This is a genomic window from Alphaproteobacteria bacterium (genome assembly GCA_016722515.1).
GTDB lineage: Bacteria > Pseudomonadota > Alphaproteobacteria > Rickettsiales > JADKJE01 > JADKJE01.
On record JADKJE010000003.1, the window covers coordinates 115,343 to 173,013 of the forward strand.

Here is a 57,671-nt window from a genome sequence, read left to right on the forward strand (position 1 = left end):
TCGTTGCCCTCTAATTTAGTTCTCTCAATTTTAGCTAATGTACATATAGATTCGGCTAAACTATCATGAAGATATCTGTATATGTTGTCAACAATTCTATGATGGAGTGTTTCTTTGTCTTGAATGTTAAAATGATTCAAAAATTGTACGATGCTTTTTGGTATTTTATTTTCAATAAAATACCTATTAAGCTTGTCTGCATTATCAAAATGCCTGTATATAATTCTAATGTGTTTTCTTAGTGAATCATTTTTAACGTCTGGGGCGCATGCTAGTTTTATTTCTTCATTTCTGGCTTTCACTCTGGAAAATTCAAAAAGGGCTGGTATGTGGTTTCTTATACTGTCTTTAAGATCGCTCAGTTGTTCTCGTGAATATAATTGAGTATCGGATGCAAATTTTTGAATGACAACATCGATAATATCGCATTTTTTATATAAAATATGAGCAAATGCCTGGTAGTTAAGATTAGGATATTCATCAAATAGGTTATCTGATGAGGCCTGCATTTTTTCCCACATTTCTTCCATGATTAATGTTCTATTTTTCATAACACCCAGTATTTTTATTTATTAAAACCTATGTTGATCTAAGAAAAACTTTGTTGAGGCAATTTCAAAAGTCTTAAACTAAGGGGAAAAGCAGGATTTTATCTAAAAACATGAAAAAGGAAGCCCCTCCGACAAATACAATTACCCAAATACACAAGAGAAAGAGTATCTACGAGTGCGAGATTATCAGAATACTGGCATACAATTCAAGCTGAATTTTTTCCTATTATTGCGATATAAAAGCATTATTATAGTAAGATATAATATATTTTTCCAAATCGTTTTCCTTTTGTTTCTTCTCGACAAGGTCTTGTAGTACTTCGGATTGTTTTGTAATAAGTTTATTTAAAATTCTAATAGTATTCTCCTTCATGTGATGGACTCAAATTGATTGAAATAGTATAAGTATGATATATCATTAAAGATATATAGTAAATTAGAATTTTTAATTAATTATATTGTGGGTATTCAGCTTTTGATAGTATAGTTCAAGTTTAAAGCGCAAACACATATAGGATGTTTCCTTTGTCATACAGACAAAGGAAACATAAAATGGCAATAAGTAAAAAGGTTCAAGCACTCATTGAGCCTCCCTTAGAAACGGGTCATTTCTAACTTACCACAGTTTTTTAAATAGTCTGGATAGCGGAACGTGATAAATTACGAACAGTTTCTGTGTTATATCCTATAGATTCCAAAGCAATACGCATATGACGAATGCTTCTTGGTCCGTAAGTGGTGTTATTGCCATGAGCGAATATGCCTCCTACTATTTTTCCTTCAGCATTCTTTAATGCTTTGTGCGAACTACCGGTTTTTTCATTTATATAATTGTATTCACTTTCCACTAAATTTCCTTTGGCATTCTTTAATTCTTTGTGCGAACTACCGGTTTTTTCATTTATATAATTGTATTGAGTTACCACTAAATTTCCTTTTGCATTCTTTGATGCTTTGTGCAAACTATCTATTTTTTCATTTATAGAAGTGTATTTACTTACCACTGAATTTCCCTTGGTATTCTTTAATTCTTTGTGCGAACTGCCGGTTTTTTCCTTATCTCTCAACTCCTCGTTAAGGCGTTCCCATACTTGTGCGAATTCCCTATAAGTAACAGTTTGATACTGGGAAGGATCCCATATTCTAGATAATGTATCGATCATTCTATTCGGTATGGGTACACGGTTGATCCAGATTTTTTCTGGTTTATTCAATACGGAAGGATGGTCCTTTTGGTGACTCTCTTTCTGAGTGCGATTCTTGATTATAGCTTTATAACTTCTGGAATCAGTATCGCTTTTCCGTTCTTCGTTTTGATTTAGATATGTATTGTGACCTTCATTAATATTAAAATCGTTAATATTATCATGAGCCGAAGCTGATGGCACTTCCATATTCTGCTCCTCTATGATGATTTCTGAAGCATGAACTTGGGGTGACTCCTCTTTTTTAATAGGTATGATTTCTGAGCTAACATTTTTTACGGATATAGCGATATTAGCAGGAGAGATAAGGGGAGAAGACGGATCGTCGTTTACCTTTATTTGCTCTTCGGCCTGATTGGAAAGATTTTTTTTAATTTTTTGTCTTTGCCTATATTTTTGCCTCTTTAGTCTTTTTTTCTCCTGCTTTTGTTGTTGAAGTACCCGTGTTTCATTTGTTTCAACGTTATGATGGTTTTGGAGTTCGGCGTCTTTAATCATTGTCTCCATCATAGGGAAGGAAGGCAAGGGCTCGGGATTCTTTATTGTTGATAATTCGTTCTGTGTCGTAAAGGTATTTGGCTGCAATTTGATATAATAATCAAAAAAGAACCAATCTGATGTTCTTCTTGCCGCAATATAAGCATAATCTATTGAGTCTTTTTCACCTGTGAAGTTCTCATGAAGTGAAACAAGTGCTTTGAATATATCATGTAATGGTGCATCACTATAGAAATCTCTAATTTCATCTTTATATGGCTGCTGCTCATGTGTATTAAGGTTAATATTAGTCTCTGCTTGGCCCTCAGGTGTTATCCAGTATTGATAGAGCTCTATCAATGCTTTGCTATAAGATTCATACCTGTCATTCATTTGACGAATTTTCTGCTGAGCTTTAAGTGTGTGGGATTCAAAATGGCTAGGATTTGTATCTGTATAGTCAGCATATAATTTTTTTTTAAGATATTCAGCTTTTGAATGGTTTTTCTTATTTTGTTTCATGATACTGAATTGGTCGCCATTCCATCGAACGTCATCAAGAAGCTCAAATCGTTTTAAGGCAAAATATTTAATAATATCTGCCAATGAACAGCGATTGTTTTCCCAATCTTCTATGATACGTAACTCTTTGCCGTATAAATTCTTTAGACACCTATTTGTCACATAGTGTTCATAATCACCTTCATTTTTATTATGTAGAGAATTTTTAATAGATTCCCGTGTACTTTCTATTAAATCTGCTGCTTGAATATAATTCATATCTTCTTGTTGCAGCATAAAAGCATAATCATAGAGACCTATAATAGATTGGTCCAAATTGTTTTCCTTTTGGTTCTTCTCGATAAGGTCTTGTAGAAATTCGGATTGTTTTGTAATAAGTTCGCTTAAAATTCTAATAGTATTCTCTTTCATGTGATGGACTCAAATTGATTGAAATAGTATGAGTACGATATATCATTAAATAGATATAGTAAATTAAAATTTTTAATTAATTATATTGTGGGTATTCATCTTTTGATAGTATAGTTCAAGTTTGAGGCGCAAACCTCTGACATTTTTCTAGGAAGGCCTCATTTGGAGTTATCCAATTGAGTTTTTTGCGTGGTGTTAGGTTATCGTTATCCATGGTTTCATTGAAATCCTCCTTGTTGTATGTGTGAATGTTCGTTTTTCTGGGTAAGTCTCTTCGCAGTCTTCCATTGGTATTCTCGACGCCGCCCTTTTGCCATGATGCATATGGGGCGCAGAAGAAGGTTTTGATGTCCAGTGCTTTACCCCATAACTGGTGACGGGTAAATTCACCACCATTATCCAAAGTCAACGGCTTGCGTGCTTTTTGAGGTATTTTGGTTAGCAGGTTAAGGATTGCGTTTGCAACGTCATCGGCCTTTTTACTGGGCAATTGCTTGCTGAGGGTAAACATGGTCTGTCTTTCCCTGAGAACCAGAATAGGTTGAGAGCCCTTACAGAAGCTCATCAAATCGCCTTCCCAGTGACCAAATGTTGTCCGCTTATCAATGTGCTTGGGCCGTTGATGGATAGAGACTCTGTTTGGTATACGTGAAGCACCAGCCCCTTTAGATTTCCTTAGTCCCGCTTTGCTTTATGCCGTGGCAGGAACTTCCAGATTTTTTCTTTTCGTCTGGAACCCCGATAAATCCAGTGGTAGATGGTTTCATGACAAATGGATTTTAGCTCGGTTTGACCATGCTTCAGCTGAGATATCTTTACTCTTTCATCATAACTTAAATGGTTATATCTTTTCATACGCAACATCTTTTTGATTATCTGTTTTGACAACAAACATCATAAGGTGTTGCACTTCATTTTAGAACAGGCCAGGTCCTGTTGGTTTATGGTTGCCCGCAGAATAACGTCTTTCCTGTACTGAGTTTACATTGTCATTGGATGCATTAACTGGTCCATTGTTGTTTGGGTTTATATTCTCAACTACATTAGAGGTTTCTTGCTGATAGTTTTGAAGCCATTTTTTTAGGTTTGGACATTCATACTTCCCAGCCATATTGATTATTCCCTCTGTAATTGGTACGCCCTTTTTTACGAATGCTTTTGCTACGCTAGTATTTCTGTGCTTAATTGCGATATCAATCAAATTATAGCCATCCTGATCTTTTTGATTGATATCTGCTCCTTTTTTAATGAGTTGTTTTATAAGGTTTACATTCTGTTTGTTGTTTTGCTTAAATTGGCATGCATTCAGGACTACATCATATAAAGTCTTATTTAGTAAAGATGGTTTGTTTTCGATTTTACTTATAAGTTTTTTAGTTGATTTGAAATTGAAAGTTTTAATCGCGTTCTCCAACAATGAAGGCAAATCCTCTTCTTTCTCTTCAATAATCTCTTCTATAATGTCGACATGACCATTCATATCAGAACTTGAAATATTACAAGAAACCCTTTCTGTGGTTGGTCGTGGCATGACGGATGTGGGTTCTGATGTTTCTCTATCCCCAGTTTTTTTAGCGCTTTTTACAGCCGGCGTTTGAGGCATAATTTGTTCTAGTAATTCTTTATTTTCCTCTAAACATTCCACTCCCCAATTATGCAAAATCTTTATATTGTCTTCGACATTTTCTGCATAGTGAACTATTTCTCCGTTGGAACTGAATATTTTATTATCTTTATAAAAGGATTTCTCTCTTAAACCATTATAAGTAGACGTTTCACGGGGTAGATCATGTAATATTCGATACATATCCATTCCGTAAGCCATCATCACTTTTAAGTCAACATTTAATTTATCCTTCTCAATTATAGATAAAATGTTCTCAAACTGGCTGCTTTTTAGAAAAATATAAGGATAAGGACTATTAGTATTATATTTAGTGATGGTACTATCTTTATTGATAAGATCTAATGAAATTTGATTTAAAAATGATAGACCGCATTTATCTATTATCGATTCCAGCAATAAATAATTGTCCGTAGATACACAATTACGTGCATATTTAATGTATTCTTTGTCTGAAATTGCTTCATTAAATTCACTTTTATAATATTTTAAAATAAATATAATTATACCAGAACCAACTGTTCTTTTCTCAAATTCACTAAAACTGGTATAGTTCTCATCAAGAAAATTCAACATGACTTCCATCGTTACCTTTTTTAGATCAATATCTAATGTATTGATTTTCTTAAGCTGATGCTTATCATTCATATATGTTTGAGCTGCATTCTCTAAAACTTGAACAGCTAAATCATAATTATCGTTCTTCATACATTCGCAGATTCTGTTGGCTGCAAGTTCTATGGTTGTAGAAGATATATCATTGATTATGTGAGGCAATATATCAAATCTTTTGCATTCAAGTGCAATGGAAAAGATAATATCCATGGGAAATGGCCATTCATTAATGATTTTTATAACGTCAACGGTCTCTTTAATGTTATTAAAAATAGCATTAAATAACCTTTCAGTTTCAGTTTTATTGAAAGAAAATTTATTTAGTTGGTCCGTTTGAATTTTGAGTGGGTTCTCAGAGGGGAGTACATTGGCATCCAATTTATCTATTTCAGACAAGAATGACATAAATGGATCTTCTGAATCAGGAAATCTCGACTTGATATGTTTTATCAAATCAATCTTATAATGGGCTAATTTATTGGACTTTGGTCTATTCAATTTCTCATGTTCATTCAACTGCAAAACAATATTTAATGCATTACAGGCATCGTCTTTCTGCTTTAGGAGCACTGGGTGATCAAAAACATCATCAACCAAATTACCCACACTTTCTTCCAAAGAGCCTATTTCATAGCATCTAGCAATATATTCGTGACTAAAAATAGAGCAAATAATATCTGTATTACCATGGCTAATTGAAGCATTAAGCAAAGCATATAATTGCTTATTATCCATCTTTTTCATCAAGTCAGGTTTTTTGCTTATTAGTGTAAAATTCCCTTGAGTTGCGTCTGCTAATATTTTATCTATTTTTATATTTGTTCTTTTTTTTAGGATTTTTGAAAACATAATTCATTCCAGTTCTATTTAGATTCATTCATTTTATCCAGTCTAATTTTAATAATATGATGTTAGGATAAAAAAGTAAATATCATTATATAAATAAAATCATTGTTTTTTATTTTCTGAGTCACTTGCAAAAGTCCACGACTTTCTGTCGTGTCGAGCCTGTGACATTGAAAATTTCTTCAGATTGCCCAATCGTAGAGTCTTTATGGTTAATTTGATTGATGATGCAGAAGTGATTTTGTAAAGAGGAAAATTTATCACCCCACTGTAAGTGGCAATGGCATTAAGTTGATACCATTACCCCCATACTTGGTTTGTTATCTCCTAAAAACCTAAAATGTGAGCCATAGGCGAGCTTCTCAAGGTTTTCTAGGGGAGCATTTTCAACTCCATTATTAGCCAGTCTCGACTCTTCTTTGGTAAGATCCTTTGTTTTCTTACTAAAATTCTTACCGCCTGTGACCCCACGTAATGCGCCGATATCACAATTACTTCCAAGGGCCGTCATAACCACAGCCAAGCGCAGCATGGGCTAATAATTGGGTGGCTTTTGATATATCATCCGCCTTATAAGTATCGCTTATTTCGTTGGCAGCGACAGCACCGATAGACATAACTATCGCACCAATAGCAGCTTTATCATAACCAGCAAATAGACTATCGCCATTAATGGTATTCGTATCCCTAAAACCGAACTACGATATCAAAGAACGCTCAACCAATAAGGTTCATTTAGCCAAGGAATGGTAAGAGCCTCCCTCTAAGCTTCTGCCAAAATGATAAGAGCTCCTTCGACATTATTGCGCATGAATTAAGGGCGTTTGCCATCTCCACCGAATGGTCCGGATAATCGTGGGCTACAGAATTCCTAGTCTCCCTAATATTTTTCCACCACTCCACACTCTCAATCACATATAGTTTTTCTAATTTATTCAGCCTATCAATCATGGATAAGCCTTTGATATCTTCTTGCATCAGCTCTAATAATGCGGGAAATATTTTTTCGCCAATCGTAGTTGATAATTTCTCGAATCGGTTCGTCATAATTTCTATATAATTGACTTCATTTAGAGTCGCAGATTCGATCGTGTTTTCGTTAAAAGGAATAAGATGCTGAATTTGCTCAAGTGCAAAAGATAAGCGTTTAGCATGCTTATCACATATATCAACATGTGATTTTATAATGTCTGATTTATTCATATAACACTATTCCCGTTTTTAATGCTTCATCATAAATAGGTAAGTTGCGCCCTGGTGACTGGATGACAACATCAATTTTCTGATCGCCGATGCGTATTTTTAAGTCAACCGTGAATCGAATTTTGTTTTGAAATGTAATGTCATAATCAGTTTCGTGTGTTTGAATAAATAAATCAATATCACCACCGCGCTTGCTATCATCCACACGTGAACCAAATAAATATAATTTATCCCCAGGAGCAAAATGCTCACGGAAGGCCTCACAAATTGCCTTGATTTCTTTTTCTGTTAAACGCATAGCTTGTTATTATAGACTATTAGGATTCAGATTCAAGGCCACCACAATAAAATCTAGAATTCTTAAAATGGTGGTGTCATCATCTTGAGAGCTTTCTACTTAGTCACCTCTAAAAAACCACCTAACCCGTTGAATTATAATTTAGATAATTGAAAACCTGTGGTATGGAATCGCCAGAAAGTTGTGTTTTGGCATGGAAAGGTGGTTAAAATGTTGCAGTCAAATCCGGTATTGAGTGGTCAAGAAGATTTATTTCGCAGCCGCTTAGACACTATGATATTTCTGAGTCACCGTTTAGTACGTTTGTGTGGTTTGGTTGATTGGTCTGGGCTTGAGTCGTTTTACCGTCAGTATTATTGTGCTGATAATGGTCGCCCTGGTTATTCGATACGCCTAATGTGCGGTTTATTTTTATTGCGTGAGATTGAGGGTGTTTCTGACGAGACGGTTTGTGAGCGTTGGGAAGAAAATCCGTATTGGCAAGGGCAATGCCCACAAGAAATATGAGTGGGTCATCGCAACTTCCTGAAGGGAATAATGGGTGATAAAATGAATGCGATGGCCATGGCAGTTGGCTTTAACCTCAGAAAGATACTCAAGGTTATTTTATGGCTCATTTTTACCCTGCAATGGTGGATGAAAATAAAACCTCAGGAGCGGGCATATTGCTAAATTAAAACAAAAAATGGGTTTTTTAGGCGAGACTAGTTAGAATGTTTTTAAGTAAATTTCTTATCTATTAAGTATTTAACAAAAATTTCATATAATTAAAATGTACAATATGGCTGTTTTACTATAAAATGCTGTTGTGTAGATAATGGTAATTAGCATGAAAAATGAAACAACAATAGTTGAACGAACCACAAATGAATCCAGTGAAATAAATTCTGTTTATATTAAATGGTTAAAAGCGCAGCAAATAAATCACTTAGGGCGCAGGGATGCTGACTTAGCCTTAGAACATGACCAATTGGCTGTTCTTTATAAGAGCATAAAGGACGATTATCAATTACAGCATTGTTATTTCTTAGGTGGTACGGAAGATTTAAGATGTTTATTAGCCGGAATTAAAGCGGATTTAGAGAACGAAGATGGCGAATGCTTTATTACGATTAGACCGTACATCCATTCTATTCCTCTCTACCTTCGTATGGTTGAAGGAAAGATGCACGCTTTTATCATCGATCCCCAGGCCTGGGGAAAGGATTATGCTCCTAATATTAATATCGCACTTGCGATACACGAAGCATTTCCCGATAGCGTGATTCATAGCTCTTCATCTGTATTGCAACAAAAAGGGGATAATCGAAATTGTTCAATGGTGGGATATCACGTTATTTCATTCTTAGCACAGAACAATAATGGCAAAATGCTGGCTGAAACCTTAGCAAAAATCAATCAAACAGTGGAGAGCTGGAATGGTGTATCTATTTTAGTCAAGGATATGAAATCCCAATTGAGTTCTAGCGATCAACCATGCTTCTTGACCAATACCGAAGCAACAACTAAAGCACGCCAAGAATTGCGTGATAAGACATTACCCGAGATTATTCATGAATATCAGTTGGTTGATAGCGGTAACCAAGAAATCAATGCCGATAAAGTACGGATTATTGTCGATGAAATGTCCGGCAAATATGCCGCTAGGCGCCGTAACAATCCATCATTCAACGTTACAGTTCATACTTTAGAAAGTGAAACGGTTATATCTTATATTCCAGCACGTTATACGGTATGGGAACATACGAATTTTCCTCGTTACTTGCAAACCGGGATATTTCCTCAAGATGTTAAACAGGAAACCACCGCTCTATTGCTTAATGGATTTTCGTTTACATCCAATCATAAAGCATTTTCTTTTAAAGCACATTTAGAAGAAACAGGTGAAGTTCGCTATGCTGTAAACGGAGCAACGATTGAAGATATCAAGGTTGGTATTACGTTATATAAGAAATCACCCGAATTTAGCGTGCTCAATACGGCTCGTCATAATCTTCGCCAAAATGTGGCATTAGATAGTTTTCTTGGTGATTTAGAGTTTGCGCTTGAATTGGAAAAAATAAAAACAAACGAGATTGGTGGGTTTTTTATTACGGATATCATGCAGGCCCTTCAGGTTTCCTGCGAAGGAAATAAAGATGTGCATGTCCTCGTAGGTCATGAAATAGATCAAGAAAATAAATTGGAAACAAATCTTATTTCAGCGATTGAAAGTTATAAGGATAAATCCTTATTTGTTTTCCCTTATGCCATTAATGAAAATCATAATATTGGTGTGGTGGTAGACGTAAAGAACTCCGAAATCCGAATTTATGACCATCAGGAATCAACTACAAAGGAAAGTTTAGAAGACAGCACGTTGCAAAAAATCGCATCGGATAGAAACTATACGATAGTGAATAGTTTTAACCAAAGTCCCTTTCCAGCTCAAAAAGATGCTTGGGAATGCGGCGTATTAGCTGTCATGAGCATCGAAGCGGATATTGCGCAACAGCCATGGCAGGAAAAAAGGCAGCCTCATTTCGACATAGAGACGGCTCGGATTCTGCGTCATGCACGTTCCCTAACTCTTGAGCAGGAGCAGCAACAGGCATTGGAACACCTCGAGTTTATACAAGAAGAATTATTTCCCGACTGGCATTCTGAGCCATGGGTACAAGAGAAATTGAAAGCGCTTACGCCTGAAGCCTTGTATGATATACGAATTGAGCGCTATATAACGTCTCTCCATCTTCTTTCAAGTATAAAATATGATAATCGCAATAAAATAATGGGTGTCATCCAGTATTGTGGTGAAGAAAATATAGTGGATGCAAAAAGAAATATTCAATATAATTTAAGTAAATTTCATTTATTACCAGGAAATGATTGGGAAGAGAAAAAAGCGCAACTTAATGATTTAATTGTTGGTCATTATTTTGAAATGAAATATAGTATGCCGTATGAGGTTACACAGAAGAAAGAGAAGGAAAGAGAAGACTTTATTGCTTTAAAGAGGCAATTAATAATTAAAAAAATCGGTGAGTTTAGTGCATTGGTTCCATGGTTGTTTAAAGACCTTTCTTTTGAAGCACAAGAAATGATTGTTAACAATCATTTAGTGTTTTTGAATAATTATAAAGAAGATAAAGGCTCTTTGGAAAAAAGAGTGGGTAATTTGGTTGATAATGTTTTTGATCACCAAGTGCTCCTAAAGCAGAAAGAGGCCGCCTGTAAGGCATTAAATATTGTTTTTAAGTTAAATGAACATAACAAATTGAATATACCAGAGCCTAATGAAATTGACTCTTATAAGGTTAATTTGATAAAACTTATCGAGTTGACATTTAAAGATCCAAAAGATCCAAAAGATCCAAAAGATCCATTTGAGTCATTCTTATCTGGAATAGATAAATTGAATGCCAATGAACTATCCTCTGATAACCCACTCAAAATTCAAATGAGCCAAAATAAAAATATAAAATGGGGTAAATATTTTTTATCTGGATTATTGCCTACAGGTGATATGGTAACCATTAACCAGATGGTCAATCATGGGAGTCATATTTTAGATTCTAACGACTATAACCAAATACTAGATTTCGCTATAAAACGCAGTAATGAAACGTTGGTTTCCGATTGTATGATTAAAGGTCGTGATATAATAATGAGTAGTGACTTCAGCAAAGCGTTGAGCTTTGCTGTAAGTAACAATAATGAAACTTTGGTTTCTGTTATTCTAAGCGTGGGGCGTAGAGAATTTATATACAGTGACTATAGCCAAGAGCTTAAAGTGGCTATCGAAAACGACAATGAAAGTATCGTTCGTTTGTTAATTAACGATTGCAGTACACAATTTAATGGCCAAGAAGTTAAAAGTAGAGCGCTGGAGATTGCCGTAAATAACAGCAATGAAAAGATAATTCGTATTATTCTCGATAAGGACAACAACATTAGAAATGAGTCTTATGGCTCGGCTTTGATAGTTGCCGCAAACCAAAATAACGAAGCGATCACAGAATTGCTTATAAATGATAGTCGTAATGCATTAATTGCCCCCGATATCCATGCTCAGATGCTTAAAATTGCAGTGGATAACAACAATGAAACGATTGCACGAATGATTATGAGTAATCCTTGTGCAAAATTGATGAACGCCCATAGTTATACTTTAGCACTGGATTCTGCCTCACGTGCAAGCTCTAGCGCTTTCCTACAGATAATCATCGATCATGTAGTTGATACGAGGATCTTTGGTGAAGCGTTAATAAGCACTGTAAAGAATTCCGATGAATCGATGATTCGACTCATTCTTAAGGAGAAGGAAAAGGAAATCCCAGAAGAATACTACCGGGAAGCATTCAAAGGTGCTGTCATGCGAAACAGCGTTCCTATCGTACAGTTGATCATAGAAAATGAAAACACTAAACTCAATGCCGATAGTTATATTGAAGCACTGGGAATAACCGCTTGGCGTAATAATATCGAAACAGCTCAATTTATATTAGAAAAAAGCGACAAACAACTAGTAGGTAATGATTATTACCGGGCGCTTGAAAGAGTTGTAAGTTATTATAATAAACCGATTGCTAAGCTCATTTTCGAAAAAGTAAAAGAGCAACTAACGGGTGAACAGTGTTTTGATCTTATAAAATCAATGGTTACTTGTGGGTGGGAAGATATGGCCTATTCTATTCTCGTAGATCAGAGTAAAAAACTGACCAACCATTTCTCTGAAATATTGGTAGACAGCGCATTGAGGGGCCAGAAAGAATTCGTTCAATACATCATGAATAATGGAAGTGTATTAAATGATCAATGTGTGGGGCAAGCATTACTAGGAGCTGTCAAAGGAAGCTATTGTGATATTGCTCAAATACTTCTAACACAGGACAATGGCAAATTAAAAAGTGAAGATTATAGTAAGGTGCTTACACCTGCGATCAACCGAAATCAAAAGGATATCGTTGAACAGATCCTAGCACAGGGCAATGGCAAATTAAAAAGTGAAGATTATAGTAAGGCGCTTAAGTCAGCGATGAAACGAAATCATAAGGATATCTTCGAACTGATCCTAACACAGGGCAATGGCAAGTTAGAACAGGACGATTACGGTCAGGCGCTGCTTATGGCTATCAACAATAATCGGGACGATATCACTCAATTACTCATTACGGATTATAACGAAAAAATACCCGGCAGTGACTTCGCTAAAGCACTAGAAGGCGCGATTAATAAAAATACACCAGATATTGTTAAGTCGATCCTAATTAAAGGTAAAGATAACATGCAAAGCATGCATTATAGCAATGCACTAGAAACGGCCTTGCGAGATAATCAGAATGATATTGCAATTCTCATTGTAAAAGAAGCTGGTGTAAACATATCTGGCGAGGACTACTTTAACACACTCTTGAATATGATAAATGAAACACATGTACCGGCGGTTCAATTCATGTTAGCGCATGATAATGGCAAATTAACGAATGATCACCACATTCAAGTACAGGAAGAGGCAGAAGGTGCTGGGGATAACACTATCAGTTATTTGATTAATGAGCATATTACAGAACAGGCAACACAATCGAGTCATCATGAAAATAATAAACAATTTAGCGCAACCATACCTCAACAGAACGCGAATTTTCAATCAAGGGAAGTGGAAAGATTTTATGATGGGTATAGCAGGTTAGGCTTTTAAAATTTCTATGTCTGTGGCTCTGTAGAGCCTAACTCAGGTGAAACATTCATTTTGATTTTATCCACTTCGTGTACCCTAAATCCGCGATGGTCAATAAAGACCGCAAGGCTCCGACCCCCTCCATGCAACATCAGAACAACAGGAAACATATAGTCAGAAGGCATATACCCTTTGGCACTGCCAGGAGAAGGTAAAAAACCATCTCATCGCTCCGAAAGATTCAGGCTGTGCCAGAATTCTCCTAACAAAGATAAACCAGCATGGCTGGTAATCAAATCGTCTGTGCTTTTTAGCTTGAAGGGTAGTGCTGTATTCGGTACCATCGCGCAGGGATCCTTTTCTTGTTTTTTCACCCAAAAAGTGAGCCATATATTGTGTATGGTGAAGGAAAAAATCACATGAAATTCAAAATAATAAAATACAATACGCCCGAATATGCCGAAGCAGTTGAACTGCGCGAAGAAATTCTCCGTAAACCCCTTGGTATTGGCTTTTCGGACGAAGAAATTGCTGCTGAAAAGGACTGGGTACACATTGCCGCTTACCAGGACGGCAAATTATGCGCTACAGCCGCACTCTTTCCTGAAAGCAGTAGATTAGCGAAAATATGCCGCGTGGCAGTTCTTGCCAAATTACAGGGACAGGGTGTCGGCACGGAAATCATGCGTTATGCGGAGAGCTATGCGGCAAAGCAGGGTTTTAAGGAAATCTACCTTCATGCACGGGATACTTCCATGCCGTTTTACCTTAAAAACCAATACCTCGATGAAGGCGATTGGTTCGATGAGGATACTGTACCGCATAAGAAACTTAGAAAAATATTAGGCTCTCCTGAAGGAGTCTGTGCTTCATCTGGTAAGCCTTATGCCTAACACCCATGTGTATGCTGCGACGTTGCACGACGAGGAAATTGCAAAAGGCTTTCGTGGTAGGCAAGCATGCTTTCTGCTCTATAATCTTACTAAAGACCGTTATGAAGTCACCTATGGCGGCGCGGTCTGTGATATGCAAATTTCACCCGCTTCTACCTTTAAAATCCCCAACAGTCTGATTGGCCTGGATTCAGGAATATTAAAGGATGAAAACACGCTGTATAAATGGGACGGGGGAAAACAAACCATCAAAGAGCATGAGCAGGATCATACTCTGGCCAGTGCTGTTAAATATTCTGTCGTCTGGTATTTTCAGCGCGTCGCAGAACAAGTAGGAGAAAACCGCTACCATCAGTACCTGAAAAAACTAGACTATGGAAACCAGGATATTTCTGGAGGGCTTACCACGTTCTGGCTTAGTAGTTCCTTGAAAATCAGCCCGAAGGAACAAATTACCTTTCTTGCAAAACTCTATCGCAACCAACTGCCAGTGTCTAAACATGCGTTAGATACCGTTAAAAAGATTCTTGTGCTCGAATCCTCTGATAATACTGTATTAAGCGGCAAAACAGGCTCTGCCAGTGTTGATGGTATCAATATTGGCTGGTATGTGGGGCATCTGACTAAAAATGGTGAAGAATATGTATTTGCAACCAATCTTCAAGCTCCAGGTACGGATTATAAGATTGATAATGTGTATTCAGGTCTGAGAACCAAAGAAATTACGTTGGAGATGCTTAAATTAAAATGAATACCAATCCCCCTATGGCTTCTCTTGTCGCCGCTGCTCAAATTTGGCCACTTCTACCGCGGCCCTAAGTTCAATATCAGCAATAATGGATTCGAGTTCGGGATCCTGAAAGGCGAGGTGTGTACGGTTTAGTAGAGCCTGGAGTTCTTTAATCTGGCCTAAGGTTAAATGGCCGTTGAGCAACGCCAATCTTACCGCCTCAAGTTTTTCGAGTAATTGTTGCCCATGATCTACCGCCTCACGTTTTGCGCCTCGTTCATCAGGAGCGATTTCCTGGAGGGCAAGCAGCGGGTTAATATAATGGGCAGGTGAAGCAGCAGAAGATTCTTCTGCGTCACTGGTCGACATCTGTGCAGATAATTCCTTACTGAAATCTCCCTTGCCAACGCCACCTCGGCGTTTTAAATCAGATGCTTTCGATGTTAAGGTTGAATGTTGTACACGCATAATCATAGCCCCCTTTGCAAGTCTAGACTATTTTGCCTACTTACAGGAAGCAATTTTTTCCATCTTAACTGCGAATGCACAGGTTATAATTATTAACTGGTTGATTTATAAGAGATATATTTTTTTGGCATGATTTTCGCTTGGACAATAACGATATTGTTAACGAGGATCAACTGTGAAACGTAAATGGCTTCAAACTTTAATAACGCTGAGTGTGTGCATGAGTACTGGTGCCGGTCTAGTGATGCCTGCACAGGCCAATGTAACCACTCGCATCAAAGACATTGTTAGTGTTGAGGGGATTCGTGAAAATATGCTAGTTGGCTATGGGATGGTCGTGGGTTTAAATGGTACAGGTGATAATCTAAAGAACTCCCTTTTCACCCAGAAGCAGCTGGAAGATTTCCTTACACGCTTGGGTGTGAATATTAAAGGGACCAATTCTCTCAAAACGAAAAACATTGCTGCCGTGACCGTAACGGCTAGCCTACCTGCATTTGCACGCCAAGGTGGGCATATTGATATCAAAGTCAGCACGATGGGCGATGCTAAAAGTTTGGAGGGAGGTACCCTGTTAGCGACGACGTTGCTTGGTGCTGATGGCAAGGTATATGCGGTAGCTCAAGGGTCGGTAACCATTGGCGGATTCGAAGTGCATGATACCTCAGGAACCAAAGTCAGTAAAGGGGTGCCTACCAATGGCTTTATCGCCAATGGTGCGATTGTTGAAAATGAAGTTGATTTTGATTTTAACAGCCTTAAATCAGTGAATTTGTCACTGCGTAATCCCGATGTTAAAACCTCAAAGCAAATTGCTGATGTGATTAATAAGGAGATGCAGCAAAGTGTTGCCTTCTCGCGTGATCCGGGTACGGTTAATGTCGCTTTACCAGAAAGTTATCAAGGTAAGATCATGTCACTTATGGATCGTATTGAAACCTTACCTATAACGCCAGATCAAGTGGCGCGCATTGTGGTGGACGAGGCTTCGGGAACCATTGTGATGGGTGAAGATGTAAAGATTGATACCGTAGCGGTCGCCCAGGGAAACCTGATTATCAAAGTAGAAGATTTAGATTCCTATGATTATCTTGGCCCATTTCCTGAAAAACTGCGCAAACAACGTACGGTGACGGCAACAGAACCACACGGTACAGAAATGGCGCTGATGGATAGGGGGGCTACCTTAAAAGATTTAGTTAAAGGTTTAAATTCTCTTGGACTTGCTCCACGTGATTTAATTACCATCTTGCAAACCATTAAGGCTTCAGGTGCTCTGCAAGCCGATATCGAGGTACGTTAATATGAGTAGCTTTAACCTTGCCCCATCGTTGATGAAAACAACAGCCGCAAAACCTTTGCCCGATGGTGCGATTGATTCGTTAAAATCAAGAATATCCCATGGTAGTGGCACTCATAAGCATGAGAGAATTAAAAAAGCATCTCAGGATTTTGAAGCCACTTTTTTAGCTGAAATGTTAAATCACATGTTTGATGGCATTGATGTTGACCCAACATTTGGGGGAGGCAAGGGAGAAGAAACCTTCCGCTCCTTACTTGTAGACGAATATGGAAAAATTATTACTAAAGCCGGTGGTATCGGTGTTGCCGATGCCGTTGCCAAAGAATTTATAAAACATCAGGAGGTGATTCCCCATGAGCAAAGCACACAAGAAAGTCATTAAGAACACAGCGCAGAGCCAAGCGCAGTTACAGCAACAATCGATGGAGAAAATTTTTCCAGAAATGGTGATGAGTTTGCCTGAGTTATATCGTTCGATTATGGCACTTACGCAACTGCTCGAACAAGAAACAAAGGCGTTGATTGCCATGAAAATCTCGGAGGTCCGTGCATTACAGGCTAAAAAAGAAGCACTGGCAGATATCTTATTCAGATTCAATGATGTATTGCGTAGCAAACCTAATGTAATAGATGAATATCCTCGCCCTGAAAGATTGGCACTTCGGCAGTTAATAGCGCGCTTCCGTGAAGAATTGCATAAAAATCACAGGGAACTTACAAAACACCATTTGGTGCAGCAACGCGTGATGAGGCTGGTAGGTAAGGCGATGATTCAAAGCGATCCACTTACGTCTACTTACAGCCGTACTGGGAAGAAAAGTGATGCCGATAAAGGGAGTTGGTTTTCACAACTCGCGTTATCACTGGATGAGAATATTTAACGTCTATAAGGGAGAAAATATATGTCACTGGATGCCGCGTTAAATAGTGCACTGACTGGTTTAAGGGCGAGTCAATCGGCCTTGGCCCTGATTTCAAGCAACATCTCTAATGCCAACACGGACGGGTATACGAAAAGAATACTTAATCAATCGGTGCTGGCCGTTGATGGTACGGTAGCGGGTACGCAAATTGAAGGAGTTTCTCGTGTTGTTGATAGCTTCGTGCTAAGCGATATTCAGTCACAGAACACCGAAGTTGGCTATGCAAATGTTAGGAACGATTATTACCAATTGATACAAAATCAGTTTGGGCAACCCGATAGCCATGATTCTCTTACGGCACTGGTTGATGCCACTTTTTCTGCATTACAGCAATTCAGTAATGATGTTGAAATGCCGTCACTGCGTTCTGCGGCTGTGAATAATTTAAATCAACTGGCTGGAAAAATTTCAGGTACGGCATCAAGCCTTGAAACCTTCAGGTTTCGTGCTGACCAGGAAATTTCCAGTTCTATCAAGACGATTAATGATCAGATAGATAATCTCAATCAATTAAATAATCAAATCAGGGATAATAAAACCAAGCAGGCGCCAACAGACGCATTGGAAGAGCAACGAGATAATATCCTGTCTAAACTCAGTCAATATTTAAATATAGCCGTTACTAACAAAACCGATGGCAGAATTGTGGTCAATACTGGCAGTGGCGTACCTTTGCTGGATGATACGGTCTATCATTTAAAGTATGATCCTGCAACGTCGGTTAATACGTTTACTGAAAATAGTCCCTTATCGAGCCTTACCCTGGTACCGCTTGATGTCAATGGGAACGAGACGGGAGTTCCAACCGTTTTGGCAACCGGGGGGACTAGTGATCAAATAACGACGACTCTTAAATCGGGAAAACTGATGGCACTTCTTGATTTAAGGGACAATGAAATTCCTAAAATCTTAGATCAATTAGATTCGTTAGCGAGGCAATTAGCCGATGGTATGAATGCCATCCATAATGATGGAGTCGGATTTCCAGGAGCACAAAGTTTAACGGGTACCAGGTCACTTCTGGGTAATGAGGATCTTGAATTTTCTGGGTCAGTAAGGTTTGCTGTCTTAGATAAAAATGGTCAACCGGTTACTCGTCCGTATCCGGATTTACCTTATTATCCACCTCTTACCGTTAATCTGGCAGCACTGAATGGGGGCAGTCATAATGGTCAATTTAATACGGCGGATTTCATTAAAGAATTTAACAACCATTTTTCGGCGGCTCCGACACGTTTGGATATGGGTAATTTATTTAATGTACGATTGGCGGCAACTTCAGATGTTGCTACACCAAACGGCAGTTTTTCCTTTAATTTTGAATTGCAAAATTATTCAGGACAGGCTGCATCGTTTGAAATCCTTGGTATTACGGTATCAGGTGGGGGCACGGTCAATAGTGGGGCTCCTTCTTCATCGGCCTTTAATATTAATCCCGGTGAAGAAACAAGAACCGATGCCGCCCATAGTGTGTCGGTGACATTCGGTTCTGGAAGTGGACCATACACGATATCTGCTAATGTGAGGGTCAGTAATGGTAAGGGGGGATTTGATACCCAAACGATTCAATATACGGTTAATCAAGGTGGAAGTTTATTGAACCAGCGTTATTCGGCTTCAGCACTGGTGCCACCGAATACCGCTCAAATTATTCCTGGCAACAGTCAGCCGTATGCGAAGGCTATTTTTGTGAATGATCAAGGTCAGGAAATTGACCCTAACGGCTATGAACCTGGACATCTGAAAATAGTCAGTGGCAGTGATGAATTCACAATAGCAATAGATGAATTAGACAGCAAACAACTAGGGATAGTGAAAGATCCCGCCAAGCCAGGCACTGGGTTTGGTTTTTCCCATTATTTTGGACTGAATGATCTATTGCTGACCAATGGTGAAACTAAAAACAGTGCGTTAAGCCTGAGGCTAAGGGAGGATATCCTAGCGAACCCGCAATTATTATCGGCAGGCAAATTAACCCTTACTCAGCAATCTACCGACCCTACTCAAGATCCTGTTTATTCGTATGAAGTGGGCAGCGGTTCTAATGAGACTTCTAAAGAGCTATCTGTTTTGCAAGGAAATCTTGTTATCTTTGGTGAAACCAGTACGTTGCCGTCTGGAGCCCGAACATTTTCTGGTTATGTGTCTGAGATTATTTCTTATACGGCCAGTCATACGAGCCAGGCATCTACCTATCAACAACAGCAAAAATTGATTCAAGACGGGTTTACGCAAAAATTTGAAAGTACCAGTGGCGTAAATATTGATGAAGAGTTAGCCCATACGGTGTTTTTTCAAAATGCGTATTCGGCATCGGCAAAAATAGTTTCGGTTACGAGCAAATTGTTCGATGACCTGATGAATATGGTTTAGAAAGGGAGGAGTTATGTTTGGTCGCATTAGTTCAGCAGGTTACGTCAGGCAAGCCCTAAATGATATTACCGCAACCAGGGAAACATTAGTGGATTTACAGAGAGATATTTCTACGGGTAAACAAGCTCAAACCTATGATCAATTAAGTAGCCAGGGCAAGCTAGAAAGGGTGACTTATCTGGAAACTGCGTTGACTCAAAATGATACCTATACCCGCAATACCACTATTATTAAAGCACGTGTTACCCAGATGTCGAGTGAGGTCGATAATTTGCAAAATTTGGCTTCGGATTTGCGGCAATTGATCGTATCGGCTCGTAATCCCGTAGAAGGACAGGTCTTACCCATTAAGCAATTAGTATTTGAGAAACTTCAACTCATTGCTGATGCTTTAAACAGCAGTATGGAAGGAAGGCATTTATTTGCCGGATCGAAAACCAATATTGTACCAGTGGTCGTGGATGAAAATGGTACGAACATAAACGATGATGGGACTCCGAATAATAGTTATTATCGTGGCAACGATACGATATTAAAAGCGGATGTCGATAATGGTGTATCCATGCCGTATAACGTTACAGCGGATAATCCTGCTTTCCAAAGTTTAATAGCGGCCGCTTATAAAGCCATGGAAGTTGGCGATAGTGGCGCTGTTAATGCCAGCCAGCGCGACGTTCTTTTGGTGCAATCGCTCGATTTAATTAATCAAAGCATCAGCCAGCTGCAAAACGTATCCAGTAGCGTCAATAGCAATTTAGTGGTGTTACAGGATCTGGTTGATAAACACACGGATGATGGTTTATTTACAATATCGCTGCTTTCGGATGAAACCGATACGGATATTGTGAATACATCCATTAAAGAATCCAGTTATGAGACGGTGCTGCAAGCATCATTTCAGGTATTTGCCCGTTTAAGCAAACTTACCTTATCGGATTACCTCTAATCAATTAACCAATGTATAAAAGGAGAAAATTATGGCTAAAGAAGCATTGAGAATCACAGAGACAAAAACAATTGAAAGGCAGGCATCTGCACCTGAAGCATCTGGTTATGTGCGTACACTTAATACGCGTTTTGGCGAAGTAACCGTGGATGTTCGTAAAGCCTCTTATTATCCGTATGGATTATTAGGGTTTGCCGATTGTCACCAGTTTTGCTTGACGCATATTCCAAGCCAGCAATCCAGTAATTTTAAATTATTGCAGGCCACCGAAGAGGACGCCGTTTCCTTTATCGTATTACCCATCACTAAAGAGAATCCATTTATTGCTGCTGAGGATATTAAAAATACCGCAGAAATCCTTGGCATTAAAGAAGAGGATCTGGCGATTCTACTGGTTGTATCGTCTTCGCAATCTGAAGAACAAAGCCATATTGGAGTTAATTTGCGCGCGCCGATCTTTATGGATACTACGCGTAATCTTGCTGTACAGTATGTATTTAGAGATAGCAAGTATCCCGTTTCGTTTAAGTTAAAATAATATATTTTTCGTAGGAAGCACTAGTAGGCCAATAAGCAATCTATTGATCTATAATAATTATTGTGCGTCACGATAACGTTTTGTCATCCTCAGCCCACTTGGGCTGGGGATCGTGCTGCTTCACCTTCGGGTGTATAACCCAGGGCAGAATCGGACTTGGATTGGGAAGGTGAAAATAGTGGAATAACCAAAGAATGGGGGTACCGAACGAATGTCCGATACCCCCGGTGACTATAATAATATCAGAGGTTTGCACTTCAAACTTGAATGTGGCCCAGACCAGTCTATTAGAATCTAACTTCATACTCAAAATTAGTTTTTAATTCACCATTGGGTGCGGCATTTGAAATGCCAAAAAGATAACCAACATCATATTTAAAATGGCCAATTTTTCCATAAATGGTAGGTCCAAATTGATGTTCCTGTTCATCGTAGGAAAGATTTTCGTCAAGCACGCCAAAGGAGCTGAATAATTCGACGCCAGGCTCAAACCATTCCTTATAGCGGTAGCGAGTACTCCAGGCTAGGCCACCCTCGAGATTTTCTGCATGGGGGCCGACCTCCTTTTCGAGAATGAGGTTCGCCAGATTTTGAAATGGGCCACTATTTTTTGCTAATAATAATTTGGCTTCAATCGTATCGGGCGAGTGTGACTCGAGTGTCTTTTCGTAGGCAAGGTAGAAACCTACATCTAACCAGTATTTACCAGGTTCAGTAAGTTGAAAACGGTTTTCCCATTCTATATCGGTAAAATTGAGATGGTCATCGTGTTGGCCAGATTGTTCAAAAACGCCATAAAGCTCAGTAGCCCATACATGATTAACACCATAACCAATAGCTAGTTCATGGCTTTGCGCACCATCAAGCTCTGCGTCTTTACGATCAAATTGGTATTGCGCATGATATTCAAGTTCCAACTCACCTGCTTCAACGTAGGGAGTATAGACCTTTTTATTAGCAAAAGCTGGACTTGCGACCAACGCTGACGATAGAGCTAACACGGTTGTTGCTAGTAAAGGAGAAGAAAACAAATTTTTCATATAATAACTCATCACTAAAAATATATACTACTTAACAATAATCTGACCTTTGGCTATCTCTTTGTGAAATTCACCAAAGAAAGGATAAGAACCAGCTTTAAGTGGGCCAACAAAAATTGAAACTTCGCTGTTTCCCTTGATGATTTTTTCGCGGTTAAGTTCATAACTTTCAAATTCTTCAGGAGTAGCATCCTGATTTTTAATAACAATTTTCACTTTCTTACCAGCGGGTATTTCAAGTGTTTCTGGTGTAAATTTATGGTCTTTGATATTCAGTTGATAATCTTGTGCGTAAGCTGAGACCGAAGACACAAAAACAAATAGTGAGGTTAGGATTAGTACTTTTTTCATATAGCTCCTGTTAATGCGAATCATTATCAATAGCCGTTTATAGCACTAGATTTAATGATACGCAAGCGCTATTTCATGGCCTGAGCTCGATTAGAACCCTGTAAGTTAGTCAGAATAGAATTTTCCTTGACTAACAATGTTAGTCGGTGTTAAGTTTATTGCTAGTGATAATCATTCGCATAAAACGATAGAAGGAAGGCAATTTATGATCAAACAACGGCTAAGAACGGCAGTTATCGCCAGTGTTTATACCTCATTAGCGGCCAGTGCATTTGCAGCTAATGCAGCTCAAAAAGGGGATGGCGCACCTTCGAACCGATATGTGCAGGTTAATTTAGTGGCTAATAAAAGAATATACGGTCCGCAATTAACGGTGGAACCTAACATGATGAATGCCTGGGGTATTGCTATTCGCCCTAAAGGTTCGGGGGGGCATTTTTGGGTTACGGCTAAAGATGTTAGTTATCAATATGTTGGAGATGTTTCCGTATCTAATGATATTGACTTGCAAAAGCTTTCTATCACGGATGTGCCCTATGTAAAGCTTCCGGTAGGTGGTGATGATGCATTCGCTACCAGTGTTGTTTTTTCTGGTAGCACCGACAATTTTGTGATCACACAGGAAATCGACGGTGTTGAACCGGTGACGGCCCCTGCGAAATTTTTGTTTGCGAGCGATGGAGGTATTATTTCGGGATGGACTGAACGCAAAAAGGACGATGCCACATTTGACCGCTCAAAAGTAGCAAAAACAGTGATTGATCAATCAAAAGAAGGTGCTCAGTTTTTTGGTTTAGCCTTTAATGCCGCGTATGACCGGTTATATGCAGCCAACTTTGGTAAAAATCCCAAAATTGAGGTGTTTGATGGACATTTCAAACCGCTTGATATTGCGTTCGATACACCGTTTGATGAAAATGAAAACGGCAAAGTCGATCCAGGTGAATATGCACCCTTTAACATACAATCGCTGACCACTCCCGATGGGGATCATCATATTTTTGTGACCTACGCTAAAACAAAATTGTGTACCCCAGCGGGGATTAAAGAGGGGGCATGTAAGAAGGGTGAAATTTTTGCCGGAGAAGAAGATACTTCCAAACCAGGGCAGGGACGAGTTGTCGAATTTAACGAGGATGGCAAAATGTTGACCTTATGGAAAGATGCTGGCCATCTATCAGCCCCTTGGGGAATGGCCTTTGCTCCAGCAAATTTCGGTGCGTTATCTGGCAAATTATTGGTAGCCAATTTCGGCAGCGGCGATATCGCCGCTTTTGATCCGCAAACCCATCATTTTGTGGATGTTGTGCGCGATGCCCAAGGCAAACCGGTGAAGATTGATGGAATTTGGGGATTGTTGTTTGGTAATGGTGTAAGCTTGGGCGACGCAAATGCGCTTTATTTTACTTCGGGGCCGAGTGATGAAAAAAATGGAGTATTTGGCAGCTTGCGGCCGGTGAAGAAATAGCGGGAAAATGGGTATAACAATTGAGGTACTGCTCCAATAGGTGTTATGCGTTAAAAAATAATACCCATGTGTTATTGTACTATGTTCACTGCAAGAGGATGCGATGCAAACACGATAAGAGTATATAGCATTGTTAATGGGGGGGAGCGGTGCCGATCTTTTTTATTTTGATAAGGAATCTACCAGAAGCATTATCACAGATTTTTCCGAAGGAATGGACCATATATCCATTGATCTATACGGTTATGACACGTTAAATGCGATCCTTTCCCATATAACCCAAACAGAAAGCGGCAGTGTAACGATTGATCTTGGTAATGGAAATAGCATGTTGCTGCAACATGTAACGTCACTCTCTGCGGAGGACTTTTGGTTTCAAACAGTGTAGGGCTTCCGATTCTATTATTTGCTGCCTGTAGTGGTCGCGTTTTTTACGATCCGATCGATAGCCTGTAAATCTTTAAGTAATGCCTCAATCTGATCAAGCCGTACCATACAAGGTCCATCGCTGGGGGCATTATCGGGGTCTTCGTGGGTTTCCATGAACACGGCGGCTACGCCAACAGCAACAGCTGCGCGAGAAAGAGTGGAAACGAACTGGCGCTGGCCACCGCTTTGCCCACCTTGCCCACCTGGTTGTTGCACGGAATGCGTGGCATCAAAGACAACCGGGTAACCGGTTTGTGCCATAATAGGCAAAGCGCGCATATCGGAAACGAGGGTGTTATAACCAAAGCAGGTACCGCGATCGGTGAGCAGAATCTGGTCATTCCCGGCATGTTCTATTTTTTGGACTACATTATCCATGTCCCACGGGGCAAGGAACTGGCCCTTTTTGACATTAATGACTTTTCCGGTGGCGGCTGCTGCAATCAACAAATCAGTCTGACGACAAAGGAAAGCAGGAATTTGCAAGATATCAGCGGCTTGTGCAACGATTTCGCATTGGCCTTCATTATGAATATCTGTCAGTACAGGGCAGCCATAGGTTGAACGCACTTCGGCAAAAATGGGCAATGCTTTTTCAAGGCCTAGCCCGCGTTTGGAACTACTGCTGGTGCGATTGGCTTTATCGAAAGAGGTTTTATAAATAAAAGAAATTCCTAACCTTTGCGTAATTTCGGTAAGGGCATGTGCCATTTCGAGTGCGTGCTGACGTGATTCTAATTGGCAAGGTCCAGCGATCAAAGTAAAGGGAAGGGAATTAGAGATAGTTACATTTCCCACATTAACTATTTTCATGTAGTCCTCCATGCTTTTTAGCGTATACAGCGGCTGCGGCCACAAACGATACAAAAATCGGATGAGGATCAAACGGGCGCGATTTCAATTCCGGATGGAACTGTACTCCCAAAAACCAAGGATGTCCTTTGAGTTCGATGATTTCGGGCAAATGACCACTTGGCGACATTCCAGAAAACACCAATCCCGCTTTTTCCAATGTTTCTTTATAATTGATATTAACCTCATAGCGGTGACGGTGACGTTCGCTGATATCATGAGATCCATAAATTTTAGCAGCCAGCGTCCCACTGGTAATATGGCAAGGATAAGCACCTAAGCGCATGGTGCCACCTAGATCGTCGCTGTCGTTGCGGGTTTCGAGCACGCTGCCACGCATCCATTCCGTCATTAAGCCAACAATGGGTTCATCGCCATCAGTCACTTCAAATTCACTTGAAGTTGCAGATTTAATACCAGCCAAGTTCCGTGCAATTTCGATCACAGCCAGTTGCATACCAAAACAAATACCAAAATAGGGAATTTTATGTTCACGCGCATAGTTGATGGCCGCAATTTTTCCACTGCTTCCTCGTTCACCAAATCCACCTGGGACTAACACGGCGTGGACGTCTTTCAGTTGTTTCAATAACAGTTTTTCGTCTTTAGCGGTATCCGATGCTTCTAACCATACTAATTCCACTTCAAGGTGGTTGGCAATGCCACCGTGAGAGAGAGCTTCTATCAGTGATTTATACGCGTCTTTCAAGCCGGTATATTTACCAACAATGGCCACTTTGACCGTAGGTTTAGGTGATTTAATCGCTTTAACCAGTTTATGCCATTGCTGCAGGTTAAGTTTTTTATTGGACGCCATGCCCAAATTTTTAAGTACCTGGATGTCTAACCCTTCCTCGTGATAGCGTATAGGTACTTCAAAAATGGATTCAACATCAATAGCTGGAATAACGGCTTCTTCAGCGATATTGCACATCATGGCAATTTTACGGCGCTCTCCATCAGGTATTGGCCTGTCGGCACGACATACCAGAATATCGGGTTGGATACCAATCGAACGTAATTCCTTAACAGAGTGCTGTGTTGGTTTGGTTTTTAGTTCCTTAGCAACCGCAATATAGGGAACCAGGGTTAAGTGCATAAAGATAACGCGTTTGCGTCCGAGCTCATAACCTAATTGGCGGATGGCTTCTAAAAAGGGAAGACCTTCAATATCGCCAACGGTTCCACCAATTTCGCACAACACAAAGTCTGTGCCTTCGGTATCTTTGACAACAAATTGTTTAATAAGATCGGTAACATGCGGAATCACCTGCACGGTTCCACCCAGATAATCACCCCGACGCTCTTTTGACAAGAGGGTAGAATAAATCTTTCCGGTGGTGACATTGTCACTGCGTCTGGCATCAACACCTACAAAACGTTCATAGTGACCAAGGTCAAGATCGGTTTCGGCGCCGTCCTCTGTTACGAAGACTTCCCCATGTTGGAAAGGGCTCATAGTGCCTGGATCAACATTCAGATAGGGGTCAAGCTTGCGTAGCCTGACAGTATGACCGCGCTCTTGCAGCAACGCTCCCAAACTGGCGGAAACGATGCCTTTACCCAGTGAAGACACGACTCCGCCTGTTATGAATATAAAACGGGTGGTGCTTTTTTTAGTGGACATAATTCCTCCTACTCAGAGATAGGCACAGATGTTTGGTCTGGTTGCTGATTGGGTTTTTCATTGTTTTTAGGAGCTTCCGCAGGATTAACCGGTACGTCACTTGGTGCAGTAGTAGAGCCACCTGAGGTTGCAGGAATGCCAGACCCATGAGGAGCAGAAAGAGGCACATTCGCCCCGTGCGGCAAGCTGCGAGCATGAGCAGGTGCTTGCTGATCATATTGATCAACCAGCGAAGGAGCATGGGTGCCTAAGGTTGATAATTTTGCCAGAATCAGGCTGTTAACCAGGAAAATAGTGGCTAAAATAGCGGTGGTGCGGGTAAGCAGATTTTTGGATTGTGCTGATGATAAAATACTGTGGCCGCTTAATCCACCCGATCCCAAACCGCTCAATCCGTCATTGCTGGTGCGCTGTACCAGAATCACGATAATCATCGCAATAACAGCCATAATTTCAACAACGAAACCCACCTTGGTTCCGTACAGCATAAGAATCGTATTGAGTGCTTCCATAAAAAACAAATTTCCTAGAGAGTTAAATTAAAAGGTTAGTGATGACATATGGCGGTATCGACGGCCTCCATGATACTACAAAAAGGAGACGCTTGCAAACTCGATCCACCAACTAACAGGCCATTGACGCCTTTGATACCAAGTATGTCGGCGGCATTGTCAGGTTTAACGGAACCACCATAGAGAATAGACACAGCATCAGGGCTAGCAAAAAGGCTGGCTAAATGTGATCGAATCGCCTGGTGAATAGCTTGTATTTCCTCGCAATTGGGGACATTACCAGTACCAATGGACCAGACCGGTTCATAGGCAATAATGGTATTTTGATGCGTAGAAGACGCCGGCAGGCTTTCCTCTAATTGTTTAAACACAACATCCTGGGTGCGTCCTTGTTGGTATTCATCCTGTGTTTCGCCAATACAGATCACGGTTATAAGCTTTGCTGCATGTGCAGCGGCTGCTTTTTTATGGATCAGATGATTGGATTCCTGATGATAATTACGTCGTTCAGAATGCCCTAAAATAACATAGCGGCAGCCGGCATCCACGAGCATTGAGGGGCTGATATCACCAGTAAATGCGCCAGATTCTTCAAAATGGCAATCCTGCGCTCCCAGCAGCAGCGGCGCAGTTTGCAGCGATGATTTAAGGGTATGCAATAACGTAAACGGTGGGCAAATAACAACATGCGTATGTTTAGGCACAGGATGGGATTGGATGCTCTGCAGTAATTCTTTGGCTTGTGTCGTGGTGCCATTCATTTTCCAATTGGCTACCAATATAATAGGCGATTGCGAGGACATAAGAGGGAAACCATAACAAAAAATAATACATAAACGTTTGCGAACCATACCATGAAAGACGAATTTATCCTAGGTTTTTATTCAGATTATCGTCGCTGCTGTGGTTCTAGAAATATCCCTTAAAACTAAGGGCAACATCTCCTGACATCAACACATGGTTATTGGTTTTCCATTCAACAACAATATCGCCTCCGGGAAGGGAGATCGTTGCTTTTTTTGCCGATAATCCACGCCGTGAAGCTGCAACTAAGGTCGCACATGCACCTGTTCCACACGCCAGGGTTTCACCTGATCCACGTTCCCAAACGCGCAGTAAAATACGGTCTTCGGTTAGGATCTGTGCTATTTCAACATTGATTTTTTCGGGAAAGAAATGATTTGTTTCAACTTTAGGGCCCCACGTTGCTAGATTGAAATGATCAACATCATCACGGAAAAAAACAATATGGGGATTGCCCATACTGACAGCTGTCCCATCAACTAGCGGGCCAATTTCGACTGGTACATGGAGGGTATTGCATTCCTGGCGAAGTGGAATTTCGCGCCAATGTAATTTTGCTTCGCCCATATCAACTGTAATAAAGAGGGGCTCGCGTTCACGAAAAACGTTTAACAGTCCTGCAATGGTTTCGATGCTTGCCTGACCTTGTTGTTTTTCTTCCATCATCAAGTAGCCCACGCAGCGTGAAGCATTGCCGCAAGCGCCAGACTCACTACCATCTGCGTTATAAATGCGCATAAAACAATCGGCCTTTTCACTTGGCTCTATCACAATAAACTGATCGCAGCCAATTCCGGTACGCCGATTAGATAAAGCAGGAATACGGTTATGGAAACCAGAATAAAGATTCTGGCGATTATCAACGATTACAAAATCGTTCCCAGTACCATGCATTTTAAGGAAAGCAACATCAGTCATGAACGGTAACCTTACATTAAATTTAACAGATATGCGTTTGGGATATGGAGTGTGGTAATAGACATGGATAGCATGGAATTGCGCTGGTCGCGCAATCGGTGTTGTGCTGGGTTCTCACCCTTTTAAAGCAGCATGAGCCTGCGGCTTTAAAAGGGTGAGAATGACGGAGTTTTGGGGCGTCATCCTCGGTTTTTAGATAAGTGGTGAGCCGTAGGCGAGCGCTCATCTGAAAACCGGGGAACCAGCGCAATTCCATGCCGGTAAAATGTATCACTAAAGTTTTTAGGGGGCAAGCAGTTTAGAAATAGGCGTACTGCGTCTAAAAAACGATTGCCCAAATGGATGATTTTATAAGAGAAGTGGAGCCCTGTGGAAAGGCAGGGCCCCTATGGAGAGTATCGTAGAGATACGATGCAGATATATACAATTACAAATAATAAGTCAAGCAATAAATTGCTGGCATACGGATAAAACTCAGATTTAACGATGAAGCTGCTAGCCAACGTAAATGGACCATTGCTTCACCGTGCAAGAGGAGTGAGTTCTATCAACATTAATCAATTGCCGGTTGCAAGCAATGAAAGCTTGACTCAGATAAAGGAAATATGATAAAACTAAAAGGTTCAAATTTTTTGTTTAATCTATTGATTCTTTAAGGGGGTCATTCCATTGGTTCAAGTTGTAGTCAGTTATAATAACGTTGATCAAGCTATCCGCAAATTGAAGAAAAAACTTCAATACGAAGGTCTGCTGCGTCAGATGCGTTTAGGCCGCTACCACGAAACTCCGTCGCAAGAGCGCAAGCGTAAGCAGCAGGAGTCTCAGCGTCGTATCCGCAAATTACAGCGTAAAATCGTTGATAAGAACGAATAATTAAGTGACTCCCCTTCTGTACAGAAGGGGAGCGCCGCGCCTTGTTTTACTTGTAAGCGCAGGCATTAAATCATCCTATTAAAAATACTCACCCAATCCCTGTGTTATTCTAGGGAGGTTTTTTTGACTATAACTTCATTCACTTCAGAGTCTTTGCTGAGTATGGATTGTGAGTATAATTATATTTTATTGTAAATGTTTTTTTTATTGGTTAATGGTTTTATTTGGTTGATCTTAGTATGCTTATAACTAAAATGTGTTTTTTAGTTTGGTTCTAAAGGAGTATACTATATGCCATTATCACCCAGACAGCGCCAACAGGTACGTTCTGTCATTGAACCTTATTTGGATGATGTAAGTGCTGAAGATATTATTTCGTTGATTGCCTTATTCAAAGGTGAATCCGTATCTAAAAAATTTGAAACGCTTAGCACTCTCTTTAACCACCCCGGTTTGATTGGGAATCTGATAAATAGTGAGCATGAACAAAACCGTCCCACTCATAATGAAGTACGAAAAGTCATGTTTGAGTATGTGTCCCGTCAGGTAATCAAAATTACAGCGAGTGAAGAGTGGGACCCTGTTTCATTGTCCACGCATATCAACGATAGAGTAGATGCCGCATGGCCGGTGAATCGGTTAGGGGCTGGCCAAAAGGAATTAATTCAATCGGCCATCGCACATTATTGTCCAATGAAGGAAGATGGGTGTACGAATGAAGAAATGGGTGAAGCTATAAGCGGGATGACGCGTGCGTTATCCACTAAATTGCCTGAAACCGACGATATGCATTGTCTAAGTGATCTATTCTATGAACCATCAACTCTATACCGCATCACAGACATAGGTGGAGCAGTAACCAATGGCGAAGTGCGTGAATATATTATTGTTTATCTTAACCAATGCGTGAATAAACTTGTCCAGGAGACTGGCTGCCAGGAAAACAGTCATCTGTGGAAAGTGACAGAGCTTTTGGAACATGCCCGGTCATTGGATGATTCGTTAGCGATAGTGAGTAAGGTTGAGGCTCCTCCAGCAGAATTTGATCCAGCGGCTTTTGACAGTGATGATAGTGATAGCGAAGAGAACGAACGACAGGTTGAACACCAGGATTTAACCTATATTCAGAGCTGGCAAAACCGCTTAAATATACAAAGATTAATATTGGCGGGTATCATACAAAATCGAGAAGTAACAGATTTGATTCGTGAAGAATTTCGCGCGCCCAATCAACGATATGCCATATTGGATATCGTTTCCAGGAGCTGGTGCGCAGACTTAATGTTATCTAATCCTCCTGGTTTAACAGTCGAAGAATTAACAGATTTGTCCCTACATCAACTTAAGGCGTTGGAATATGGAATTACAGTTGGGCAGGCAAAAACTATAAATGATCACCAGTATGATGGTTTGTGTTTAGGTCTGACCTATGATCAGGTTATGGTGCCTCATTTTGCTAGTTTAACAGTTGTTTTTCTTCGAATGGCTAGGGAAAGAAATGAGCAATTAGATGTGGCCTATAACTTGATTGCTCGATTGCAGGAAGATCAGATTATCGGTATTAGCATTGGCTTAACGCGTGACCAGGTTCTGTCCGATGGCTATTTGCCACATACATCTAGATGCATAACTCTTATTGTGAGAGGCGGTACTCCTCAAATGACTCAGCAATGCTTCGAAACGATAAAAGGACTTACCATTATACAATGTGAGGCAATTATTAGTTTTGGTTTAACGAGGGATCAAGCTTTATCGTTTACGGATAATATGTATATACATCTTTTTGCAAAATTAACCCGGCGTGCGGGGCTTTCAAAGGACATGGCTTTGGAACAGATTCACGAACTGAGCCCCCTACAAGCTGAGTGCATGTATAAAAAGGATTTCACTCGTGAACAAGTCATAGATAAGCATTTGAAGGATGAGCATTTAAAGCAGCTGCTGGAAGGCGAGGATTACGACACGGTTTTATCCAGGGCTAAAGAAGGTAGTCGATCGCACGCCAGTACAATTATTGCTCGAAGGTTGAATCATAATCAAAATCGGGATTTGGGTTCTTGTTGAGGTATGTCATGACTTCCTTTCTCTAAAACTCCCTTGATTTTTTTCAGTCATCTTCTATAGTCTCTCAACTCAATTAATTCCAGAGAGCTATTATGAAATTGACGCGTACTGTTAAGTCTATTCTGAAAAACTATGAAAGTGATAATCCAGGAACACTGACCAATCTCTCACGTATTTTGATGAGTGGTAAGTTGGGTGGAACGGGTAAAATGATTATCCTTCCTGTTGATCAGGGATTCGAACATGGTCCGCATCGCAGTTTTTTAGCCAATCCTGCTGCGTTTGATCCTCAATACCATTTTCAATTGGCTATCGATGCAGGTTTGAATGCGTTTGCTTCGCCGCTTGGTATGCTAGAATGTGGAGCTGCAACTTTTGCAGGATCTATTCCGCTTATTTTAAAAATCAACAGTGCTAATTCTCTTTATAGAGGCGAGCAACCTGACCAAGCTGTAACAGCAACCGTTCATGATGCGTTGCGCCTGGGCTGTTCAGCGATTGGTTTTACCATCTATCCAGGATCGGATTATTCCTATGATATGATGGAAGAATTAGTGCAATTGGCTGCAGAAGCTAAATCCTACGGGCTTGCCGTCGTGGTGTGGTCGTATCCGCGTGGCACAGGCTTGAGTAAAGATGGTGAAACGGCTATGGATGTATGTGCGTATGCGGCACATATGGCTGCATTGCTTGGTGCGCACATTATTAAAGTCAAATTACCAACAGAACATCTGGAGCAAGATGAGGCTAAAAAAGTCTATACGGGTAAAAATGTTCCAATCAAAACATTGACCGAGCGTGTTCAAAATGTGGTGCAATCCTGTTTTAATGGCCGTCGTTTAGTGGTGTTTTCGGGTGGTGCCAGTAAAGATACTACATCACTCTATGATGAAGCGCGTGCCATCCGTGATGGTGGTGGAAATGGTTCGATTATTGGTCGCAATACCTTCCAGCGTCCGCGTGAAGAAGCCCTTAAATTACTTGCCGATATGGTGCAGATTTATCAAGGCCGCCAATAATTGTGACGCAAGAGACCGCAACGCAGCTTTATCTTATATCTCCTGAGGATTTTCAGCTTCGGATCTTTGCTGCTGAGCTTGAGAAGGTCTTAGCTACGGGGTGTGTGTCTGTGTTTCAATTACGGCTTAAAGGTAAGTCTGACCAGGATATTATCGTGGCTGCCCAGCAATTGCAGGCACTCTGCCGCGATCATCAGGTTTCGTTTATTTTAAATGACCGAGTTGATCTAGCGGCAAAAATTCATGCTGATGGTGTGCATTTAGGGGCGGAAGATGGCGCTGGCAAAGAGGGCGCTGTTGCTGATGCTAAAAAAAAGCTAGGTAAAGATGCTATCGTGGGGGTTAGTTGCTATGATAGTAAAGACTTAGCAATGCAGGCGGCAGAAGACGGAGCTGATTATGTGTCCTTTGGTGCCTTTTACGCATCGCCCACCAAGCAATCAAAAGGCAAGCCGACGCTTGATCTGCTGAAATTTTGGTCTACCTACACCATCATTCCCTGCGTAGCAATTGGTGGTATTACCAAGGATAATATCGGCGAGGTTTCTCAAGCCGGTGCCGATTTTGCTGCCGTCATTTCCTGTGTATGGAATAATCCATTAGGACCTGTGGACGCAATAAAGACCTTGTATCAGGCAATTTCTTAACGCCAAATGGGCACATCTTACTCTTTTTCATTGACTTATTAGCAGATTGAATAAGAATACAAGGTAGTTTTAAAGTCATACAGGATTACTTGTGCAGCCCCCCAAATTTTTCATGAAACAATGTTTACTGACGACCGCATTAACCCTTGTTCAGGCGACGGCTTATGTAACTGTGGGCCATGCACAGGAAGGGCGACAAAATTTTGCTGATTATCAATCCTATTATAATCAGTTGCCGCCAATTGAAATCCATATGGAAGTGCTTGATAAGTTAAAGGCATCGGCTCCGGTTCCTGGGCAGGCAGTTCCTCCTTCTATGGCTCCGATGTCAGGGCAGTTTTCTAATCCTAATCAGCTTCAAGGTTTGCCCGCCGGTAACGCTCAACAAGCGGGTGCAAATGTAAAACAAGCATCGGCTGCGAGTGACGTTCAACCCGTTTCAGAAGATGCTGGTTCGAAGAAAAAGTCTAAATCAAAGAAAAAATCCAGAAAGAAAAATCACGAACAACCTACGCGTGATGAACAGCCTCAAGTGGTTAAAAATGATGAGCAACATGCGCCTATCCAAAGTAAGCCGCTTGAACACTTGCCTATCCCTCCTGGATCTCGCCCCGTTCCTATGACAGCTCCAACCATGGGGCAGGCAGTGCCTCCAGTGGGACAGCCGTTTGGCCAGCAACCAATAGCATCTATGGGGCAGCAGCCAATGCCGCCAGTGGGACAATCAGGTGGTCAGCCTCAGCAGCCTTGGAATACACAACAACAAGCACCGTTGATGGAGAGGCAACCATTACCTCCTGTAGGACAGCCTCAGTGGCAACAACCAGTAGCACCCACCGTGCAACAGCCAGTGCCGCCAATGTCTCAGCAGCCAATGCCTCGCAACAGCCAGCAGCCAATACCTCCGATGGATCGCCAGCTGGATCGCCAGCCTATGCCTCAGCAGCAAATGTTACCGATGGATCGTCAGCCTACTATCCCTCAACAACAGATACCTTGGAGTGGCCAGCAACAGATGCCACCGATGGATCGCCAGCCAGTACCTCAACAGCCGATGCCGCCGGTGGGATATTCACAGCAGGCTCCGGCGAGCAACTATCCAATGCAACAACCTTATTCTTCGCAAGGTCAACAGGGATATCAACAAGCTCCTGCTCCTCAATCATGGGTTAACCAGCCATCGTCTCAACGTGGCTTAGCGCCGGTGGAACAGCCGCGTGAAATCGGAAGTGTGCCTATGGCGCCTGCCGCTCCAGAAAAAATAGACCGTGCTTCAACAAAACAATCCGCTGAGAACACAGGTTCGTCTGAAGATTCTCAATCGACGAGACGTCATAAGCACAAAAATCCTTCTAAACAGAGAGCCTCTGAAAATGCCCCGTCTGAATACAAGGCTCCTCAAAAAGTGCCTGCGTTGCAAGAACCGGTAGCGATGCCCGAAGAGGTGCCACCAGTATTAGCTCCGGCTCCTGCTGAAAAAACATCTAAGAAAAAGGCTCATAAACAGCCTCAGGGAGCTCCTCAACCTGTTGCAGCACCATTGCCAATTCCTGCTGCCATGCCAACAGTTCCTGCGATGCCTATGCCTTCAAAACCTGAAATTGACTTGCCGCAAGCGCCTGCTCCTAAGGCTGCGGCTGTTAAGCTTCCTGCTCCTCCTGTCAAAGCAGAGTTACCTAAATTAGAGACGCAACCATCCAAACCTGCGGCTAAACCGGTCGCTAAAAAGGAAGATATCAAAGCTGTAGCTAAACCGGTGGCTCAACCGCAAGAGCCTTCAGGGGCAGTACCTGTTCCTGATATCGATGAATTGATTCAGGGCAACGCGAATGTGCCACAAGGCCCAGGGGCTAAACCGGCTGTTAGATCGGCTGTTCCTGCTATGGATATGCCTACGGTCACTTCAACTTCCCATGAAGATAATTCGCTTTCAGTGGTGAATAAAAATGATGTAAAATCGCAGCCTGCGCTTGCTGTCGTTAATCCTTCATTGCCAATTCCTCCTAAAACGGTAGCAGAGCCAGATTTTGCAATGCCACCTCTGGCAACTCCCGCCATTACCGCGCAGGTTCCGTCTAAGCCCAAAACAACACCTGTTGCAAAACAGCCTCAAGCAAAAGTGGCGACATCGTCTAAATCATGGGTGCCAAATTGGGTGCCATTTGTGGGGGGAGATAAAAATTCTGTAGCCAATAAAGCTAAGGAAACGAAGCCTGCTAACGTTTCTCCTAAAAAGGAAACAAAGTCTGCTATGCCTTCGGAACTTCCCAAACAGGGATTGCCACCATTGCCGGTTCCATCGGGTGAGGGAGCTGCGTTGCCACCACCACCATCCATTGCCGGTAATAAACCACCTTTGCCGGTGATTGAATCATTACCAGACCTTAATTCGATTCCAAGTCCTGGCAAATTAACAACGGACAAAACGGCACGTCAAACTACCGCTCACGTTGCCACAGTTACTCCCAGAAACGCTAATTCTTTGGATATACCGGCATTGCCAGTCGTCCCGAAAGAATCGCTGACAATTCCTAAACTACCAGATTCAGCACCCGCCAGTGATTTGCCAGCGCCTGTATCCACACTTTCAGCTAAACCCTCGATGTCGATTGCTTTCGGTAAATCTTCGACTGTGTTAAGCACGGAAGCAGAAAGCCAACTTAAAACGACAGCCCAATCACTTTCTAGAACAGGGCAGCGTGTGAAGTTGATGAGTTATGCCAGTGTCGCTGGGCAGTCTGAGGCGTATGCTCGTCGGATTTCCTTGCAACGTGCGATTGCTGTTAGAAACATCCTTACCCAAAATGGAGTGGATGGTGCGAAAGTAAGTGTCCAGGTCGTTGGTGAAGATCCTAGCAATAAAGAGAGCGATCGGGTTGATTTACTAAAAGTGAATTAGAATCCCAATGTTCCTTGTTTGCCTGACTCGTGGATGAGGAAACAATAGTGCTTGAAAAATAATCCCTAGAACGGTTAAGATGATAACAAGGGATTATTGGGGGGACTATGGGGGATTCAACGTTACCAATTACACAACATCGCTATATCCAAGAATTTCAATGCTTAACAGATCGTTGCCCTGATACATGCTGTAGTGGCACGTGGGGTATGCAGATTGGCGATCGGATAGTTGACCTTTATCAACAAGCAGCTCCTGAGTTGCTTGATATGGTTAAAGAACATGAGAATGGCTTAAAAGTAATCGCGTGTGATACGGCAGGAAATTGCAGCCAGTATGATCAGGGTTTATGCCGAGTGCATGCCAGCTATGGTGAAACATTTCTGGGAGATGCCTGTTATTTTTATCCGCGCATTGTTCGCACCGTAGGTGGTAAGCCGCTGATGATGGGGGCTCTTTCGTGTCCAGAGGTAGCACGGCTGGCACTTTATACTGAACAGCCTTTTCAGCGCTTAGAAGGTCAGATTACCCGTTTGCCGGAGAATGTGAAGGACATTGTACCCGACCCTTTGAATCGTAACAATGTGTTTTCTATTCATGATTTATGCTTAACCATGGTTGAAGATACGAGTGTAAACGCTGATTTTTCAGCACTTCGTTTGTTATCAATTGGATTATCATTGGATAATTTGGCTGTATCGATGTGGCCAGTGGCATTGCCTTTTTATATTAGTTCAGTCGACCAACGTTTGCAATTATATGGTATTCAAAAAAATCGAAAATCATTTAAATATGAAAAGATAATAGCGCTACTTCATTTTTTGGTTCATGCCAAAACATCACCAAAAGTAAAGCAGTTATTCTGTATTTTAGAAGATATCGTTTATCGTTATCCAGGCAATAATCTGGATGATGAGGTGGAGGCTGTATGGAGCCAGGAAGCTGGAGAGCAAGGGGAGAGGGTACTCTCCAGATGGCTGCAAGCAACGGTCGTGACGGATAATTTTCCTTTTGCTGGGATTGCATCATCAGCAGGAGATCGAGCCAGATTGATCACCATCCGTTATTTTGTCTTAAAGGGAATATTGCAATTATTGACTTACAAACAAGGGGGCTTCATCGATGCTGAAGAGGTGATCGTTGTGGTTTATCGGATGTCTCGTTTGTTTGACCATTTATCAACGGCTGATTACCTCTTGGATAGTTGTAAAAAACTAGGTATTTACCATTTCGATGACCTTGCATGTTTATTAGAGTATAACCGTGAATTGGCTTGAATAGACTTTTAGATGATTGTGCAGTATAATAGCCCCCTTTGACATCGGAGATACAGAAATAACATGACCCTTAATTTTAATAAACTGAAAGACCAGCTATTATTTGTACCGCTTGGCGGATCTGGCGAAATTGGAATGAACCTAAATTTATATCATCATCAAGGGAAGTGGTTAATCGTTGATATCGGAGCTGGCTTTGCAGATGAATATTTTCCTGGGGTGGATATGCTTGTTCCCGATATCACTTTTTTGGAAGGAATCCAAAAAGATATCGTAGGAGCTGTCTTTACCCATGCCCACGAAGATCATATCGGTGCTGTACAATATGTGTGGGATAAAATTAGATGTCCTATTTATGCGACTCCATTTACAGCGGCATTGCTCAGAGAAAAACTGAAAGAAGTTGATTTTGGCAAAGAAGTGAAAATCAATCTGGTCCAGCCTGGATCAGCCTTTTCCGTGGCTTCCTTTAATTTAGAATATGTACAGCTTACGCACTCTGTGCCAGAAATGAATGCTATTTTTATTCGTACCGCCCAAGGCAATATCCTCCATACAGGAGACTGGAAGTTTGACCCTAGGCCGGTTGTTGGGCCCAGTTCGGATTTTGATAAACTTAAACGTTTTGCTGATGAAGGGGTACTCGCCCTGGTAGGCGATTCTACGAACGTCTTCAAAAAAGAAGCGTCTGGTTCAGAAGGTGATTTGGAAGAAAGTATTTCCAACTTGGTTAATGGTGCTAAAGGATTGGTAATCGTAGCAACGTTTGCCTCTAACGTAGCCAGGATTGAAACCATTGCCAAAGCGGCACAAAAAGCAGGCCGTCGACTCATGGTCGCTGGCCGTTCGATCCATCGTATTGTTAAATGCGCTAAGGAAACAGGTTATTTGCGTGATGTGCCTGAGTATTTGGATGAAAGCGAATTTTCGAAGCATAAACGTGAAGATCTGCTGATTTTATGCACGGGGTGTCAGGGAGAACCACGGGCGGCTCTAAATCGTATTGTTGGTAATAGCCATCGTAATATTAAAATCAAAAAAGGCGATTCGGTTATCTTCTCTTCCAAAATTATTCCAGGAAATGATAAGCGTATTTCATGGTTAATGAACCAGCTTGCTCGTTTAGGGATTGAAGTCATGACCGAACGTGATCATTTTGTGCACGTATCGGGTCACCCATCGCGTAATGAATTACAACACATGTATGAACTTGTTCGTCCGCATGTCGCTATTCCGGTACATGGTGAAGTGGTGCATATCCACGAACATGCCAAAATGGCACTTGAATGGGGAGTGCCCCATGCTGTCCAGGTTGAAGATGGTTGTGTTGTCCGTTTAAGCCATGAAAAAACCGAAATTATTGGCCAGGTTCAAGCCCGTCAATTGGCGCTAGATGGTCATACCTTCCTACCAGGTGATAGTGCTGTTATGCGGATGCGCCGTAAAATGAAACGGGAAGGCATAATCATTGCATTCCTGTCGATCACCTCGCGTGGTGAATTACTAGGCGATGTAGTCCTAACCGCTCCAGGCTTACTGGATAAGCGTGAAGATAAAGATTTAATATTGGATATTGCTGAAGAAGTCAGCGTAGCCGTGACGAATCAATATCGCGGCAAGAAAAATCTGGATAAACCTTTCATTGAAAATATAACGAAAGGAGTTATCAATCGGATGATTCAGGAAGAAATTGGAAAATCGCCGGTGATAGAAGTTCATATTCAAGAAATTGATTAATTATTGATACCTTGCCTATGCCCGTTTTTCACGATCAAAAAACATTGCCTTACTCGCCGATACAGGTCTTTGAGTTAGTTGCTGATATTGGCAGTTACCAGGATTTTCTCCCCTGGTGCAAACAATCGCGGATTATAAAACGGGAAGGCAACATGGCTGTAGCAGATTTGACGATTGCGTTTAAAGGATTTTCATCGATGTATACGTCGGAGGTGTTTTTTATACCACCGACTGTCACCACACCAGGTGAGGTAAAGGCTATTTCTATTAATGGTCCTTTTAAACAACTTACGTCAACCTGGTTCATTGCTCCTGATCCTGCGGGAAGTCTGATTGACTTTAGAGTTGAATTTACCTTCAATTCAGGATTATTGGAAGCAATGCTTGGTGGGGTATTTACACGTGCCCAGGAAAAGTTGATTGCCGCGTTTTTGGAACGAGCACATACATTATATGGCTAAGGCTCAATCCATCACAAGCTAATGAACCAGGCCGCATAGGGTTTAATGTTCTGGTATGTTTGTTGATGTTTGGGTTAAATATGCCAACAATATTCCCTGCTTCTATAGACTTTAGTATCCTCGTTGCTGGCTGCAAATAATGGAGGCAAAACGAAAATGAAAACGTTTTAGTGCGCAAGATAGGGTAGTAACTGGTTGTTAGGCGTGACGGGCATGCAAACAAGCCATGTAAGTTACATGGCTTGTTTAAGATTCATAAGTTTAATCATCTATTATACGGAGCGGTTCCCCCTACTTTCCCAGCGTTCTTTTTGATGTTGCTCGCATACATGTTTTTGAGCTTCTTGAAGCATTTCCTTAGGGTCTTTTTTCATTTTTTCACAAACTGACTCAAAATTACCAAGGGTCAAACATACATACGACATACCACGGAACTTTGTTTTTTCAGGCATATTATTGCCAATCTGAGGAATCGTAATCGTTATATTTCTTCCTTCTTGCCCGAATGTCTCTCTAAAGAAATTGATAAGTTCTGATCGGGCTTTTTCAGCACCCTCACCTTTATTCTTTAGTCTTATAATAAACTGATAAGGAACAACAATATTGTTGGTCTTATTAGATAATTGTTCAATAGCCTGTTCATACTTTTTAAGAGAAAAATCCCTATTAACCGACGTAACCCATTGATCATTGACTTCTTTGCCTAGATCTAATGTTTCATTCAATGTGACAACCATAGGCTGGTTTTGATACTCAACCTCCTGTGATAAACATTGAATTTGAAAATCAACAGTATCGTTAAAGGCTAATTGTTTTTGATGCGGTCTATTCTCTCGTGCATTCAGTTCTGCGGCACGCTCCCTTAGCAATGCAAATTCATAATCCTTCATAATTTGCGTTTGCACCTTAAGTGATAATTTTCCTAAACTTCCGAACTCAATATGAGGAAAAATTGCGTGCGTAAACGAATAAATAAGCTCGTCTTTACAAGTGTCTCTCTGCAATACAACTTTCTTGTCATTAACAGGTATATCCTTCGCAATTTTAGATGGGTCTTTAAGATTCACTAAATATTTATCTACCGTCTTTTTTAAATATGTATCGATCGTACCAGGACAGACTTTTTCAACAAAATCAACAGGAATGATAATTCTCATATCATCACCTGATTCTAACTTATATACTTTTGTGAGGTTTTTTAAATAACGTAACCGTTCTCCTTGCGTGGGCCGCAAAATAACATTTTTAGCATCATAAAAATGCTTCCTATTTTCTCTGGCTTCAATTATTTCAATGTGACTTTGATGCTGTTGTAATACAGTTTTGGCCTCTTCTTGTTTATTGTGAACGAGAAGTGCAAAACGATTTAAACCAGAAATAATTTCATTATTTTGGTTAACAATAATCGTTTGATTGCGTGATGAAGCTATGAAGGGGTCCGAAATCTCAATGTTTTTAAATGTTTCAAGTAGAGCATTATATTCGTTTTTAGACGCTTCGGGAATCAGAATAAGCTTTAAAGGCATATTAGACAATTTTTCATACGTAAGTTTGTACGTCCTGCCATCGTCATCAGGAGGGAAAATATTGATATTCCGCTTTGTCCAGCCTTCCTGTATTTTAGGATAGGCTTCCTTGTATTCACTGACTAATTTAAATAAGCTTGGAAAATCGCGGGTTGATAAAAGCGGTTCAAAGAAAAGTATCTCTAGACATTTATCGAAACTATCTTGGGGATTGTTTTCATTTCGTAGTTTTCCTACTGCAGGATGCTGCATATGAGCAATTGTCGGCAATCCTAGATATTGGGAAAATAACTGGCGCAAATTGATAGTAGTAACCTCTTTGATATTAGCGGTAACCTTCTTTTGGAAAGAGTACTCAAGATCAGATACTGCATTTTTTCTTGGCTCCATGTCATTGCTTTGTGTCAGCCTTAATATTTCGACCGCATCATCAATATTAATGGTACACAAATTATTATATGCACTTATAATATCATGCGTATGTTGACACTGTAGAATATCTGCCATGTCGCTAATAATATGTTTTTCAAACAATGTTTTTAGTTCCTTCAAGTGTTTACCCAGTTCTCCTTCCTCTTGCGAGTAAGATTTTTTTAATGTAGTACGTGGCGTGGCTGAAAATGTGCATAATTCATTATTTTTATCCGAAAGCATCTGCTTAGGATCGGTTGAAATTAAATATTGTTGAATATTGTTGATTAATTCTAATACTGTATCATTTTTTACACTTTGTTTTAAAAGAAAATTTTCCAATATAATCAGTGCATGAGAGAGGGGTAAATCACCTAATTTTTCTATTATACCTTTGCTGCCATTTGCTTTAAATTCAAAGACAGTTAGCAATTTAGGATGGATAAATGTATCGCTGATATCGTGAGAGAATTTACTTAAAACACCTATTTCTTCAACACCGTTAAAGCATCCAAATTGTGTAAAAGCGGTGGCCATATGCAAATGTTGTTTGTGTGCCTGAGTTGACTGCGTTTTAAATGCGGGATGATTAGCAATGTCAGCGGCTGTTTGTGAGATTTTAGTATGGCTTGGATTTTTTTTACTAGAGACTTTTATTTCAAGTTTTCTACCTTTTGCATACATGCGTTGGCAATACGAAACATCTCTTAGTAAGTTAACAAAGCGCGTATCAAAACCTAAATAATTTTTTAAAAAATGTTCAGTAGAAGCCGGATTAATAATCAGTTGAAAACTATATTGACGGCTGGTTTCGTCATATTCCACCAGTGGGATAATAAAGGACGCAGCTTCTTGCATTTCCAGTGTTCGGTAAAATCGGGCCGCTTTTTTTACATCGTTAAAGATAAGTGTAACGCTTCCCTGGTCAAAACGAACCTGAATATCCTGCTGTACCAACTCGGCATGTTTTTGACAGATAACTAATTGAATAGAGCCATTTGGCGTTCGGTCGATCCAATGATTATCATCAAAAATCTTTCCGTGATTAACTTTACTTTTGAATGAGCCTTTTAGGGAACGAACTACTTTGTTAGCTTTTTTGGCACTCTCGGTGGAAAAAGGATTTTTATAGGTTGACTCAGTAATATACTGTTGATTTTCAGGATTTTCCCAACTTGGATTAAACAATGAATAACTGTTCTTTGACATTTTATACTCTCCTGTGAATTTTATTTATGACATGCTATACCCATTAGAGATAATATTCAATTCTTAAAATATTCATTGATGATAAAGTTAAATACACTTAAGAATTAAACACACTTAACTAAAGGTTGCCTCAGTAGAAATAAACGCCGGGCCTGTTGTGAAATGAAGGGAGACAACGTACGATGTTTGTTAACTGACAAACACTTCAAAACGATGCTGCATATGGCGTCCTATATGGACGCGGAGTGTGTTTTAATAAGAAAATGAGTGTATTTCTTGGGAGCGTAAGCGCGCCTCGCTTATGGTCCAAGTGCCTTGAAGAAAGGATCCCTTAAATTGCCGAATACAGCATCGTCTGGAGCGGTAGGGTAAATCCCATTGAGCCCTTGAATATTCCCGCTTAAAATCGGTGATCCCCAAGGGGCGGTTTGGTCGGCATTAGGTATAATCTGAATATCGTCATGCGGTAAGCGGTAACGTACGCTGAATTCACGGGTCATACCGTAGGTGTAGTTACGGCAGTAAGTAAAGGAATCTTTCCAGGCTTTATAATAAACCTCGTTATGCACTAATTCGGCGCTTTGTGTGTAATGATAAAACGTTTTAAAGAAGTCATTACCCATGGCTGATATACCCGACTCGCATCCTTGCTTCCAACCTAACTGATATTCAATAGGAGCATTTTCGGGCATGTGTGTAAAAATCCTGGCCATAGGTCTCACATCGGCGATACAGGCAGATAAAGCTATACATCCTAATGCTATGATAAAGGCGCGTATCAGGTGATTAAAGCAACGCATAAATTATCCTTACCATTTATAAAAATTACTAGGATCATCAGGAAAAGGCTGATCTTTAAATATATTATCGACTTCATCGAGAGATCCCTGGTTAGACCATCTGAGTGCAAAATGACGACAATACGCAAACGCATCATTCCATGCCTGATAGTAGACTGTGTTGGCGGTTAACTCTGGACTTTGTTTAAAGTGATAAAAGCTTTTATAGAAAGAGGTACCATACGCAGCCAATCCCGTTTCACATCCCTCATTCCAACCACGCTCATAAAAAGGAGGGCTACCGGCTTGAGGATGCCCTATATTAGGAAACTGAGGTTTACAGGCCGTAACCAGGCTGAGGGTCGCTGCCAGCAATAATATTATGTGTAAAAGCTTTCGCATAATATCCTCATTTCCTGTTGATGAACGCTGTGTACAGATAAGTGAAGGTATAACGTTGGCAATAATCAAATGCCAGCTTCCATCCCAGGTAATATTTTTGATCACGTGCTAGTTTACTGTCTTGCTTAAAGTCGTAGAACATTTTCTGAAAATTATTCGCGGTAGCTGAAATACCTGTTTCACAACCATCTTGCCATCCTTGACGGAAAAGGGCTGGTCCTGGGGGGCCTTCGGTTAACATGGATTGCATCCAAGGCGCCCCGGCGCGAACCCGTGCATCACAGCCGGTGAGTAAGGTAAGCGTAGTGATAATCATTATTATTTGTTTGAACATAATCTGCCTTCTTACCATGGATGGTCACCATTACCCAACGCGTTGTTTGTCTGCATCATCGAATAGGTCCTGCAATACGCATAGGCATCTTTCCAGACCTGATAATAAACTGGATTGTTCACTTTGCTTGGGTCTTGTTTCCAGTCATAAAAGTTTTTATAGAATTGGTTACCGAATCCTGAAATACCACTGGTACAGCCATCGACCCATCCTTGTTGGTAGTCAGGTTCACCAGGCGGTGGGGTCATGTTAAGGGTCCAGGCATGTCCTAAAGCGGGATCAAGGTGGAATCCTGCACATCCAGCCAAGCTGAAAAGTACCACAGCACAGCTGGCTGTCGTGCGTATCATGTGATGTTTCAGCGTAGCTAACACGGTCATAACTCCTTATTCCTTTATTACTGAATATCCCAATCAAGATAGTGCGTACAATAGGTTTGCCCATCGACATAGCCACGGGCATAAGCAGGATCTTCGGTTAAACGGAATCCATCGATTTTTGAAGGCAATAGGCGAAGCGTTCCAGAACCCACAATACCTAAGAAGGTCTCACACCCATCGCGAAGTCCCTGGCTGTAACTATCATCTCCTTGTGGGAGTCCCCGCAGGAAAAGCCTGGCAGGTGCCATAAGGCTATTATCGGCGGACATAGAGCTCTTGACGTTGAACATCTTTGAGGGAGTACACCCTAAAAGACTCACCAGCATAATCATCATGGAGACAACGGTTTTCACAAGTATTACCCTCTACTAAATACATTTATTATACTATAAAATAAGGGAAAAAGCTAGTTCATTCTCCAGAAGGGCGGATGTTTGTGACGTCTATATGAAGTTTTGTGGAGATATGCACAGTTAGCCAACAAAAAACCTTTGCAAGAGGGAGACGTCTGTATAGAATAATCCATTAAAATGTTAATTAAACGGAAAATACTATGGAATCCCCGCTAGAACATATTCGTCAGGATTTAGAGAATACCTATGGGAACGCCTTTAAAGAAGCCCAAGGACGTGCCTTAGGAAGATTAGGCGCTATCGAAGAAACCGTATCTCGAGCGTATAACAATCTAGAATTAAAGTATTATGACATATCGTTGCGTGCATTTAATACGGGTTTTTATCATTATTTATTGGAGTCTAAAGACGAGGGCTTTTCCGAGGCCTCGATGGTCGCTGAGTTTGATAAATTGGTAGGATTTGATGATCATCATGTTATAGAATTAAAAGAAATAAAGCATGCGGTAAAATTATACACTGATTATATCTATAATTCACGGATTCCGGTAAAAGAAGTAGAAATGATGACCCGCTGTATTGAGGCTTCGTATAACTATTATTTACATGGAAACATGAAAGCACTATGGGGTAGCGGTTCATTGTCTCCCTGGGATGATGAAGCTTTATCCGATAACAGCCAAACTACACAGGCGGTTTCATCGAGTTCTGATGATGAACTGGCTTATAATTCTTCAGATTCCGATAATATGGATAGAGGGCATTGGCTAAATTTCCTGAATGAAATGAAGAAGAATATAAAAAATAATTCTCACGCTAGGCAATAGTGTCCAATAAGAATTACAAATAAATGAATGCAGGCTTTATTATTACAGGCATCTGTATCTGGTTAGCACGCAGCAAATCATGGAATTGCGCTGGTCGCGCAATCACACTCCGTCATCTTCAGACCTTCTTCTTAATACTTCCATCCTTATGACTACAGGCATCTGTATCTGGTTCACACGCAGCAAATCATAGAATTGCGCTGGTCGCGCAATCGGTGTTGTGCTGGATCTTCAACCTTCTAAAGCAGTACTCGCCTACGGCTCATACTACTTTAGAAGGTTGAAGATGACGGAGTTTGGGGGGGCAATCACACTCCGTCATCTTCAGACCTTCTTCTTAATACTTCCATCCTTATGACTACGGGCATCTGTATCTGGTTCACACGCAGCAAATCATAGAATTGCGCTGGTTGCGCAATCGGTGTTGTGCTGGATCTTCAACCTTCTAAAGCAGTACTCGCCTACGGCTCATACTGCTTTAGAAGGTTGAAGATGACGGAGTTTGGGTAAAAAAACACAGACAGCATATAGGCGGAGGTTGATTGGACATCCGTGTTCCAGCTGCGACTAAAAAAAAGACACATCAATCCCTAGAGTAACTCACCACCCATAAAAATTACCTGGATTATCAAGGAAAGGTCGATCTTGATAAATATTATCGACTTCATCAATGGAGCCCTGGTTAGCCCATCGTAAAGCAAAATGGCGACAATAGGCAAACGCATCGTTCCACGCCTGATAATAAACGTTATTGGTAGTGAGTTGGGGGCTTTGTTTAAAGTGATAAAACGTTTTATAGATCGAAGTGCCATAGGCGGCTAAACCTGTTTCACAACCTTCTTCCCAACCGAGTTTGTAAAACGGGGGAGCTGTTTCTTCAGGGCGACTTAAATTAGGGTATCGAGGCTTACACCCTGTAGCCAATCCAAGCGATACAATAAACAAAAACGACCAGTATATTATTTTTTTCATATTTCTATGGTTACAAATCAAATTTAATGCACAATTACGGACGATGGGATGAATATAAAATACATAATTATATGTTTAATACGCGCAGTATAGCTTAAACCAAGGTATTAATCTAATTTAATTTTTTGATTAGTGAGGGATTATTTTCTATCCCGTTTATACATGGTATATTGTTGGAGCAGGGCATTGAGTTGTAGGCGATGATCGACAACCTACCTCTTTCTTCAGCGATGATTAAGTGAACAGCTTAACGTTTTACTTTAATATCCAACCCGCCTCCTTCAGACACCACATCGACTGTTTGGCCTGCTATAATCTTACCTTCAAGCACCAGGCTGGCCAATGGGTTTTGGAGTTCATTTTGGATTACCCGTTTGAGAGGCCGTGCGCCATAAACGGGGTCGAAGCCTTTATTCCCCAGCCAATCCAGAGCAGATTCCTGTAAGTTTAAGGTGATATCTCTTTCCTTAAGCAGGTGGCTTAAGCGTTTGGTTTGAATGGCAACGATGGAGTGCATATTATCGCGTGATAATTTATTAAAGAGGATAATTTCATCCAGACGGTTCAAAAATTCAGGGCGGAAGGCTGTGCGTACGATCTCCATGACTTCTTCGCGCACATCGGATGCCGGTTTATTTTCGGCAAGCTCTGCAAGAATATGTGCTCCCAGATTGGAAGTGAGAATAATGATCGTATTTTTGAAATCAACCGTGCGGCCCTGTCCATCCGTCAAGCGGCCTTCATCGAGCACCTGGAGCAACACGTTAAAAACATCGGGATGTGCTTTTTCGACTTCATCAAACAAGATGACCTGGTAAGGGCGTCTGCGCACCGCTTCGGTAAGCATACCGCCTTGATCATAGCCAACATATCCTGGAGGTGCACCAATCAGGCGGGATACGGCATGTTTTTCCATATATTCTGACATATCGATACGCTGCATGGCGGTAGGATCATCAAATAAGAAAATAGCCAAGGCTTTACATAATTCGGTTTTACCAACTCCGGTTGGGCCTAAGAACAAAAAGGATCCTAGTGGCCGGTTCATATCCTGAAGTCCAGCGCGTGAACGGCGAACAGCATTAGCTACGGCTTTAAGGGCATCTTCTTGACCCACCACATGCTGGCGCAACAATGATTCCATTTGCAACAGCTTGTCACGTTCACCCTGCATCATTTTATCAACCGGGATACCGGTCCATCGCGATACAATAGCCGCTATGTCATTTTCGGTGACTTCTTCATGAAGCATTTTGTTTTTGCTGTGTTCACTTTCTTCTTTGGCGAGTTTTTTTTCTAAATCTGGAATTTTGCCATACATTAATTCGCCAGCTTTAGCGAGGTTGCTGTCGCGTTGGGCAACTTCTAGCTGGTAGCGTGCTTGTTCCAGTTCTTCTTTGACTTTCTGGATTTGCTGGAGGCGCATTTTTTCGGCCTGCCAGGCACTGTTGAAATCGGCAGATTTCGATTCAAGCTCGGCTAGTTCGGTGCTTAATTCCACCAGGCGTTTTTTAGAGGCGTCGTCCTTTTCTTTTTTAAGGGCTTCGGCTTCAATTTTTAACTGAATAACGCGGCGGTCAATTTCATCCATTTCTTCTGGTTTGCTGTCTACTTCCATGCGGATTCGGCTGGCTGCTTCATCGACAAGGTCGATCGCTTTATCAGGCAGAAAACGGTCGGTGATATAACGATGGGAGAGGGTGGCTGCGGCAACGATGGCTGAATCGGCAATGCGGATTCCGTGATGGAGTTCGTATTTTTCTTTCAGGCCGCGCAAAATAGAAATGGTGTCTTCGACATTGGGTTCTGATACAAATACCGATTGAAACCGGCGGGCGAGGGCGGCATCTTTTTCGATGTATTTACGGTATTCAGCTAAGGTGGTTGCACCTACGCAATGCAGTTCCCCACGTGCCAGGGCTGGTTTTAGAAGATTAGAAGCATCCATAGAACCTTCGGCAGCACCGGCGCCAACCAGTGTGTGTAATTCATCGATGAATAAAATCACATCCCCTTCGGATTCTTTGATTTCGGACAATACGGCTTTCAACCGTTCTTCAAATTCGCCGCGGAATTTAGCTCCGGCAATCAAGGCGCCTAAATCAAGTGCCATTAATTTACGGTTCTTAAGCGATTCGGGAACATCACCGGCAACAATACGCTGTGCCAATCCTTCGATAATGGCTGTTTTACCCACACCTGGTTCACCGATGAGTACCGGATTATTTTTGGTGCGGCGTGAAAGCACTTGCATGGTACGGCGGATTTCTTCATCACGGCCAATCACCGGATCGAGCTTTCCTTTGCGGGCAGCTTCGGTGAAATTGACGGCATATTTGGCGAGTGCTTCGTATTTATCTTCTGCATTGCGCGAATCGACTTTTTTACCGTGACGCAACGAGGAGATGGCCGCTTCTAGGGTTGCAACGGTAACGCCCTCGCGATTTAGTATTTCAGAGGTGGGAGCATCGTTTTTAAACGCAAGCCCCTGGAGCAAGCGTTCAATGGCCACATATGCATCGCCTTGTTTGGTGGCGATCTGTTCTGCTTCGCGCAATGCTTTCGCTGTTTCAGGTGCCATCGATAAATTACCAGCACCGCTGCCGCTTACTTTAGGGAGCTTATCTAATGCCTGCTGAATATGCGCAGCAATGACGGCTTCATCGGCACCGCAATGGGAAATCAGACGCGATACAATGCTTTCGTTTTCTTTGTCCTGCTCAAGCAGGGTGTGCATCAAATGCTCTGGTGTAAAACGCTGATGGCCCTCAGCCAAGGCAAGATTTTGTGCATTAACGATGACTTGTTGGGATTTGTCGGTAAATTTGTTTAGATTCATAGACCCTCACACATGGAGATTATTATTCCATATTATCTACTAAAGATATGGGGGCTTTTTGACAGAGGTCAAGGGGATAAAAAGGATTATGTTTTGTAGGAAGCAAGTCTATAATAAAACTTAATAATAATTAAAATGTTATATGCTTTTTACTTTGCTAGAGCTGTTAAATCCTCGTTCAATTTCTTGAAATGTACGCTTATGCTTACATTTAGGCTCATCAGACTTTCTGTGGTCTCTAATTAACTTCTTAAGGTCAAATTCTTGGGTTTTTACACCTTTTTCATCCAGGGCTAAATAAGTTAATGTCGTACCTTGTTGCTTTAAGGATGGATTTTTATCTAACAGTTCTTTTAATGTTTTTGCATCATCTCGCTCAATTGCATCTAAAATCCTGACCGTGGTGGCAAGCTCTTTCATAGATTCTGTGCGAGCTTGTAGGCTTTGGCTGACAACGTTGGTAATATCGTTAAATGATTTCACTTCTTGCCCAAGACTTTCACTTAATTTTTCGCATATAAATTTTTCATCCTGGCCTCTATAAGCTTTTTTGACATTTGAAACTGATTTTTGAATGGTTTTTTCTATATTACGTTTATTTGCCTCTATTGCCTTGGCTTGCTGTTCAAGCTGATCGGCAAATTGTGAGTTGATAAACATTTTAGGGTCATAGAAGCTTTCTTCACAGCCTCGTTGTAGTACATTAATTGATTTTGGGTATTGGCTGTATTGGAGTGCTTCTCCTAGATCGATTAAAGCAGCTTGATTGGGATTTACTATACCAAGATTACCGGCGTTAAAGTCGTGATTCCCAAGGGCAATGGATGCTGCTGCTGCTTTATAAAGGCTCGGGTATTTAGTATACTCTTCCTTGAAACATTCTCTATGAAATTGGCCTCGCGCTGTTTTATCGTTGGCATCATTAGGTTCTGTTTTACCCTCGTTCTCACGCATACGGCCAATGTCGGTAAATCCAGGAATAAATTCCGAAGCTAAGAAGACACATTTCTGAGAGTTATATGTATGAGATACCAATTCAGTTTTAGGTGCTAAGTGATTGCCCATGAAAATGGGGAGCCTTGCCAAATTAGAAGCAATTTTTTCTATGATCGGCTCAGCAAGCTTGTTCTCTAATACTCCAGATGCGCTGGGATCTTTAAGTAGTAGTGTTGGCGAATTTTTGACATTATTACGTTTTACGAAAACTCCGCCGACCATTGATACTCCAGTTTTTAGACGATCAAAACTGAAATCCTTTAATTTGTTTTTGTTGTTGGGGTCTACGGCATCAAGAACAGCAGATTGATTTTTGGGAATGGTTGATTCGTTCTGATAATTCGAAGGAAACATTTCATTTTTGTTAAGCTTAATCTTACGCGAGCTACCATGTTCATTTAAAACGGATGAACCTTTATAGTAATTGGGTTGGTCACTGATTTTTGGCTTATTTTTTATTGCTTCTTCCCTTGTTAGGAGTGAGCGATTTTCAAGGTTTTTATATGTAAATCCATGGTTCTTTAAGCCATTAGGTCTGTAGGCTTTCAATTGTTGGTCTTCAGTTTTTGCTGATAAAACAAGTTCAAGATTGGACTGGCGCAGCATGACTGGCTCGTTTTTATATATGTTAGACGTTTTTAATAATATGTCGTTTGCCCGTAGGATAGCTAGTTCCTGCTCCATCGTATCAATCTTATCTTTAAACTCAATTTGTTTCGAAGGAGCAATGCCCTTTAAGGCATTTCCAAAGAAGGACTCACGATCCTTGCTCGTGTAGGGCACTTTCTTGAGTTCAATATCATCAACCGTCAGTGGTTGCCCAGTTTCATATTTGTGGAAAGCAGATTCTTTTAAGTGAATTGTATAACATGGCATCGCTTGGTCAAATGTATTCACATATCGTTGAAATGCTTCGTTTAAAATTTTATTTTCATGAGATGCTTCTGTTTTTATTTTGAATTGTTGAATAACGCTTTTATTATTTTCTTCTTTATTTTTGGGTTTATTAACCGCTTTATTTTCAACTTTATCGACGGCTGACAATATTTTATCGTAATCAAAGCTATAGGACCATGGTACTTTAGTGTCTATTTCTCTTGTGTTTTCTATTCTTGTTACATTTAATGTAATGCCACCTTCGCGTTGAATAGCTCTTACTACTTTGTCTGGGCTGACGCCTTTTTGGGCTAATTTATCAGTAAGCGTTGTACAGAATGCATCAAAACCATCCTTATCAGTATTGCCAGAAAATTTAAGAACCGGGAACTTATTAACAATCACTTCATGTTGATTACTACCCGTGCCGCTAGGAACGAATCGGTGCTTGAGTCTTCCATTCTTAATTTCGTGTGCCATCTTTTTATGTTGGGAATAAGAGACGGCATTAAATAATAATCCGATCGCCAGGGTCTTATTGGGATCTTTGGCTGTTTCTTTATTGCGTTCTTTGTAGCTATCCAGAAATTCCTTTTCAGCCTGTAAGTTTTGTCCTGTTTGCTTAACCCTGATATGGGCGCCATCCTTTAATTTCCCTGCCGATAATTGATCTTCTTTGACGATTAACGAATATATACTTGTTCTTTCGGTAGATTTAAGGGTTTCTTTAGGCTTAGGAGGGGCATTTGGTATAACAGACTGTATTTCTGACTGTATTTCTTTCTCTTGCACAATTTTTTTGTTGAAAATGTTTTTGCCCATAGTGAAGCTTGCCCTGATTTTTATTTGTTCTACTGTTTTATTGTTATATTATAGACTATATGTATTTTCTATTAAATATAATATTATAATATAAAGTATAAAAAAAATATTAATTTGCTATTTGTTGTTGTTTTGTGACAATAAAGCCGGTGGGTTGATGTTGAGGAAATTGTGATATTAAATAAGAGTATTGAGTAAATATTTCTCTACCAAGTCATGTTCATGCAAAATTATCTAAAAACCTTGTCACTCGTGCTCTTTGCGACCATTAGTGTCCACTAAGGGATGTATTTATGTTAAATTCGTATTGGACACCAGTGCGGAGGAAGGTGATTTGATCATGTGCCAAGCGTTTATGCTCCGGGTGCGTTTTCAAGTAACGCTTTCCCACGTAATGCGGTGGATCTCTGAGGACATATTGCCAATAGAAATCATCACGGCTGGTTTCTTGTATAGATGGATAGACCGGGGGGGGGGCTTTAAAGATTAAGTTAAGAATTTGACTCGTAATTGTGCTGGTGGGACAATAACTATTGCAAGACCTGTGTCATTGCCTATTTTTATGGCACACCAGTACATGACAGGGGGGTTAAAAAAATCTAAAATAAAATATTATAAAAAGCCCCATACACTAGGTGTAATGGGGCTTTAAAATAACTCTTTATGATGAGTGCTCTATTTGTTATCGCAACTTAAAAGGAGACAGAACTGCTTCTACTTTCTGAAGTTTCTTGTTTTGATTCAAAAGCTTCTCTGTGTTTATAATTGCTCTTTTGATTTTTTGAAGCAAAAATCCCTTCGTTGCTATCCGTACTTGAACGGCTGTCTCGACTTGAAGAAGATTCAGTAAATTCAAGTTTTTTCCTTTCCTTTGTCTCCGCTTTTTTCCCTTTCGGAATTTTAAATTCCTTAGAATCATAAGAGATCAATTCTTGTTGTACATTGGAATTGTTTCTGCCATTTGCGTTTCTACCAGAATCTGATGAGGCATTAAAGAAATACTCCTTGTTGTGCTGGGGTAATAACGAAGTAGGTTTATTGCCAAGGAAAAAAATATCTTTTGCCTCATTAAGATTAATATCAAGGTAAGCAGAATTATCGCCACTGTTAGCACGCATTCTGCTTATGAGATCCATACGAGCGGTATTATCAATCAAAGGTATTTCAGCGTCAGCGACTTTTAACGTTCGGCACAACGCATCAATAAATGTTAATGCAGCATTTCTAGGAATAGTGGCCTTCTCGTGGGTAATCAAACCTTGTTTGTCTACAATGTCCGTAATTGATTCAGCCATTATCCAGGCGAACGCAGATGGATTGTATTTAAAATGGTCTGCAACCGCTTCTGTGAATAAAGGAATGGCTTGAAGTGTTTTCAGGAAGCCTGCTATTTTATTCCTGTTACGGGAACCAAAAGCTGGGTTTTTCGCTAGCTCAATTTTGAGCTGTTTAATAGTGTCATGGCGAAATTGTTTTACGTCAAAGGTGACGGCTTTATGGGTGTTGTGTATTAAATTCTGTAAATCATAATCTTGGTCCGGTGATTCTTGCATCAATTCAGCCAACGAGATGACCCAGGAATCAGGTGAGACAACCGCCTCTTTAAACACTTTTCGTGTTTCTTTGGTGGTTTCTATTTCCTTTAGCATACCGGCTATTTTATCATAATCTTTCCAGGTAACTGTCGGTGTTTCGTTATTGAAGAGATGTTGGTTTATTTCTTGTATAAACTGAATTGATTCTTCTGTGGGAACATGTGCTTCATCAGTAGTTCCACGAAATAATCTCTTTTTCGTAGTGACCCAATTTTCATGTTTTTCTGAAAGAACACTTTTTTTAATAGCTTCAACAATCTTGTTAGCATATGCGACTGGATTATACTCTTTTGTTTCTGGATCATAATGAGATCGAGCAATAACACCTGTAAATAAAGGGGCTGCATAAAGGCTTTTAAGGGAGGTTATTAATTTTTTCCTGAAGTGACTACCAAGGTGGATCTTATTTTCTGAGTTTCCAATTTGCAAATCCGGATTTTGTTTGAGTTGTCTTTCTATGTCTTCTATGCAATGTTTGCGAAACATGGCTAATTTGAAGTCATTTTCGATGGCACCCCTTAATGCCTCTTCCCCTTGTTCTTTAAATTGTTTTTCATATTCATTGGAAATTCGGGTTATTTTCCCATACAGTCGGGCGGTGTTATAAGTAAATCCGAAACAACCAGCCGCTGCAACAGCCGGAGGGACTACACCTACTGCGCCTCCAACGGCTCCCCCTATGGGCGCGGTAACAAATGCCGCTGGGCCGCCCACTACTCCACCAACTATCGCACCGCCGAGCATTCCGCCTACTGTCGTTACAGGTATAGCCATGGTAGCGACCATTCCAGCACCCAATGCTCCAAATGTCAGAGTAATTGCTTCACCCTGAGTCAATCGGTCTTCGGGAAGCGGCACTGTCCCATAAACAGGTTTGGAACCGTAACGACTAAAGATGCTTTTTTTCTTGCGTTGCTCGCTGCTTACGCTAGTGGCACTATTCTGGTCTTCATTAACCGATAATTCGTTTTGGATTTCATAAGATTTTCTTTTTACTTTTCCTGACTTAGGCATGGATTTATCCTTTTTAATTTATTCTGCGTTTCGTTTTTTTTACTTATAAATTATAATTTTTATTTCGTGCGTGATTATAAGGTTTTAATATTATTTAGTCAATGGAAAAAGATATTACATATTTATTTTTAAATTGTCGTATTACAGTCAAATTTCAATAATATTTGAAATAATCTATAGATATCCATTTATTTAACCTATATCGTTAGATGCAGCAAAAACGCCCTATCATGGTAACCATAAGCTGAGTTCTCATTGTTGGAGAGCGTATAACGCGACTGTTTTCGATATCGATGTGAAGACGTATCTCAGTGGTAAGGGATTATTGCTGACGTGACAGAGAGCCAAGCGTTTAAGCTCCAGGCGTGTTTTCCAAGTAACTTTTTTCCCAGATAATGCGGTGGGTCTCTGGGGCAATATTACCACCAGAAATCATCACCAGCAGCGTTTTGGGCGTGGTTTGGGTTTTAAGCCATTGGCTGGCAGCGGCCATGGCGACCGCGGAGGTTGGTTCAACAGAAACTTTCAGTAGTTGATAAAGCCACTGTGTCCAATAGATAATATCTTGTTCAGGGATGTCAAAAAATCCGGCTAGCTGTTTGAGATAAAAGAAGGTTCTGTCGGTGATGCTTAAGGTGCGTGCGCCATCAGCAATGGTAGGCGGCGAATCATGAAAGCGAAAAATTTCGCCGCTTTGATACGAGCGGGAAGCATCGTTGGCTTGTAAAGGTTCACCTGCGTACAGGGGGACATCAGGGCATAGAAGCTGCGAGGCAAGCAGGGTTCCTGAAACCCAACCGCCGCCACTGCAGGTGACAAAAATAGCATCAGGCTTAGGCCCGTCTAATAAGGCCTCATAGCAGGCCGTTCCCTGGCCAGCAATGACATTATCATTGTCGAAAGGATGGATAAAGTAAGCACCCTGTTTAGCAAACTCAGCGCAGAGGGCTTCGGCCTCCTTGCGGGTTTTGGTTAGGATGACATCGGCTCCGTAGCCTCGGGTCGCCTGTTGTTTAATTTTCGACGTGAATTCTGGCAGGATAACGGTGGTTTTGATATCAAGCATGCTCCCAGCCCAGGCAACCGCCTGGCCATGGTTGCCAGAACTAAACGCGACCACATGCTTTGGCAAATGTCCTTGTTCTTTGAGCGTCAGTAACGTATTTAACGCACCACGCGCCTTAAATGCGCCAATGCGTTGAAAGGATTCCATCTTAAACAGCAGGCGGTGCCCAAGCCAGTTATTAAGCCGTTGTGACTCCATAAGGGGGGTGCGAATAAGGTAGGGTGAAATACGTTTATGCGCGTTTTCGATTTCTGATGGATGGATAGGGGTAAAGGTCATGAAACCACTCTTGCTGCCGTTGCTATATGGCTGTAGAGTGTAGAACGTTTCAATTAGCATTCAATCTTTTTTTTTGGTATTTTACCTATGATTTCTACACAAGCTGGGTCTTTATTTTGTTTTGGTTATGGATATACCGCCTCAAGCCTTGCGCAAAGGTTAAGACCACGTGGCTGGAAAATAGCTGGCACACTAAGAAATAGTGATAAAGCAAAGCAGGCCCATAACGTATTGGATGAGGTGTTCCTCTGGCCAAATCAAGATAACAATAATGAGTCCAAAGCATGGGTATTCCCTGCAGGCATCACACATGTTTTGCTTTCCATTCCTCCCGTCAATGGCCAGGATATTGTGTACCCTGCCATGATTGATGCGTTAAAAAAACTCCCGCATCTAACATGGGTTGGTTACTTATCAACTACCGGTGT

At 40.9% G+C, this 57,671-nt stretch carries 48 protein-coding genes (2 of these 48 running past the window's edge); 22 read left to right on the top strand and 26 right to left on the bottom strand.

All coding sequences use genetic code 11. From position 1 onward, the window contains the following. The 7 genes from IPP74_09250 to IPP74_09280 form a co-directional block, all read right to left on the bottom strand. On the bottom strand, nucleotides 1-551 hold the 5' end (the start) of the coding sequence (locus tag IPP74_09250) for a hypothetical protein (GenBank protein MBL0319453.1). Its footprint begins 814 nt before the window's first position; the window shows 551 of its 1,365 coding nt (coding positions 1-551); the start codon lies at nucleotides 549-551; its stop codon lies beyond the left edge, outside the window. Between the two features lie 629 nt (nucleotides 552-1,180). Then, nucleotides 1,181-3,166, bottom strand: coding sequence for a hypothetical protein (locus tag IPP74_09255; GenBank protein MBL0319454.1), 1,986 nt, complete (start codon nucleotides 3,164-3,166; stop codon nucleotides 1,181-1,183). Between the two features lie 115 nt (nucleotides 3,167-3,281). Next, nucleotides 3,282-3,812: an IS30 family transposase gene (locus IPP74_09260; GenBank protein MBL0319455.1), complete on the bottom strand. Its 531-nt coding sequence runs from the start codon at nucleotides 3,810-3,812 to the stop codon at nucleotides 3,282-3,284. Nucleotides 3,813-4,082: 270 nt separating this feature from the next. Then, nucleotides 4,083-6,254 (bottom strand): hypothetical protein, encoded by a 2,172-nt coding sequence (locus IPP74_09265; protein MBL0319456.1) that lies wholly within the window; start codon nucleotides 6,252-6,254, stop codon nucleotides 4,083-4,085. A gap of 283 nt (nucleotides 6,255-6,537) precedes the next feature. Continuing rightward, the gene (locus IPP74_09270; protein MBL0319457.1) at nucleotides 6,538-6,762 is read right to left on the bottom strand and encodes a hypothetical protein; all 225 of its coding nucleotides are present in this window, start codon (nucleotides 6,760-6,762) and stop codon (nucleotides 6,538-6,540) included. A 224-nt stretch (nucleotides 6,763-6,986) separates the two neighbouring features. Beyond that, nucleotides 6,987-7,454 carry a hypothetical protein gene (locus IPP74_09275; GenBank protein ID MBL0319458.1) on the bottom strand — a complete coding sequence of 156 codons (468 nt, stop codon included), beginning with the start codon at nucleotides 7,452-7,454 and terminating at the stop codon, nucleotides 6,987-6,989. Continuing rightward, on the bottom strand, nucleotides 7,447-7,752 hold the full coding sequence (locus IPP74_09280) for a nucleotidyltransferase domain-containing protein (GenBank protein MBL0319459.1): 306 nt from the start codon (nucleotides 7,750-7,752) through the stop codon (nucleotides 7,447-7,449). The genes IPP74_09275 and IPP74_09280 overlap by 8 nt, the downstream gene beginning before the upstream one ends. 210 nt (nucleotides 7,753-7,962) lie before the next feature. On the opposite strand from IPP74_09280, the gene IPP74_09285 reads away from it, so the two are divergent. The 4 genes from IPP74_09285 to IPP74_09300 all read left to right on the top strand — a co-directional run bounded on the left by IPP74_09285 (nucleotide 7,963) and on the right by IPP74_09300 (nucleotide 15,055). Continuing rightward, nucleotides 7,963-8,259, top strand: coding sequence for a transposase (locus tag IPP74_09285; protein MBL0319460.1), 297 nt, complete (start codon nucleotides 7,963-7,965; stop codon nucleotides 8,257-8,259). A 322-nt stretch (nucleotides 8,260-8,581) separates the two neighbouring features. Next, the gene (locus IPP74_09290) at nucleotides 8,582-13,432 is read left to right on the top strand and encodes a hypothetical protein (GenBank protein MBL0319461.1); all 4,851 of its coding nucleotides are present in this window, start codon (nucleotides 8,582-8,584) and stop codon (nucleotides 13,430-13,432) included. 398 nt (nucleotides 13,433-13,830) lie between these two features. After that, entirely contained in the window at nucleotides 13,831-14,304 is a 474-nt protein-coding gene (locus IPP74_09295; protein MBL0319462.1) for a GNAT family N-acetyltransferase, read from the top strand. Continuing rightward, nucleotides 14,297-15,055 (top strand): class D beta-lactamase, encoded by a 759-nt coding sequence (locus IPP74_09300; protein ID MBL0319463.1) that lies wholly within the window; start codon nucleotides 14,297-14,299, stop codon nucleotides 15,053-15,055. Before IPP74_09295 ends, IPP74_09300 begins: the two co-directional genes overlap by 8 nt. Nucleotides 15,056-15,067: 12 nt before the next feature. On the opposite strand, the gene IPP74_09305 is transcribed toward IPP74_09300, so the two are convergent. Beyond that, nucleotides 15,068-15,502: a flagellar assembly protein FliX gene (locus IPP74_09305; GenBank protein MBL0319464.1), complete on the bottom strand. Its 435-nt coding sequence runs from the start codon at nucleotides 15,500-15,502 to the stop codon at nucleotides 15,068-15,070. Nucleotides 15,503-15,722: 220 nt separating this feature from the next. On the opposite strand from IPP74_09305, the gene IPP74_09310 reads away from it, so the two are divergent. From IPP74_09310 to fliW, 6 genes are read left to right on the top strand one after another with little or no spacing between them, the layout of a single operon-like run. Beyond that, entirely contained in the window at nucleotides 15,723-16,805 is a 1,083-nt protein-coding gene (locus IPP74_09310; protein MBL0319465.1) for a flagellar basal body P-ring protein FlgI, read from the top strand. A gap of 1 nt (nucleotide 16,806) precedes the next feature. Then, a complete protein-coding gene (locus tag IPP74_09315; protein MBL0319466.1) occupies nucleotides 16,807-17,187 on the top strand; it encodes a rod-binding protein in 381 nt (126 codons plus the stop codon). Beyond that, nucleotides 17,159-17,686, top strand: coding sequence for a hypothetical protein (locus IPP74_09320; protein MBL0319467.1), 528 nt, complete (start codon nucleotides 17,159-17,161; stop codon nucleotides 17,684-17,686). The genes IPP74_09315 and IPP74_09320 overlap by 29 nt, the downstream gene beginning before the upstream one ends. A 21-nt stretch (nucleotides 17,687-17,707) precedes the next feature. After that, nucleotides 17,708-20,101 (top strand): flagellar hook-associated protein FlgK, encoded by a 2,394-nt coding sequence (gene flgK / locus IPP74_09325; protein MBL0319468.1) that lies wholly within the window; start codon nucleotides 17,708-17,710, stop codon nucleotides 20,099-20,101. A gap of 13 nt (nucleotides 20,102-20,114) precedes the next feature. After that, nucleotides 20,115-21,047: a hypothetical protein gene (locus IPP74_09330; protein ID MBL0319469.1), complete on the top strand. Its 933-nt coding sequence runs from the start codon at nucleotides 20,115-20,117 to the stop codon at nucleotides 21,045-21,047. A 31-nt stretch (nucleotides 21,048-21,078) separates the two neighbouring features. Continuing rightward, on the top strand, nucleotides 21,079-21,585 hold the full coding sequence (fliW, locus tag IPP74_09335; protein ID MBL0319470.1) for a flagellar assembly protein FliW: 507 nt from the start codon (nucleotides 21,079-21,081) through the stop codon (nucleotides 21,583-21,585). A 287-nt stretch (nucleotides 21,586-21,872) separates the two neighbouring features. On the opposite strand, the gene IPP74_09340 is transcribed toward fliW, so the two are convergent. Continuing rightward, on the bottom strand, nucleotides 21,873-22,625 hold the full coding sequence (locus IPP74_09340; GenBank protein MBL0319471.1) for a hypothetical protein: 753 nt from the start codon (nucleotides 22,623-22,625) through the stop codon (nucleotides 21,873-21,875). 27 nt (nucleotides 22,626-22,652) lie between these two features. Continuing rightward, nucleotides 22,653-22,976 carry a cupredoxin domain-containing protein gene (locus IPP74_09345; protein MBL0319472.1) on the bottom strand — a complete coding sequence of 108 codons (324 nt, stop codon included), beginning with the start codon at nucleotides 22,974-22,976 and terminating at the stop codon, nucleotides 22,653-22,655. Between the two features lie 205 nt (nucleotides 22,977-23,181). Here IPP74_09345 and IPP74_09350 point away from each other — a divergent pair, with 205 nt between their 5' ends. Beyond that, the gene (locus tag IPP74_09350) at nucleotides 23,182-24,444 is read left to right on the top strand and encodes a TIGR03118 family protein (protein MBL0319473.1); all 1,263 of its coding nucleotides are present in this window, start codon (nucleotides 23,182-23,184) and stop codon (nucleotides 24,442-24,444) included. Between the two features lie 136 nt (nucleotides 24,445-24,580). Next, a complete protein-coding gene (locus IPP74_09355) occupies nucleotides 24,581-24,832 on the top strand; it encodes a hypothetical protein (GenBank protein ID MBL0319474.1) in 252 nt (83 codons plus the stop codon). 14 nt (nucleotides 24,833-24,846) lie between these two features. Here the strand turns inward: IPP74_09355 and kdsA are convergent, their stop codons facing one another. The 5 genes from kdsA to IPP74_09380 all read right to left on the bottom strand — a co-directional run bounded on the left by kdsA (nucleotide 24,847) and on the right by IPP74_09380 (nucleotide 29,586). After that, entirely contained in the window at nucleotides 24,847-25,686 is an 840-nt protein-coding gene (gene kdsA / locus IPP74_09360; GenBank protein MBL0319475.1) for a 3-deoxy-8-phosphooctulonate synthase, read from the bottom strand. Beyond that, the gene (locus IPP74_09365) at nucleotides 25,673-27,352 is read right to left on the bottom strand and encodes a CTP synthase (protein ID MBL0319476.1); all 1,680 of its coding nucleotides are present in this window, start codon (nucleotides 27,350-27,352) and stop codon (nucleotides 25,673-25,675) included. The genes kdsA and IPP74_09365 overlap by 14 nt, the downstream gene beginning before the upstream one ends. An 8-nt stretch (nucleotides 27,353-27,360) precedes the next feature. Next, on the bottom strand, nucleotides 27,361-27,864 hold the full coding sequence (secG, locus tag IPP74_09370; protein MBL0319477.1) for a preprotein translocase subunit SecG: 504 nt from the start codon (nucleotides 27,862-27,864) through the stop codon (nucleotides 27,361-27,363). A 35-nt stretch (nucleotides 27,865-27,899) separates the two neighbouring features. After that, nucleotides 27,900-28,667 (bottom strand): triose-phosphate isomerase, encoded by a 768-nt coding sequence (locus IPP74_09375; GenBank protein MBL0319478.1) that lies wholly within the window; start codon nucleotides 28,665-28,667, stop codon nucleotides 27,900-27,902. A 106-nt stretch (nucleotides 28,668-28,773) separates the two neighbouring features. Then, nucleotides 28,774-29,586 (bottom strand): diaminopimelate epimerase, encoded by an 813-nt coding sequence (locus tag IPP74_09380; GenBank protein MBL0319479.1) that lies wholly within the window; start codon nucleotides 29,584-29,586, stop codon nucleotides 28,774-28,776. A 663-nt stretch (nucleotides 29,587-30,249) separates the two neighbouring features. Here IPP74_09380 and IPP74_09385 point away from each other — a divergent pair. The 8 genes from IPP74_09385 to IPP74_09420 all read left to right on the top strand — a co-directional run bounded on the left by IPP74_09385 (nucleotide 30,250) and on the right by IPP74_09420 (nucleotide 40,563). Next, complete coding sequence (locus IPP74_09385) at nucleotides 30,250-30,459, top strand: 30S ribosomal protein S21 (GenBank protein MBL0319480.1); 210 nt, start codon at nucleotides 30,250-30,252, stop codon at nucleotides 30,457-30,459. A gap of 291 nt (nucleotides 30,460-30,750) precedes the next feature. Next, a complete protein-coding gene (locus IPP74_09390; protein ID MBL0319481.1) occupies nucleotides 30,751-32,523 on the top strand; it encodes a hypothetical protein in 1,773 nt (590 codons plus the stop codon). A gap of 92 nt (nucleotides 32,524-32,615) precedes the next feature. After that, entirely contained in the window at nucleotides 32,616-33,542 is a 927-nt protein-coding gene (locus tag IPP74_09395) for a class I fructose-bisphosphate aldolase (protein ID MBL0319482.1), read from the top strand. Then, nucleotides 33,542-34,189: a thiamine phosphate synthase gene (gene thiE / locus IPP74_09400; protein MBL0319483.1), complete on the top strand. Its 648-nt coding sequence runs from the start codon at nucleotides 33,542-33,544 to the stop codon at nucleotides 34,187-34,189. The genes IPP74_09395 and thiE overlap by 1 nt, the downstream gene beginning before the upstream one ends. A gap of 91 nt (nucleotides 34,190-34,280) precedes the next feature. Beyond that, nucleotides 34,281-37,088, top strand: coding sequence for an OmpA family protein (locus IPP74_09405; protein MBL0319484.1), 2,808 nt, complete (start codon nucleotides 34,281-34,283; stop codon nucleotides 37,086-37,088). A gap of 107 nt (nucleotides 37,089-37,195) precedes the next feature. Then, the gene (gene fliB, locus IPP74_09410) at nucleotides 37,196-38,365 is read left to right on the top strand and encodes a flagellin lysine-N-methylase (GenBank protein MBL0319485.1); all 1,170 of its coding nucleotides are present in this window, start codon (nucleotides 37,196-37,198) and stop codon (nucleotides 38,363-38,365) included. A 63-nt stretch (nucleotides 38,366-38,428) separates the two neighbouring features. After that, entirely contained in the window at nucleotides 38,429-40,102 is a 1,674-nt protein-coding gene (locus IPP74_09415; protein ID MBL0319486.1) for a ribonuclease J, read from the top strand. Between the two features lie 17 nt (nucleotides 40,103-40,119). Continuing rightward, nucleotides 40,120-40,563, top strand: coding sequence for a type II toxin-antitoxin system RatA family toxin (locus tag IPP74_09420; GenBank protein MBL0319487.1), 444 nt, complete (start codon nucleotides 40,120-40,122; stop codon nucleotides 40,561-40,563). Between the two features lie 272 nt (nucleotides 40,564-40,835). Here IPP74_09420 and IPP74_09425 read toward each other — a convergent pair whose 3' ends face one another. The 6 genes from IPP74_09425 to IPP74_09450 form a co-directional block, all read right to left on the bottom strand. Next, complete coding sequence (locus IPP74_09425; GenBank protein ID MBL0319488.1) at nucleotides 40,836-43,709, bottom strand: hypothetical protein; 2,874 nt, start codon at nucleotides 43,707-43,709, stop codon at nucleotides 40,836-40,838. A 299-nt stretch (nucleotides 43,710-44,008) separates the two neighbouring features. Beyond that, nucleotides 44,009-44,509 carry a hypothetical protein gene (locus IPP74_09430; GenBank protein ID MBL0319489.1) on the bottom strand — a complete coding sequence of 167 codons (501 nt, stop codon included), beginning with the start codon at nucleotides 44,507-44,509 and terminating at the stop codon, nucleotides 44,009-44,011. A gap of 9 nt (nucleotides 44,510-44,518) precedes the next feature. Further along, nucleotides 44,519-44,890 (bottom strand): hypothetical protein, encoded by a 372-nt coding sequence (locus tag IPP74_09435; GenBank protein MBL0319490.1) that lies wholly within the window; start codon nucleotides 44,888-44,890, stop codon nucleotides 44,519-44,521. A gap of 7 nt (nucleotides 44,891-44,897) precedes the next feature. Next, entirely contained in the window at nucleotides 44,898-45,224 is a 327-nt protein-coding gene (locus tag IPP74_09440) for a hypothetical protein (GenBank protein ID MBL0319491.1), read from the bottom strand. Between the two features lie 11 nt (nucleotides 45,225-45,235). Next, the gene (locus IPP74_09445) at nucleotides 45,236-45,604 is read right to left on the bottom strand and encodes a hypothetical protein (protein MBL0319492.1); all 369 of its coding nucleotides are present in this window, start codon (nucleotides 45,602-45,604) and stop codon (nucleotides 45,236-45,238) included. A gap of 17 nt (nucleotides 45,605-45,621) precedes the next feature. Beyond that, complete coding sequence (locus tag IPP74_09450; GenBank protein ID MBL0319493.1) at nucleotides 45,622-45,957, bottom strand: hypothetical protein; 336 nt, start codon at nucleotides 45,955-45,957, stop codon at nucleotides 45,622-45,624. Between the two features lie 200 nt (nucleotides 45,958-46,157). Here IPP74_09450 and IPP74_09455 point away from each other — a divergent pair, with 200 nt between their 5' ends. Next, nucleotides 46,158-46,784: a hypothetical protein gene (locus IPP74_09455; protein ID MBL0319494.1), complete on the top strand. Its 627-nt coding sequence runs from the start codon at nucleotides 46,158-46,160 to the stop codon at nucleotides 46,782-46,784. 600 nt (nucleotides 46,785-47,384) lie between these two features. Here IPP74_09455 and IPP74_09460 read toward each other — a convergent pair. The 5 genes from IPP74_09460 to IPP74_09480 all read right to left on the bottom strand — a co-directional run bounded on the left by IPP74_09460 (nucleotide 47,385) and on the right by IPP74_09480 (nucleotide 57,243). Beyond that, nucleotides 47,385-47,756, bottom strand: a complete 372-nt coding sequence (locus tag IPP74_09460; GenBank protein MBL0319495.1) for a hypothetical protein — start codon at nucleotides 47,754-47,756, stop codon at nucleotides 47,385-47,387. Nucleotides 47,757-48,003: 247 nt separating this feature from the next. Next, nucleotides 48,004-50,595, bottom strand: a complete 2,592-nt coding sequence (gene clpB, locus IPP74_09465) for an ATP-dependent chaperone ClpB (protein MBL0319496.1) — start codon at nucleotides 50,593-50,595, stop codon at nucleotides 48,004-48,006. 138 nt (nucleotides 50,596-50,733) lie between these two features. After that, entirely contained in the window at nucleotides 50,734-53,289 is a 2,556-nt protein-coding gene (locus IPP74_09470) for a hypothetical protein (GenBank protein ID MBL0319497.1), read from the bottom strand. Nucleotides 53,290-53,981: 692 nt separating this feature from the next. Next, nucleotides 53,982-55,898, bottom strand: a complete 1,917-nt coding sequence (locus IPP74_09475; protein MBL0319498.1) for a hypothetical protein — start codon at nucleotides 55,896-55,898, stop codon at nucleotides 53,982-53,984. Between the two features lie 352 nt (nucleotides 55,899-56,250). Beyond that, entirely contained in the window at nucleotides 56,251-57,243 is a 993-nt protein-coding gene (locus IPP74_09480; GenBank protein MBL0319499.1) for a serine/threonine dehydratase, read from the bottom strand. 87 nt (nucleotides 57,244-57,330) lie between these two features. Here IPP74_09480 and IPP74_09485 point away from each other — a divergent pair, with 87 nt between their 5' ends. Continuing rightward, on the top strand, nucleotides 57,331-57,671 hold the 5' portion of the coding sequence (locus IPP74_09485) for an SDR family oxidoreductase (GenBank protein MBL0319500.1). The gene runs 547 nt beyond the window's last position; only the first 341 of its 888 coding nucleotides appear in the window; the start codon lies at nucleotides 57,331-57,333; its stop codon lies off the right edge, out of view.

What these genes read in the sequence shown, in the direction of transcription:
- IPP74_09305 (MBL0319464.1), bottom strand. Translation starts at nt 15,502, where the DNA reads ATGCGTGTACAACATTCAACCTTAACATCGAAAGCATCTGATTTAAAA.
- IPP74_09270 (MBL0319457.1), bottom strand. Translation starts at nt 6,762, where the DNA reads ATGACGGCCCTTGGAAGTAATTGTGATATCGGCGCATTACGTGGGGTC.
- IPP74_09290 (MBL0319461.1), top strand. Translation starts at nt 8,582, where the DNA reads ATGAAAAATGAAACAACAATAGTTGAACGAACCACAAATGAATCCAGT.
- IPP74_09440 (MBL0319491.1), bottom strand. Translation starts at nt 45,224, where the DNA reads ATGTTCAAACAAATAATAATGATTATCACTACGCTTACCTTACTCACC.
- IPP74_09395 (MBL0319482.1), top strand. Translation starts at nt 32,616, where the DNA reads ATGAAATTGACGCGTACTGTTAAGTCTATTCTGAAAAACTATGAAAGT.
- flgK (MBL0319468.1), top strand. Translation starts at nt 17,708, where the DNA reads ATGTCACTGGATGCCGCGTTAAATAGTGCACTGACTGGTTTAAGGGCG.
- IPP74_09460 (MBL0319495.1), bottom strand. Translation starts at nt 47,756, where the DNA reads ATGAAAAAAATAATATACTGGTCGTTTTTGTTTATTGTATCGCTTGGA.
- IPP74_09320 (MBL0319467.1), top strand. Translation starts at nt 17,159, where the DNA reads ATGAGCAAAGCACACAAGAAAGTCATTAAGAACACAGCGCAGAGCCAA.
- IPP74_09480 (MBL0319499.1), bottom strand. Translation starts at nt 57,243, where the DNA reads ATGACCTTTACCCCTATCCATCCATCAGAAATCGAAAACGCGCATAAA.
- IPP74_09415 (MBL0319486.1), top strand. Translation starts at nt 38,429, where the DNA reads ATGACCCTTAATTTTAATAAACTGAAAGACCAGCTATTATTTGTACCG.
- IPP74_09340 (MBL0319471.1), bottom strand. Translation starts at nt 22,625, where the DNA reads ATGAAAAATTTGTTTTCTTCTCCTTTACTAGCAACAACCGTGTTAGCT.
- fliW (MBL0319470.1), top strand. Translation starts at nt 21,079, where the DNA reads ATGGCTAAAGAAGCATTGAGAATCACAGAGACAAAAACAATTGAAAGG.
- IPP74_09345 (MBL0319472.1), bottom strand. Translation starts at nt 22,976, where the DNA reads ATGAAAAAAGTACTAATCCTAACCTCACTATTTGTTTTTGTGTCTTCG.
- IPP74_09315 (MBL0319466.1), top strand. Translation starts at nt 16,807, where the DNA reads ATGAGTAGCTTTAACCTTGCCCCATCGTTGATGAAAACAACAGCCGCA.
- IPP74_09425 (MBL0319488.1), bottom strand. Translation starts at nt 43,709, where the DNA reads ATGTCAAAGAACAGTTATTCATTGTTTAATCCAAGTTGGGAAAATCCT.
- IPP74_09275 (MBL0319458.1), bottom strand. Translation starts at nt 7,454, where the DNA reads ATGAATAAATCAGACATTATAAAATCACATGTTGATATATGTGATAAG.
- clpB (MBL0319496.1), bottom strand. Translation starts at nt 50,595, where the DNA reads ATGAATCTAAACAAATTTACCGACAAATCCCAACAAGTCATCGTTAAT.
- IPP74_09455 (MBL0319494.1), top strand. Translation starts at nt 46,158, where the DNA reads ATGGAATCCCCGCTAGAACATATTCGTCAGGATTTAGAGAATACCTAT.
- IPP74_09255 (MBL0319454.1), bottom strand. Translation starts at nt 3,166, where the DNA reads ATGAAAGAGAATACTATTAGAATTTTAAGCGAACTTATTACAAAACAA.
- IPP74_09475 (MBL0319498.1), bottom strand. Translation starts at nt 55,898, where the DNA reads ATGCCTAAGTCAGGAAAAGTAAAAAGAAAATCTTATGAAATCCAAAAC.
- IPP74_09375 (MBL0319478.1), bottom strand. Translation starts at nt 28,667, where the DNA reads ATGTCCTCGCAATCGCCTATTATATTGGTAGCCAATTGGAAAATGAAT.
- IPP74_09350 (MBL0319473.1), top strand. Translation starts at nt 23,182, where the DNA reads ATGATCAAACAACGGCTAAGAACGGCAGTTATCGCCAGTGTTTATACC.
- IPP74_09285 (MBL0319460.1), top strand. Translation starts at nt 7,963, where the DNA reads ATGTTGCAGTCAAATCCGGTATTGAGTGGTCAAGAAGATTTATTTCGC.
- IPP74_09430 (MBL0319489.1), bottom strand. Translation starts at nt 44,509, where the DNA reads ATGCGTTGCTTTAATCACCTGATACGCGCCTTTATCATAGCATTAGGA.
- IPP74_09445 (MBL0319492.1), bottom strand. Translation starts at nt 45,604, where the DNA reads ATGACCGTGTTAGCTACGCTGAAACATCACATGATACGCACGACAGCC.
- IPP74_09295 (MBL0319462.1), top strand. Translation starts at nt 13,831, where the DNA reads ATGAAATTCAAAATAATAAAATACAATACGCCCGAATATGCCGAAGCA.
- IPP74_09300 (MBL0319463.1), top strand. Translation starts at nt 14,297, where the DNA reads ATGCCTAACACCCATGTGTATGCTGCGACGTTGCACGACGAGGAAATT.
- IPP74_09470 (MBL0319497.1), bottom strand. Translation starts at nt 53,289, where the DNA reads ATGGGCAAAAACATTTTCAACAAAAAAATTGTGCAAGAGAAAGAAATA.
- IPP74_09355 (MBL0319474.1), top strand. Translation starts at nt 24,581, where the DNA reads ATGGGGGGGAGCGGTGCCGATCTTTTTTATTTTGATAAGGAATCTACC.
- IPP74_09435 (MBL0319490.1), bottom strand. Translation starts at nt 44,890, where the DNA reads ATGCGAAAGCTTTTACACATAATATTATTGCTGGCAGCGACCCTCAGC.
- secG (MBL0319477.1), bottom strand. Translation starts at nt 27,864, where the DNA reads ATGGAAGCACTCAATACGATTCTTATGCTGTACGGAACCAAGGTGGGT.
- IPP74_09390 (MBL0319481.1), top strand. Translation starts at nt 30,751, where the DNA reads ATGCCATTATCACCCAGACAGCGCCAACAGGTACGTTCTGTCATTGAA.
- IPP74_09310 (MBL0319465.1), top strand. Translation starts at nt 15,723, where the DNA reads ATGAGTACTGGTGCCGGTCTAGTGATGCCTGCACAGGCCAATGTAACC.
- kdsA (MBL0319475.1), bottom strand. Translation starts at nt 25,686, where the DNA reads ATGAAAATAGTTAATGTGGGAAATGTAACTATCTCTAATTCCCTTCCC.
- IPP74_09280 (MBL0319459.1), bottom strand. Translation starts at nt 7,752, where the DNA reads ATGCGTTTAACAGAAAAAGAAATCAAGGCAATTTGTGAGGCCTTCCGT.
- IPP74_09420 (MBL0319487.1), top strand. Translation starts at nt 40,120, where the DNA reads ATGCCCGTTTTTCACGATCAAAAAACATTGCCTTACTCGCCGATACAG.
- IPP74_09265 (MBL0319456.1), bottom strand. Translation starts at nt 6,254, where the DNA reads ATGTTTTCAAAAATCCTAAAAAAAAGAACAAATATAAAAATAGATAAA.
- IPP74_09380 (MBL0319479.1), bottom strand. Translation starts at nt 29,586, where the DNA reads ATGACTGATGTTGCTTTCCTTAAAATGCATGGTACTGGGAACGATTTT.
- fliB (MBL0319485.1), top strand. Translation starts at nt 37,196, where the DNA reads ATGGGGGATTCAACGTTACCAATTACACAACATCGCTATATCCAAGAA.
- IPP74_09365 (MBL0319476.1), bottom strand. Translation starts at nt 27,352, where the DNA reads ATGTCCACTAAAAAAAGCACCACCCGTTTTATATTCATAACAGGCGGA.
- IPP74_09330 (MBL0319469.1), top strand. Translation starts at nt 20,115, where the DNA reads ATGTTTGGTCGCATTAGTTCAGCAGGTTACGTCAGGCAAGCCCTAAAT.